Genomic DNA, 57,671 nt, shown 5'->3' on the forward strand with positions numbered 1-57,671 from the left:
GGGAGGCGGAACAATCCTGCTCAAGGGTCAAACGTCTCTTGACGAGTCGCTTGCCTCGATCTAGATGACTGGCATCCGATCGCTCACAAGCGCCCACATGAATTACCTGATCAATTGTTAAAGAGCGGTGCTGGTGCCTCTCGGGTGACCCCTCGTCGGCAGCAGCGGATGCGTACTTTACGGATCCAGATCGGGCCTGACAAGCCTTTTTGTAAAAAAATTACGGCGAACCATCCTCATGCTAACGCTATGTAAGCACAACTCGTGCATAGCGCTTCTTGCCTGCCTGTATCACATAGCTTTTACCCGTTTCGAGCATGTGGTCACGGGGAACGACCTCACCATCGACCTTGACCCTGCCATTGCTCAGCATGTCCTTGGCCTGAGCGCTGTTGTTGGCGAGATTGGCCCGATTGAGCACAGTGGCGATGGGCGCCTGAGCATCTTCATCGAAACTGACGCTGATTTCTGGCAGATCCTCGGGCAGTTCGCCTTCGGCAAGCTGATTGCCGGCGGAGCGATGTGCATTGGCGGCAGCCTGCTCACCGTGATAACGCGTAATCAGTTCGCGTGCCAGCTCCATCTTGATGTCCCGCGGGTTGGCACCGGACTCGATATCACGCCGAATGCTTTCTATTTCGTCGTTGCTCTTGAGTGATAGCAGCTCGAAATAGCGCCACATCAGGCTGTCCGGCATGGATACCAGCTTGTTGAACATGACCCCCGGTGGCTCATCAAGACCCACATAGTTCCCCAGCGATTTGGACATTTTCTGCACGCCGTCGAGCCCTTCAAGCAACGGCATGGTGATGACCACTTGCGATTCTTGTCCAAAGTGCTTTTGTATCTCGCGGCCCATGAGTAGATTGAACTTTTGATCAGTGCCGCCCAACTCGACATCCGCTTTCAGGGCTACCGAGTCATACCCCTGCACCAGCGGATAGAGGAATTCGTGGATGGAAATGGATTGCCCCGAGCGATAGCGCTTTTCGAAATCATCGCGTTCGAGCATGCGCGCCACGGTGCTTTGGCCGGCAAGCTCGATCATGTCGGCGGCACTCAAGGAGGTAAACCATTCGGCGTTGAAGCGTACCTCCGTCTTGTCCCGATCGAGAATCTTGAAAACCTGCTCGCGATAGGTCTCGGCATTGGCCTTGACCTCCTCCTCGGTGAGCGGCTTGCGGGTGACATTCTTGCCGGAGGGATCACCAATACGTCCAGTAAAGTCACCGATCAGGAAGATGACCTCATGCCCTAAATCCTGAAACTGGCGCATCTTGGTCAATAACACGCTATGGCCGAGGTGGAGATCCGGCGCGGTAGGATCGAAACCGGCTTTGATACGTAACTTGCGCCCTGAAGCGAGCTTTTTTTCGAGCTCGTCTTCAAGCAATATTTCATGAGCGCCTCGTTTGAGTAACGCCAGCGTATCGGCAACGTCGGTCATCGACTCCTCTCCACTAAAACGATTGTCTGTGCGAATGGAGCATGATGTTAGCATGTCTCGACTTGACGGTTGAGCACTCCTGGAGAAGAAGAATGCCTCTGTTTATTGGCCTAATGTCTGGCACGAGCCTCGACGGTATCGACGCTGCCCTAGTGCGCTGTGGCGAGGGGCATCCCGAACTGCTGGCAGCGAAGGGAGTCGGCATGCCTGAGGAATTGCGTCAGCGGCTAATGTCGCTTTGTCAGGCACGTAGCGTCACCTTTCAGGAGCTGGCCGCTGCTGAGACAGCTTTTTGCAAGCTGCAAGCAGAAGCCGCCAAGCAGCTACTCGCTACGACTGGCACCTCGGCAAATGAGATCAGCGCGATTGGCAGCCACGGGCAGACCATAGAGCACGCGCCATATGGCCATGAAACAGAGGGTGGCCATGAAGCAGGGAGCACGCCTTACACCCTTCAACTGGATAATCCCAGCCTGCTGGCCGAACTGACCGGCTGTCCCGTCGTTGCCGACTTCCGCCGCCGCGACTTGGCAGCCGGTGGCCAGGCGGCCCCTTTGGCGCCCGCCTTTCATGCCGCGGTATTCACCGCTGAGGACGAATGGCGTGTCGTCCTCAATCTGGGCGGTTTTGCCAACCTGACCCTGTTGCCACCTACTACCTCTAAAGCCCCTGTCATTGGCTTCGACACCGGCCCCGCCAATGCCTTGCTCGACGAGTGGCACGCTCACCACCGCCAAGAGCGCTTCGACCGCGATGGTCAATGGGCCGCCAGTGGTCAGGTCGATGATGCATTGCTCGAACGTCTACTAGATGACGATTTCTTTAGACGTCCACCGCCCAAGAGTACCGGGCGAGAGTATTTCAACAGTGACTGGCTCCAGGCACGGCTTTCTGGCCATGAGTCGCCTCAGGATGTACAGGCGACCCTGGCGGAACTGACTGCGGCCAGTATCGCATCGGGAATCGAGCAGGCCTGTCGGCAACAGGACGCTGAAAGCCCGCTGACACTCATTCCTTGCGGCGGGGGCGCCCACAATGGCGATCTTCTCAAACGGCTCGAACGACGCCTGCCTCAAGTAGCCCTGACATCCTGCGAGCACTTCGGCTGGTCACCGGATTGGCTGGAAGCGGGTGCCTTTGCCTGGCTCGCCTGGCGGCGCCTGGAGAATTTGCCCGGCAATCTGCCTGCAGTAACGGGTGCTTACGGCCCTCGTGTACTGGGCGGACTCTACAGCGCTCAATAAGCACCCGCGTCGGGTAGCGCGCCCTTGGCCTTCGCCTGAGCCTCTTGCTGGCTCACGAGGTTTTCACTGACCAATCGTGCCAGGCAGGCATCCAGGGTCTGCATGCCTTGCCCGCCGCCGGTTTGAATGGCCGAGTAAAGCTGCGCCACCTTGTCTTCGCGTATCAGATTGCGTACCGCAGCGTTGGCCACAAGAATCTCATGGGCTGCTACACGCCCACCTCCCTGACGCTTGAGCAGCGTCTGAGCGATCACGCCTTGCAGGGATTCGGACAGCATGGAACGCACGATGGCCTTTTCGTCGCCGGGAAAGACATCGATGATCCGATCGATGGTCTTGGCCGCCGAGGTCGTATGTAGTGTTCCGAACACCAGATGGCCGGTCTCGGCAGCGGTCAATGCCAAGCGAATCGTCTCCAGATCACGCATCTCACCCAGTAATATCACATCCGGGTCTTCCCGCAGCGCCGATCTCAACGCCTCACTGAAGCCACGGGTATCACGATGCACCTCCCGCTGATTGATCAGACAGCGCTTGCTGACATGAACGAATTCCACCGGGTCCTCGATGGTAAGGATATGGTCGTAGCGGGTTTCGTTGATATAATCGATCATTGCCGCAAGCGTCGTGGACTTGCCCGAGCCAGTGGGCCCGGCCACCAGCACCAGCCCCCTTGGCAACGAAGCAAGGCGCGTGAACACCTCGCCCAGCCCCAGCGCCTCCATGCTCAACACTTCCGAGGGAACGACCCGAAACACTGCACCCATGCCCCGGCCATGATTGAAGACATTGACACGAAAGCGCGATACACCGGGCACCTCGAAGGAAAAGTCAGTTTCCAGAGACTCCTCGAAATCCCGCTGCTGAATATCTCCCATGATGTCGTAGACCAGGGACCTTAGCTCGCGATCCTCCAGCGCCGGCACATTGAGGCGGCAGATATCGCCATCGACACGTATCATGGGCGGCAGACCCGCCGAAAGATGCAGGTCGGAGGCGTTCTGTTTTGCCGAAAACGCTAGCAATTCGGTAATATCCACACGAGTTTCCTATTCTTTTTTTGAAAGGTTAGTTCCGGCATGACAGACGCTCCGGTCAGCGATTCACTAAAACGCGCGCAGCATCGGCTTATCGAGGCCCTTGAAAACGCGGGGCGTTCTTCGCAAGACGCGCACCTGCTCGCCGTGAGCAAGACCAAGCCTGCCGCCCTGATTCGCGAGGCCTATGTCAGCGGTCAGCGCGAATTCGGCGAGAACTACCTTCAGGAAGCCCTCGACAAGCAGACCGAGCTTGCGGATCTGCAGGACATCGTTTGGCACTTCATCGGGCCATTGCAGTCGAACAAGACCCGGGCCGTGGCCGAGCACTTCTCCTGGGTGCACAGCGTCGACCGGATCAAGATCGCCCGCCGTCTCTCCGAACAGCGCCCGGCCTCCTTGGGCCCCCTGAATATCTGCCTGCAGGTCAATGTCAGCGATGAACCCAGCAAGGCCGGCATTGACCCGGATGAGCTCGATGCCCTGGCAGACGAGATCGCCACTCTTTCCAATCTGCGCCTGCGCGGGCTGATGACCATTCCCGCGCCTGCCTCCGACCTGGCGAGCCAGCGCCAGCCCCTGAGCCACTTGCGCCGTCTTCAAGAAGAACTGCGCCAGCGCCTGCCGGACGCACCGCTGGACACGCTTTCCATGGGCATGAGCGATGACCTGGAAGCCGCCATTCTCGAGGGGGCTACCCTGGTGCGCCTGGGCACCGCCATCTTCGGCGCTCGTGAAGCTCACCGCTGATGCTGTATCGTTCACTCTTTCAACTTGCCACCGCACAGGGTTTCTCATGACACACAAGATTACCTTCATCGGTGCCGGCAACATGGCCAGCGCCATCTTCGGCGGCATGATCGAGGGCGGCTATCCAGCCGACGCAATCACGGCCACTGCTCCCCGTGACGACACCCTGGCGCCATTGCGCGAGCGTTACGGCATCAACGTCAGCAGCGACAACAATGCCGCCGCCGCCGAGGCGGATGTGGTAGTGCTGGCGGTCAAGCCCAACCGCATGACTGACGTCTGCATCGAGCTGCGGGACAGCATCCAGGCACGTCAACCGCTTATCGTCTCCGTGGCAGCCGGGCTCACTGCAGACACCCTGGACGAGTGGCTAGGTGGCGGGCTACCCATCATTCGCTGCATGCCCAACACGCCCTCGCTGGTAAGCGCCGGCGCATCGGGGCTGTACGCCAACGCTCGAGTCAGCGAAGATCAGCGCCAGCTGACTACGTCCCTGCTGGAAGCAGTCGGCCTGGTCGAATGGGTCGATGACGAAGCGTTGCTGGAAGCTGTCACCGCCATTTCCGGCAGCGGGCCGGCCTACTTCTTTTTAGTATTCGAAGCCCTGATCGAAGCCGGTGAACGTCTTGGGCTATCGAAGGAAAGCGCTCGGCGCCTGGCACTACAGACCGGCTTGGGCGCTGCCAAAATGGCTCAGCAGAGCGAGTACGACCCTGCTCAGCTCAAGCGCAACGTCATGTCGCCGGGTGGCACCACAGAGCGTGCCATCGAAACCCTTGAAGATGGCGGCTTGCGTCAGCTGTTCGACGATGCCGCTCAGGCTTGCGCAGCACGCGCCAGGGCATTGTCTGAAGAGATCGGCAAGAAAGATTAAAAGTTTAATTCATACGGAGGAGCCCTATGGGCAGCCAACTGGGAAGCGCCGGCCTGATGCTGGTCAACACCCTGATCAACATCTACCTGTTTTTACTGATGCTGCGTTTCCTGCTGCAGGTGTCGCGGGCCGACTATTACAACCCACTCAGCCAGGGAGTGGTCAAGGCGACGCAGCCGGTGGTCAAACCCTTGCAAGGGTTCTTGCGCCCGATCGGACGTTTCGATCTGGCCACCCTGGGCGCCGGCTTTATCATCAAGGCGATCAGCATCATCGCCATCATGCAGGTCGCAGGCTACGGCATGCCTCCGCTTGGCGGCGTGGCCATCGCCTCGGTCGCGGCACTGGCCAGTGCCATTCTCAAGATCTACTTCTTCGCCCTGATCGGCATGATCATCCTGAGCTGGGTCGCGCCCCAGGCGAGCCACCCCGGAGCCATTCTGATCTTTCAGCTGGTCGAGCCGATCATGGCACCGGTGCGCAAGGTCATTCCGCCGCTGGGGATGATCGATCTATCGCCGATCGTGGTGTTCATCGCCATCAATTTGATCGACGCCGTCGTCGTTGGATCGCTGACCCGGGCGGCGGGCGTTTCCGGGGCCCTTGTCGGCCTTTGAAAGTTCGGTCTTTGAGAGCAAACCACGATGCCCACTACGCTTCCCGCTGACTCCGTCGGACTGGTGACACCGCAGACGGCTCATTTCGATGAGCCGCTTGCGCTGGCCTGTGGCAAGACGCTCGAGGCCTACGACCTGGTGTACGAAACCTACGGGGAACTCAACGCTGAGCGCAGCAATGCGGTGTTGATATGTCACGCCCTGTCCGGCAACCACCACGCGGCGGGCTACCACGGCAAAGACGATGCCAAGCCCGGCTGGTGGGATGCGCATATCGGCCCTGGCAAGACCATCGACACTCGCCGTTTCTTCGTCATCGCGCCCAACAACCTGGGCGGCTGCCACGGCAGTACCGGCCCCTGCAGCACCAACCCCGAGACCGGACGGTCTTGGGGGCCGACGTTCCCGCTGATGACGGTGAGCGACTGGGTCACCAGTCAGGCGCGTTTGGCCGATCGACTGGGAATCCAGCGCTTCGCGGCGGTAATCGGCGGCAGTCTAGGTGGCATGCAGGTGCTGCAATGGACGCTGAATTATCCCGATCGTATCGCCAACGCCGTGGTCATCGCCGCCACGTCACGGCTTTCGGCGCAGAACATTGCCTTCAACGAGGTGGCACGCCAAGCCATTCGCTCGGATCCAGACTTTCATGACGGCTGGTACGGCGAACACGGCACCCTGCCCAAGAGGGGCCTGAAACTGGCGCGCATGGTGGGCCACATCACCTATCTGTCCGAGCACTCCATGGGCGCCAAATTTGGCCGCGACCTACGCAGCGACGCGCTCAATTTCGGTTACGACGTCGAGTTTCAAGTGGAGTCTTATCTACGCTATCAGGGCGATATGTTCTCCACTGTCTTCGATGCCAATACCTATCTATTGATGACCAAGGCGCTGGATTATTTCGATCCGGCGGCGGCCTGTAATGGCGATCTAGCCGCGGCGCTGGCACCGGCGGACTGTCCTTTCCTGGTAGTGAGCTTCTCCACGGACTGGCGCTTTGCTCCGGCCCGCTCCCGGGAACTGGTGAATGCTCTGATCCGTGCCGGCAAACCGGTCAGCTATATCGACATCGACTCACCTCACGGTCACGATGCCTTTTTGCTGCCTGACGTCCGTTACCGGGCCGTATTCGGGGGCTTCATGAAGCGGATAACGCGAGAACTCGATCTGGAGAGCGACTGATGCGGGCAGATCTTACGCTGATTTATGGCTGGGTGCCCGAAGGCGCACGGGTGCTCGATCTGGCTTGTGGCGATGGCACTCTGCTCGACGCTCTGGCACGAGACAGAAAAGTATCGGGCTATGGCCTGGAGATCGATCCTGACGGCATCACCGCCTGTCTCGAGAAAGGGGTCAATGTCATCGAGCAGGATCTCAACCGGGGGCTCGCCAACTTCGACGACGATGCCTATGACATGATCATCATGACCCAGGCCCTTCAGGCTCTGCGCCGGCCGGATCTCATGCTCGACGAAATGCTTCGGGTCGCCAGCGAATGCATCATCACCTTCCCCAACTTTGCCTATTGGCGTCATCGTGTGCATCTGGGCATTAGGGGCTACATGCCAGTATCCAAGTCACTGCCTCATGCCTGGTACGATACGCCCAACATCCACTTGTCCACCTTCAATGATTTTGAACACCTGTGTCGGCAGAAGGGTCTTATCATCAATGATCGCGCCGTCGGCAATGGCGATCATGAAGGGCATTGGAGTTCACGTTGGTGGCCCAACCTGTTTGGCGAGACTGCCATCTTTCGTATTAGCCGCGATCAGGGGCATTACCGATCACGTAAGGAATAGGGGGAAACCAGCATGAGAAGGGTTCTGCAAACGATATCACTACTCTGGCTTGTCCTGTTGGTGAGTCTGCCCGTCAGCGCAGAACAGCTCGAACGTGTCGGTGATTACCGAATCCATTACAGCGCCGTGAATACCAGCTTTCTGACACCGGAAGTGGCCGCTGCCTACGATATTCAGCGCAGCAAGGTGATGGCGTTGCTCAGCGTCAGCGTTCTCGAGGAACAACCGGATGGCGCCACCCGGCCGGTGCAGGCAAACGTGGAGGGCAAGGTCGGCAATCTCGCAGGGCAATCCCAACCCCTGGCCTTTCGCACCGTGCGCGAAGACGGTGCCATCTATCAGCTGGCGGTGTTTCGCATTCAAGAAGACGAGCCCATGCGCTTCAACCTCGAAGTAGGGTTTGATCGCAACGAAGAGCCCGCCGAGATCGCCTTCATGCAGCGCTTCTTCATCGAGTAGCGCTTTCTTGATTGGGCGTCTACTGCGCGAAGCGCTCTCTCAAGGTGACGCAGGGATCTTCGCGATTGGCGACCGGCATCGTGAACCAGGCCAGATCGAAAGGGGGCTCAGCGTCGACGCTTGTCGGCAATGCCGATCTCCAAGTCTGGCCTGGTGGCACTTCCACCAGGCCCAGGCACAGCGGCGTTTGTCTTGCGTGCAGTGCCACCCCCACGTCTCGGCGTGCATGGCCATTGCCGCACACCAGCACGGAAGTCGGTGGTAAGACATTAAGTGCCGCCGCCATGGCCTGATCCCGGCCCACTTGGGCGGCCAACATGCCATCGAGCATATCCTCCGGCAGCATGCCACAGTGCCCTTCGATCAATGCCCGCCGTTGGCTCCGAGCCACTACCAGCGGTAGCTCCGGCGCCAGATCAAGCGCAACGATCTCGCGAATCTCAGGGGTCGTGAGATTCGCCCCGCGTACCGGCACGCCAAGACTCAGCGCCAGCTGCAGCGTCGGCCCGTAGGCAGACCAATCCCAGCCTCGCTGCCAATCCAGAGCATCCTGCCACTGGGCATCGGACATTGTTTGCCGCGCGTTTTCAGGAAGCTTTTCAAGCAGTGCTTGCTGTTCGCTGTCGAGCATTTCCATGGCCACGCCGCCCAGCGCATCTCTGGCCGCCAGCTGTGCGATCAGCCAGCGCTCCAGACGGTGATGCTCGGGGTTGTCGTGCGTCTCGCCGACGATCACTGCCGGGTTTTCCATCAGACGCGCAAGTAGATCGCTGCTGCTGAGCCATGTATTTCGGCGTAGATCACGAATGCGGTTGATGCCTGACGCCGCCGGGTTGCCCTGGGCAAGGCTCATTTGCGTAAGACCTGGCAACCCCGTGCTGGCGGCCAGGGCAAGCAACATCTTGAGACACGCTCGTCGCTGCATGTATTTTTCCTATCCAGGTGTAGTCTATCCGTCTGCAAAACACGCTTGCATCAAAGCCTGATTCAACTCGTTGCTTGCTGTTGCATCAGGCGGCATTCAAGCGATAGCGGCAAGGGCCGGTCGAGATATATACCTTGCGGGATTCCATCGACACGCTCGATTCGACAGCCATAGGCCAGCACCTCGACACCCTCGCCAACCACGTGGCGCAGTGTGCTGGCATAAACCGGATCGATATGCTCTGCCGGGGCCACGTCCTTGATTCCGGTGTTGGCGACGCAAAACAGCAGCACGGCGCGCTGGCCTGTCTTGGCAAGCCGCCCCAGAGATTCAAGGTGGCGCGCGCCACGCACCGTCACGGAGGCAGGGAAATAGCCGTGGCCATCGTCTTCCTTGAGCGTGACCTGCTTGACCTCGATGAAGGCGCACCCCCGGGTCGAATCCTCAAGACAGAAGTCGAGTCTACCACTGTCTACCCGAACCTCGCGCCGCAAGGCTGCATAGCCATTCAGTTCGGGAATTCGCTGTGCTCTAAGCGCCTCCTCGACGATGGCATTGGCGCGCCCGGTATGTATCGAGGAGAGCGCCATGGAGCCATCCGGCTGGGGCAGTTCGATCAACTCCCATGTCCAGGGCAGCTTGCGCGCAGGATTGGTGCTGGCAGAAAGCCATACACGGCATCCGGGTACATTGGTCGAGCGCATCGAGCCTGTGTTGGGGCAGTGCGCCACCACGACTTCGCCGCTGGCCAGTTCGATATCTGCCAGGAATCGCTTGTAGCGACGCAACAAAATACCCGAAGTTAAAGAAGTGTACTGCATAGCCTACTGCTATTTCCCAATGAAACACTTGAGCCCACAAAGTCTCCTTACTCGTCGATCAGCGCAACCACCGGCGTCAGACTGGCTATCTTAGCCGACTCAAATCAAGTTCGTCAGCGACAAAACCATTGAGTAGTTGCAAAACACTGGCTTTTTCGCTAAATAAGCAAGGCTTCGGGTGGGTACACTCCTCCCCCGCAGGTTGCGCGATGATAATCAGCACAACTTGATCGGCCGGGCATCGGCCCAAGTCACTTGAGTAATGAGGCAGCCCCATGCCAGTAGCGGAAAAGAAAACGGAAGCGCCAAAGAAATTCATCCCGTACGAGCCGGCGCCGGATGAAGAGTACATGAACGAAAAGCAGCTGGAGCACTTCCGGCAGATGCTACTTGACTGGAAGATGGACCTGATGGAAGAGGTCGATCGCACCGTGCGCCACCTCCAAGAAGACGCCAACAACTACGCCGACCCTGCGGATCGCGCCACCCAGGAAGAAGGCTTCAGCCTTGAACTGCGCACCCGCGATCGTGAGCGCAAGCTACTCAAGAAGATCAACGAAACGATCGATAATATCGATGATGACGATTACGGCTTCTGCGAAGCCTGCGGTGTCGAGATCGGTATTCGTCGCCTGGAAGCGCGGCCAACCGCCACGCTTTGCGTGGACTGCAAGACGCTGGCGGAGCTCAAGGAAAAGCAGCTCGGCGGCTGATATCATCCCGCTTGCAATGGGCGCCCCATGGCGCCCATTCGTGTTTCAAGAGGGTCGCACATGCCCGGCTATCGTGGCCGCTTCGCTCCCACCCCTTCCGGCCCATTGCATTTCGGCTCCCTGGTCACGGCGTTGGCGAGCTATCTCGATACGCGTCATGCCGGGGGCACCTGGCTCGTGCGTATTGAGGACATCGATCCACCCCGCTGTCCGCCTGGGACGGACACCACGATACTGCGCCAGCTCGAGGCATTCGGGTTGCACTGGGACGAAGAGGTTCGCTACCAAAGCACTCGGCACGAGGCTTACCAGGCTGCCTTAGAGCAATTAGCCGAGAACGGCCTGGCCTATCCTTGCAGCTGCTCGCGTAAGGAGCGGCGGGAGTACGCCGTATATCCGGGCTGGTGTCGCAGCGGTGTGCGTCATCCCGGACGTTCACTCGCCTGGCGCCTGCGCAGCGATCTAGGTGAGCGCCCCATCGTCTGGCAGGACAGACTGTTTGCACGCCAATGTTTCGATCCGGCGGAGCTTGGCGACGTCGTGCTCAAACGCCGGGACGGTTTATGGGCTTATCAGCTGGCGGTCGTCGTCGATGACGGCGATCAGCGTATCAATCAGATCGTGCGCGGTACCGATCTGCTCGACAATACGCCTTGGCAAGGCCAGTTGCAGCGAGCGCTGAACCTGCCACGGCCACACTATCTTCACTTGCCGCTCATTGCCGCCCACAATGGTCAAAAACTCTCCAAGCAGAATCTGGCACCAGCGCTGCCTACGGATGACCTATCAGTTCGACGCTTTTTACATGAAGCATTGATAGCGCTTGATCAGGCGCCAGCGCCCTTTCTCAACGATGCCCCTGTCAATGAACAGCTAAGTGCGGCTATTGCCGCCTGGGACAGCAATCGGCTGCAACCGCGCATGTACCGGACACTGCCTCATGCTATCAGGACGGAAAAATGACGCGGACGCAAGTTGCATGGCATCTTCGTGGCATCTGAATAAAGAAGGGGAACGGTAGACAGCATTCATGTACATCTATCGCATCATGCTATTTCTGGTTTTCGGCGGCTATCTGCTCTCACCGGTATTGATGAGCGGCTGGGGCGAGCCCGATGCTGCCTGGTACCGCCCCTTTTTGATCTGGGGCGCCCTGATTGCACTCGGGGTATGGTTAGAGCAAAAGAGAAAGCTCGATGAGCGCTAATCTCCTTGGCACGCTTGTTCTTGGCGCAGGTTACTTGTCACTCCTCTTTCTGAGCGCTCTAGCGGTCGAGAAAGGATGGGTTCCAAGACGTCTGGTACACCATCCTGCGGTCTACTCGCTATCCTTAGGCGTCTATGCCAGCGCCTGGGCCATCTACGGCAGTGTCGAACTGGCCTCCCGGGTGGGCTATGGCTATCTGGCCTACTACCTGGGCGTTTCCGGCGCCTTTCTACTGGTCTCGGTCATGCTGGTACCCATTCAGCGCCTGGCACGTACCTATCAGTTGACCTCCCTTGCAGACCTGTTCGCCTTTCGCTTTCGCAGCCGCTGGGTCGGCACGCTGATCACCCTGATCACCCTGATGGCGGTGATGCCGCTTTTGGGGCTGCAATTGAAGACACTTGGCGATGCGCTTCATCGTTTGACCGGCAGCGAATCGCCCACATTGCTGGCTCTACTCTTTTGCCTCCCGATCACATTACTGGCCATCATGTTCGGTGCGCGGCACAGTCATCTGCCGGTACGCCACGATACCTTGCTGGCGGTCATTGCACTGGAATCCCTGGTCAAGCTGGCCGCCTTGCTGCTGTTGGGCGCAGTGGCGCTTTACGGGATCTTCGACGGCCCCGCTGATCTGCAGAATTGGCTCGAAGGCCCGGGTGTTGCGTTGCAAAGCGATATCACGCGACTAGACACCGGCCAGTGGCGCATTCTGTTGCTGCTGTTCTTCGCTGCAGCTTTTCTCATGCCGCACATGTTTCACATGACCTTTACCGAAACGCCCTCACGCAAGGCGTTGTTACAGGCCGGCTGGAGCTTTCCCTTCTACCTGCTACTGATCGCGCTTCCGATCCCCTTGATTGTATGGGCAGCACAACGCCTGGGTATCGACACATCGATGCCAGGAGCCGCCTATCTCGCCTTCGAACTGTCCACCAACCCCTGGATCGATAGCCTGGCATTCATTGCGGGGCTGGCCGCCGCCAGTGGTACCTTGATCATCGTGGCAGTGGCGCTTGCAGGAATGACCTTGAATCACCTGGTGCTGGTCGCACGCCCTCCGGACAAAAGAGAAAACCTCTACCGCCGACTACTCTGGTTGCGCCGCATCTTGATCGTCGCTGTCATCCTCGGTGCCTGGTTGTTCTATCAAGGCGTGGGTCAGCATCAGGATCTTGCGGAACTGGGACTGACCGCCTTCGTTGGCATGGCGCAATGTCTCCCGGGCCTGCTTGCGATTCTCTACTGGCCCGGTGCCAATCGCAAAGGCATGCTCTGTGGCCTAGCCACCGGCTGCACGATCTGGCTACTGGGAATGTGGTTGCCCTTTCTCAGTGGCTTTTCGCCCATGGCGCTGCTGCCTTCCAGCCTGGATTGGCTCCTAGACGAGCCGACCTGGTATGTCGTCACCCTCATTGCGCTCAATGCCAATATTCTGATCTTCATTCTGGTATCACTGGTCACGCGGACCTCGCCCGGGGAGCGCGCTGCCGCCGAAGCCTGCTCCGTCGAGGCTGTCATTCGCCCACAACGATTACCATTGACGGCGCGTAACGCGGAGGAGTTCAAGCATCTGCTAGCCGACGCGCTGGGGCCGGAAACCGCCAAGCGAGAGGTGGAGAACGCAACCCGTGCACTAAAGCTATCCGCTCAGGACAATCGCCCCTATGCCCTGCGTCGTCTGCGAGACCGCATTCAGGCCAACTTGTCGGGGCTGATGGGGCCCTCGGTAGCGCAGGATATCGTCGATCGCTTTCTGCCGTATCGATTGGGCGAAGGTAGAGGCACCGATGACATTCACTTCGTCGAGCGCCGCCTGGAAGCGTATCGCACTCGCTTTACCGGTTTGGCACGGGAGCTCGACGGGTTGCGCCGCCATCATCGTCGAACGCTGGAGCGTTTGCCCGTTGGCTTGTGCGTCTTCGACGAGGAAGGCGAACTGCTGATGTGGAACGATGCACTGGCACAGCTTTCGGGCATCGATGGCAATCATGTGGTCGGCGCGCATCGAGACGGGCTCCCCCCACCCTGGAGCGATCTTCTTACACGCATTCAGGACGAACCGCATGACTATCTCTACAAGCAAGCCGTGACACTGGCATCCCAGACACGCCATCTGACGCTGCATCGGGCGCTGTTGCCGCCGGAAGAAGGCGACCATGGCGCCATGGTGATTCTCATTGAAGATCACAGCGAGCTGAAATGGCTCGAGGACGAACTGGTGCACAGCGAGCGCCTGGCTTCCATCGGCCGCCTGGCGGCGGGCGTCGCCCACGAGATCGGCAATCCCATCACGGGAATTTCATCCCTGGCCCAAAACCTACGCTACGACAGTGATGACCCTGACACTGCACGAACCGCCGAGCAGATCCAGCAATTGACCCAGCGGGTATCCTCCATAGTTACCTCCCTGGTCGGCTTTGCCCACGGTGGCCGCCACATTCAGAATACTCAGTTGACGCTGCTGGAACTGCGCCCGCTTGTCGATGAGGCCCTGCACTTGATCCATTTGGCGCGCTCGGGAGAGGATGTAAGCTATGACAACCGTTGCCCGTCTGGGATACAGGTTACAGGCGATGCCCAGCGTCTAGTGCAGGTGCTGGTCAACCTGATCGGCAATGCGCGTGACGCCAGTCAGCCGGGAGGTCTTGTGGTTCTAGCGGCCGATATCCAGGACAACTGGGTACGCTTGAGCATCACCGACGATGGCCATGGCATCGACGGCTCGATTCGCGATCATCTCTTCGAGCCCTTTGTTACCACCAAGGCCCCCGGCAAGGGAACAGGGCTCGGATTGCCGCTGGTGTACAGCATCGTCCGCGAGCATCATGGTGATATTCGCATTGATTCGCCTGCCCCGGGTCACCTGCGGGGTACCCGCATTACACTCCGCTTCCCTCGCCCGCAAGAGGGGGGAGCCGCAACAGGATGATTCATACGCCGATGAGTAGAATTCTGATCGTTGAAGACGAAGCCATCATTCGCAGTGCTCTGCGCCGCCTACTGGAACGCCACGACTATCAGATCAGCGAGGCCGGTTCAGTGGAGGAGGCGTTGTCTCTCGATCCCAAGCGCTTCGACCTGATCATCAGCGATCTGCGCCTACCCGGCCCTCCGGGCACCGATCTCATCGATGCCGCTGATCCTGTGCCGGTGCTGATCATGACCAGCTATGCCAGCATGCGATCCGCCGTGGAAGCGCTCAAACAGGGCGCCGTTGATTATATCGCCAAACCTTTCGATCACGACGAACTCATCAAGACCGTTGCAACCACATTGCGTTGTCATGCACCCACTTCGCAGGAGGCGTGCGCTCCAAACTCGGCGGCACCCCAGGAAATGATCGGCGACTGTCCTGCCATGCAGATCGTTTACGATCGCATACGCAAGACGGCACCCGCCGATGTCACGGTACTGGTTCACGGTGAGTCCGGAACCGGCAAGGAGCTGGTGGCACGCGCCTTGCACCGGCAGAGTCGACGTGCCAACTCGCCATTGATCTGTGTCAATTGCGCAGCAATTCCTGAAACCCTGATCGAATCCGAACTGTTCGGTCACGAAAAAGGTGCATTCACCGGCGCAAGCGCGGCACGCACGGGCCTGGTCGAGGCTGCGGATGGCGGCACGCTGTTTCTGGATGAAATTGGCGAGCTGCCATTGGACGCTCAGGCCCGGCTGCTGCGGGTTCTGCAAGAAGGCGAAATACGCAAGGTCGGCTCCGTGGAGACTCGCCATGTGAATGTACGCCTGATCGCCGCGACCCATCGCGATTTGCATGCGCTATCGCGCAGTGGTGAGTTCCGCCTCGATTTATATTATCGCCTCAATGTAATGCAGATCGATCTTCCACCGCTGCGCGAGCGTGAAGACGACATCTTGAAAATTGCTGATATTCTTCTGGATAGCGCATGTCGGCGCCATGCTCGTGAAGGTCTGAAGCTTTCACGCGCGGCGCGGCGCGAGATCCGCGACTATCCCTGGCCGGGCAATGTCCGCGAGCTGGAAAACGCCCTGGAGCGCGGCGTGATACTGGCTGAAAGTCATCTCATCCATCCTGAAGATCTTGGGCTAGCGACACCAAAACCCTCACTCAATGCGAGCAAGCCCGCAGCAACTGCCTTGCACAGTGTTCCCAAGGACGCGGAAGAAGATCTCTCACTAGAGGATTACTTTCAGCACTTCGTGCTCGAACACCAGGAGCAAATGAGCGAAACCGAGCTGGCGCAAAAACTTGGTGTCAGCCGCAAATGCCTTTGGGAGCGGCGACAGCGCCTGGGCATTCCACGCAGAAAAACCTCGCGCACCCGCACCAACTAAAATCTTGGCCGAAAAGATCGACTAATGTCTAACAAGGCTAAATTGATCATAAATAAACATATTTTCGTCGAGGCATCCCTGAAAATACCTCTTTTGTTACCTTCTTACCCACTTCGTGCCACATTCGGCACCAACTTCGGTAACACGCGAATGTCGCCAATCAGCCAGTGATTTCGAACCAACTTCAAGCATCTGTTTTAAAAGAAAAAAAACGACACTGGCATACGACATGCTGCTCTAATGGCAAGAAAAACAAAAACAGTACTGATCACTACAAGCAAACGCTGTAACAACAACAAGTAATACAGATGGCGTGACTGACGACGTTTCAACAACAATAATTATCGATCAGAAATGCGCTTGTTTTGGTTCTATAACAACAATCATCAGGCAACGCTTGCCAATCCGATAAGCATAAAACGATTGGCTATCCGATATTTTAATTGGAACGCGACGTACCCAGAGCAGGCTCAATAAAAACAGCCGCCTGCCAGAGGCACGCCTTCGGAAACAATCACAAGAGCCGAAGGAAGGTAGACTCCCTACCGTCGTGGTTGGATTATTGTTTTGAATACGAGGCGGTCGCCATCAGGCTATCCAACAACAAGAACACTGCTTACCTGATAGATTTCATTAGTGACCGTGGTGCGTATTCAAGGCGATGCGCCATCACGAAGAAGAACCAATAGCATGGATGCTGAGCAACTTGCTTCCAGGGGAGACCATGACAGGTCTCCCCCTTCTACTTCTCTGCATTTGAAATACAAGCCCCCGCGCAATGCTTTGCAAGCCTCCCGGGCTCGGCTACACTGGCCGTTTAATTTACCGCGAGCCAATATCGCTGCATGCTTAAAGGATTTACTCGCCTTCTCCAACGCCCCGGTGAACGTTTGAAGACCCTGTTCGGCAATCAAGATGGCGTGGGTCATGTGACTCGGCCCCACATCATCCCTCGCGAAGAGCATCCTATTTCACGCCAACTGTTCAGTGATAGCGCTTTGAAAGTGCTCTATCGGCTGCACAATGCCGGCTTTGACGCCTACTTGGTCGGTGGTTGCCTGCGTGATGCCCTGCTAGGCAAGTCACCCAAGGATTTCGACGTCGCGACCAACGCCACCCCGGAGGAGCTACGCGATCTGTTTCGCAATTCGCGCATCATTGGGCGCCGTTTTCGTATCGTTCATGTGCGCTTCGGTCGCGAAATCATCGAGGTCACCACCTTCCGTGGTCGTCCCAATGACGATCACGGCGAACATCTGGCCCAGCAATCCGAGCATGGGTTGCTGTTAAGGGACAATGTCTGGGGCAATATCGAAGAAGATGCGCTGCGCCGGGATTTCACCATCAATGCGCTGTATTACAACATCGCGGATTTTTCACTGCACGACTGGGCCGGCGGCGTCGACGACATCGATGCGCGTGTTCTACGCCTGATTGGCAACCCTGAAAGGCGCTACCGCGAGGATCCGGTGCGCATGCTCCGTGCCATGCGCTTCGCCGCCAAACTGGACTTCGCTCTTGCCCCGGATACCGAGGCACCCATTGGCGACATGGCTCATCTGCTGTTACAGATTCCTCCCGCCAGACTGTTCGAGGAAGTTCTCAAGCTGTTTCTATCCGGTCAGGCCGTCAGTACCTTTCATCTGCTGCGCCAATACGGTCTGTTCGCCATGCTCTTTCCCGAAGCGGAAGAATCCATGGAAGAGCTTGACTGGGCAGAGCCACTCATCATTCAAGCACTAGCCAATACCGATATCCGCATTCAGCAAGAACGACCGGTAACCCCGGCCTTTCTTTTCGCCGCCCTGCTCTGGCCAGGTGTACAGCAACGCCAAAAGCAATTGCAGGCCGAAGGGCTAGCGCCGATTCCCGCGCAGCAGACCGCCGCCCAACAGGCGGTATCGCGCCAGCTTCAGCACACCTCCATTCCCAAGCGCTTTAGCTTCCCGATGCGTGACATCTGGGACCTGCAGCAACGACTCCCCAAACGTCGTGGCAAGCGGACGTTTCAAACACTCGAGCATCCTCGCTTTCGCGCCGCCTACGACTTTCTCTTGCTGCGCGAGGCCGCTGGCGAGATCCCGTCTGGACTAGGCGCCTGGTGGGAGGCGTTCCAAAGCGGCGACGAACATGAACAGCAGCGCTTGCTGAACAAGATCGACGCCGATCCTGCTGGCGCTAGCGATGGCCGCAAGCGTCGACCGCGCAAACGAAAGCGCAGCAACAAGTCCCAAGGGTCGTCGCCGTCAGGCCATGAGTGAATTCGCACACCAGGCCTATATCGGCCTAGGGAGTAACCTGGATGGACCTCGCGAGCATATCGAACAGGCATTGATAGCGCTGAAGCGGCTTCCCGTGACACGGTTGCTCGCGGCTTCCCCCTGCTACGCAAGCAAGCCGGTAGGCCCTCAGGATCAGCCTGATTTCATCAATGCAGTGGCCCGGGTATCGACTCGCCTGTCACCCCTTGCGCTACTCGATCAACTCCAGGCCCTGGAGCAACAGCATCAACGTCGGCGCTTGCGCCATTGGGGGCCCCGCACTCTGGATCTTGATCTGCTTCTGTTCGATGATCTGACGCTTGATCTACCACGCCTGAAACTGCCTCACCCAGCCATGAAAGAGCGCGCTTTCGTACTGTTTCCTCTGGCCGATATCTCGCCTGGACTGGCGATTGGCGCCACACGAATTGAAGATCTTCTGCTACACATGAAAGACCACGATCTACAGCGCCTCCAATCCGATAGTTAGGGTTGCAAGATTTTTGTTACCCTTTCACACTACCACCGAGCATAAAGTAACAAAAACGGGTAACAAATGACCGTGCCCGGCATAAAGGCTTCTTTTCAACTGCACTGTTCTCGCATGCTGTCAGCTTTCCTTGCATGCCACTTGAGACGAGATTGCACGCCATGAAGACCGTTACCACGCGCGCACTCCAGGCGCTCAAGCAAGCCGGTGAAACATTCAGCTGTTTGACCGCTTATGATGCTTCCTTTGCACGTATCGCAAGCCAGGCAGGTATCGAGGTGCTACTGGTCGGCGATTCTCTGGGCATGGTGCTACAAGGCCATTCCACCACCCTCCCGGTCACCCTGGACGATATCGACTACCACACGCGCTGTGTCGCTCGCGGCAAGGAGAAAAGCCTGCTGATGGCGGATCTGCCGTTCATGAGCAACACAAGCACGGAGCGCCTGCTTCAGGACGCCGGCGTCCTGATACGCGCCGGTGCCGAGATGGTCAAGATCGAGGGGGAGGCGTGGCTGGCTGAGGGCATTCGCGAGTTGACCCGGCGAGGCGTCCCGGTCTGCGCTCACATGGGGCTGACGCCTCAATCAGTGCATCAGTTCGGCGGTTACAGGGTGCAGGGCCGAGATAGCGTTCACGCCGAACAGATGGTGGCTGACGCACAGGCATTGGTCGATGCCGGTGCCTCGGTCATTTTGCTCGAATGCGTACCCGCACAACTGGGGCGCCTCATGCGCGACACTCTGGAAGTCCCTGTAATCGGCATCGGTGCAGGAGCCGACGTGGACGGGCAGATTCTGGTAATGCACGACATGCTAGGCGTCAGTGCTCGCCTTCCTCGCTTCGCCAAGAACTTCCTGGCTGAAACCGACTCGATCGAGGCTGCTTTCGGTGCTTATCATGAAGCAGTCAAGACCCGCCGCTTCCCCAGCGAAGAGCACAGCTTCTAATGCAGACCCTGAATACCATCAAGGCGCTACGCCAGACGCTTGCCACGCATCGTCGCCAAGGTGACAAGATTGCCCTGGTGCCCACCATGGGCAACCTGCACGCAGGCCATACGGCCTTGGTGGAGATGGCGCAGCGACATGCCGATATCGTGGTGGCGACGATCTTCGTCAACCCTCTTCAATTCGGCGCGGGGGAAGATCTCGATGCTTATCCGCGCACCCTCGCCGAAGACCAGAGCAAGCTGGAGGCGGCGGGGTGCAATCTTCTCTTCACGCCAAACAACGCCATGCTCTATCCAAATGGTCTCGAGGCCCATACCCGCGTGTTGGTGCCCGAAGTTTCACAAGGGCTTTGCGGCGCCAGTCGGCCAGGACACTTCGAGGGCGTCGCCACCGTGGTCACCCTGCTCTTCAATCTGGTGCAACCGGACATTGCTTGCTTTGGAGAGAAGGATTACCAGCAGCTGGCGGTGATTCGTAAACTGACCGCGGATTTGCATCTTCCTATCGACATCATCGCTACCCCCACCGTACGCAACGACGATGGGCTGGCGCTGTCGTCTCGCAACGGCTATCTCGATGACGCTCAGCGCGCCAAGGCTCCTGCGCTATATCGCACCCTGTGCCAGGCCCGGGATGCGCTCGAAAAGGGCATGCCGAGTAATGACGTGCTGCACGAGGCACTGCAAAATCTCATCGCAGCAGGTTTCAAACCGGACTACCTCGAGCTGCGCCGCGCCAATGATCTTGGTCCGGTAAGCGATACCACGCAGGACGCCATATTGCTTGCGGCAGCCCACCTCGGAACGACGCGTCTGATCGACAATATGCCCATCCTGCTACCGAAAGATTGACCAAACGCCGCACCAGAAAATACTAGATTACTCTGGTTCTCGGCCATGAGGCGTATTAGCGATTGCGGCGATGGCCAAGGGTCTCCTATGCTGGTAAAGAGACTATACGCACGAAGATAAGGAGTATCGTATGCAAGATGTGGTCATTGTCGCCGCTCGACGCACCGCCATTGGCACTTTTGGCGGCGCGTTATCCACGATTCCCGCCAAGGAGCTAGGGGCTCGTGTCATCAAGGATATTCTTGCCAATACCGGCGTTTCTCCCGATCAGGTCGATGAAGTGCTGCTTGGCCAGGTATTGACCGCTGCTTGTGGGCAGAATCCCGCCCGCCAGACCGCCATTCTTGCCGGCCTGCCGGACGCGGTTCCCGCCATGACCATCAACAAGGTCTGCGGTTCCGGCCTCAAGGCGCTGCATCTGGCTACTCAGGCCATTCGCTGTGGCGATACGGAACTGATTCTGGCGGGAGGTCAGGAAAACATGTCGCTGTCGCCCCATGCCCTACCCCACTCCCGTACCGGACAGCGCATGGGTGACTGGAAAGCGCTCGACACCATGGTGTATGACGGCCTGTGGGATGCCTTCAACGATTATCACATGGGTATTACTGCAGAGAATTTGGGCGAAAAGTACGGCATCACTCGCGAGCAGATGGACGAATTCGCTGCTACCTCCCAGCAGAATGCAGCTGCCGCCATCGAATCGGGGCGCTTCGACAGCCAGATCGTGCCGATCGAGATACCTCAGCGCAAGGGCGACCCGATCGTCTTCGACAAGGATGAAGGGCCTCGCGCCGGCATTACAGCCGAGAAGCTCGGCGGCATGAAGCCTGCCTTCAAGAAAGATGGCGCCGTAACTGCCGGCAACGCCTCGGGAATCAACGATGGTGCGGCTGTTGCCATGCTGTGTTCCGAGTCCAAGGCCCGGGAATTGGGACTTGAGCCTCTGGCGCGCATCAAGGCCTACGCCAATGCCGGGGTCGATCCGTCAATCATGGGCATTGGTCCGGCGCCTGCCACACGCCGCTGCCTCGAGAAAGCCGGCTGGAGCATGGACGAACTCGATCTGGTTGAAGCCAACGAAGCGTTCGCCGCCCAGGCAATTGCGGTGAACAAGGAGTTGGGATGGGATACCAGCAAGATCAACGTTAACGGCGGCGCCATTGCGCTAGGGCACCCCATCGGCGCTTCCGGCTGCCGAGTACTGGTGTCGTTGCTGCATGAGATGATTGCCCGGGATGCCAAGAAAGGCTTGGCGACCTTGTGTATTGGCGGCGGTCAGGGTGTGGCGCTAGCCATTGAAAGATAATGGTTTGAAAGCAACACAATAAAAACGTCCCAGCCGGTTCAACCCGGCTGGGACGTTTCTTTTACTCTTTAAAAAAACCGCCTACAACGTCACGCGTTACTCGGCCAGTTCGGCCTCGAAGGCCGCCTTTTCCTCGGCGCCGATCTCCTTGATCGACAGCTTCACGCGATTGCGATTGTCGATATCAAGCACCTTGACCGTCACCTCGTCACCCTCATTGAGGAAATCGCGCACGTCGTTGACGCGTTCCGGCACGATCTGCGAAATATGCACCAATCCATCGGTACCAGGCATGAAGTTGACGAAAGCACCGAAGTCGGCAATACGCACCACCTTGCCGCGATAAAGCTTGCCGATCTCGGCTTCGGCAGTGATACCGAGCACGATATCCGTCGCCTGTTTGGCAGCCGCCTTGTCATCGGCGTAGATACGCACGGTACCGTCGTCGTCGAGGTCGATAGACGCGCCGGTGTCATCGCAAATCTTGCGGATGGTGGCGCCGCCTTTACCGATGACGTCACGGATCTTGTCCGAATCGATCTTGATGGTGATCATGGACGGTGCGTTTTCGGACACTTCCGTACGGCTTTGATCGATCACCTCGTTCATCTGAGCGAGGATGCTCTGGCGCGCTTCATGGGCCTGCTGCAGCGCAGTCTCCATGATTTCTTCATTGATGCCTTCGATCTTGATGTCCATCTGCAGCGCAGTGACACCCTTGGCGGACCCGGCAACCTTGAAGTCCATATCACCGAGATGGTCCTCGTCCCCCAGGATGTCCGTCAACACGGCAAACTTGTCGTCGTCTTTGACCAAACCCATGGCAATACCGGCCACCGGCGCCTTGAGCGGAACACCGGCGTCCATCAGGGCAAGCGAGGTGCCGCATACCGAGGCCATGGAGCTCGAGCCGTTGGACTCGGTGATCTCGGACACCACGCGAATGGTGTAGGGGAAGTCCTCGTCGCTGGGCAACATGGCCTGAACGCCACGCCGGGCCAGGCGACCGTGGCCGATCTCGCGCCGCTTGGGTCCGCCCATGAAACCGGCCTCGCCCACACAGTATGGGGGGAAGTTGTAGTGCAGCAAGAAGCGATCCTTGCGCTCTCCTTCCAGAGATTCGATCAGCTGTGAGTCGCGGAGCGTCCCCAGAGTCGCGATGACGATCGCCTGGGTCTCACCCCGGGTAAACAGGGCAGAGCCATGGGTACGCGGCAGCACACCGACCTGAATGTCCAGCGGCCGCACGGTCTTGTGATCACGCCCATCGATTCGCGGCTCGCCATCGATCACGCGGCTACGCACAACGCGCTTCTCGAGGCCGGCAAAGGCACTACTCACTTCATCAGTGCTGAATTGGGCATCATCACCGCTGGCCAACTGCTCGACGGCCTCGGCCTTGAGGCCCGACAGGGCGTCCTGACGCGCCATCTTGTCCGTTACCCGGTAGGCGTCGCCGATTCTGGACTCGAAGCCGCTCGCCAGGGCGTCCTTGAGTGAAGTATTTTCCTGCGCCGGCTGCCATTCCCATTTGGGCTTGCCTGCTTCACCGACAAACTCATTAATCGCCGTGATTGCCACCTGCATTTCCTGATGGGCAAAGAGCACCGCGCCCAGCATCTCGTCTTCGAGCAGCTCCTTGGCCTCGGACTCCACCATCAGCACGGCTTTCTCGGTGCCGGCAACGACCATGTTGAGCTCGGAGGTCGTCAACTCCGAGACGCTGGGATTGAGGAAGTAGCCCTTCTCTTCGCTGAAGGCCACACGAGCGGCGCCGATCGGGCCATTGAAGGGCACACCGGAAATGGCAAGTGCCGCTGACGTACCGATCATCGCAGCAATATCCGGATCCTGGTTGCGATCGGCGGACAGCACATTACAAACGACCTGAACCTCATTCATGAAGCCCTTGGGAAACAGCGGGCGAATCGGCCGATCGATCAGCCGTGATGTCAACGTTTCCTTTTCGGTGGGACGCCCTTCGCGCTTGAAGAAACCACCGGGGATCTTGCCAACCGCATAGGTCTTTTCCTGGTAATGCACAGAAAGCGGGAAAAAGTCCTGGCCTGGCTTGGTATCTTTTCTGGCCACTACGGTACACAGCACCACGGTACCCTCCATGGTGACTTGTACAGCGCCAGTGGCTTGACGAGCGATACGCCCTGTTTCGAGGGTCACGGTGCTCTGACCGTACTGAAATGTTTTCTTGACCGGATTCACGGGGACATCCTTACCTTGTCGATTTCATTGGGGTCGTTTTGACTCGGCGACCATTCTACCAGTCTGGTGGGATTACGGGTTAGCGCCATCAGGCATCCAAAAACGCGAAACGGGCAACCCCTCGGGCTGCCCGTTCTTGTCTTGCATGCGCGCAGTAGCGACTTGCTGCTCCTCAGCGACGCAAGCCGAGACGCTGAATCAAAGACTGGTAACGCTCCAGATCCTTGCGCTTGAGATAGTCGAGCAGCTTGCGGCGCTGATTGACCATCCGGATCAGGCCCCGGCGGGAGTGGTGATCCTGCTTGTTGGACTTGAAGTGAGACTGCAGCCCATCAATGTTGGCACTCAAAAGTGCGACCTGAACTTCTGGGGAGCCGGTATCGTTTTCACCACGGCCGTATTCGTTGACGATTTCAGCCTTCTTTTCAGTGGTCAATGCCATCTGTGTACCTCCAGTAAGCAATATGCTTGAGATGATAAATGTCGGAGACCACGCATATTTGCAGTCTCCAGGGTATGTCGCTATTAGGCAGCGACAAGGCTACTTTCGCTCGTCAAGCGGTAGCCACCAGTCGGCGGGGGGTTACCTCTCCCGCCACGAGGATCGTGACCAATCCCAAAAAGACATTGTCACGATACAAGCGCGCCGTGCTGCCTATCGATAGCCCAGCGGTGTCTGTTTGTACGCACTGCCCTAGCAACAAACGCTTTGCAACGTCACCATCGACGCTCAGTCGTGGCAAGTGCTTTACCAGGACGTCCATTTCCAGCAGCTGCAGCTCGCGCTCTGCTTGATCGCTCATCGAGGCCAGCGCCTCCAATGAGACCATGCCGCTATCGTCGAAGGCACCGGTGCGCAATCGTCGTAGCGCCGTGATATGCGCACCGCACCCCAATGCCTGACCAATATCCTCGGCCAGCGTTCGTATATAAGTGCCCTTGCTGCAGGCCACTTCAAGCTCAAAGCCCATGGCATCGCGCGCGAGAAGCCGCATATCATAAACCCTCACGCGACGCGGTGCACGCTCGATTGTCTTGCCTTGGCGTGCCAGCTCGTACAATGGCTTGCCTTGATGCTTCAGGGCCGAATACATGGGCGGCACCTGATCGATCTCACCGCAAAACGACGCCAGCACCTTTTCAATATCCGCATCGGTAAAGCCCGCGACCGAACGACGCTCGACTATCTCACCTTCTGCATCGCCGGTATCGGTGATTTCGCCAAGACGAACGTAGGTCCGATAGCGCTTGTCAGCGTCCAACAGATAGGATGAGAACTTGGTCGCCTCTCCGAAGCATACCGGTAACAACCCGGTCGCCATGGGATCCAGCGTTCCCGTATGTCCTGCTTTTTGTGCTTGAAACAAGCGACGAACCCGTTGGAGTGCGTGGTTGCTCGACATACCCGCTGGCTTATCGAGCAACAGCACACCGTTCACTGGCAAACCCCGACGACGTCGCGCCATCAGCGCTCCCCTTCTCCTGAGGAGGATTCGCGATTCTCGAGATCGTCACTGTGATGAACCCGGTCAGCCTCAACGGCCTGATCGATCAACGAGGAGAGCTCCTGACCCCGTACAACGCTTTCATCGTAATGAAAACGAAGCTCGGGAACGTGACGCAGCTTGATGCGCCGAGCAATCTGGCTGCGCAGAAACCCGGCGGCATGCTTGAGCACCGCAAGGTTTTCCTGAACTCGCTCCGGATCATTGTCTCCCAACAGGGTGATATAGACCTCGGCATAGCCCAAGTCGCGGCTGACGTCGACACCGCTGACGGTGACCATGCCCAACCGCGGATCCTTGACCTCTCGCTGGATGAGCACTGCTAGCTCCTGCTGCAGTTGATCCGCCACCCGATCGGTACGCTTGAACTCACGCATCCTACTCTCCTTTCTTGCCTTAGAGGGTGCGCTCGACCTTCACTTGATCAAAGACCTCGATCTTGTCGCCGACCTGAACATCGTTGTAGTTCTTGACGCCGATGCCGCACTCCATGCCGTTGCGCACCTCATTGACGTCATCCTTGAAACGCCGCAGAGATTCAAGCTCACCCTCGTAGATGACCACGTTTTCGCGGAGCACGCGGATCTTCTTGTGTCGATGCACGGTGCCTTCGACAACCATACAACCCGCCACGGCACCGATCTTGGGCGCCCGGAAGACGTCACGCACCTCGGCGATACCCACGATGTCCTCGCGCCATTCCGGAGCCAGCATGCCACTCATGGCTTGCTTCACTTCGTCGATGAGCTGATAGATCACGCTGTAATAGCGCAGATCCAGCCCTTCGCGCTCGATGATTTCCCGGGCAGCCGCATCGGCACGCACGTTGAAACCAACGACGATGGCATCACTCGCCAGGGCCAGGTTGGCATCGGTACCGGTAATACCGCCAACACCTGAGGAGACAACGGCCACCTGGACTTCGTCGGTGGAAAGTTCTTCAAGGGCACCACGAATGGCTTCTAGAGAACCCTGCACGTCCGCCTTGAGAACGATGTTGACCTTGGCCACCTCGTCCTGACCCATCTGGCTGAACATGTTCTCCAGTTTGGCCTTCTGCTGACGCGCCAGTCGTACTTCACGGTATTTGCCCTGACGGAAGTTGGCGATTTCGCGTGCTTTCTTGTCGTCGGCCAGCACCATGAAGTCTTCACCGGCTTCCGGCGTACCATCCAGCCCCTGGATTTCCACCGGCATGGACGGCCCGACCGATTCGACCTGCTGACCAAGCTCATTGGTCAGTGCCCGCACGCGGCCATAATGCAGACCGGCCAGCACAATATCGCCACGCCGCAGCGTTCCATTCTGAACCAGCACGGTGGCAACCGGGCCGCGACCTTTATCGAGGCGCGACTCCACGACGACACCCTTGCCCGGCGCTTCCGGTACGGCCTTGAGTTCAAGCACCTCGGACACCAGCTGTACGGCCTCGAGCAGAGCGTCTATATTTTCCCCGGTCTTGGCGGAGACATGCACGAACTGGGTATCACCGCCCCACTCTTCGGAAATGACGCCACGCTGAGACAGCTCGTTCTTGACCCGATCCGGGTCGGCGCCCGGCTTGTCGATCTTGTTGACCGCGACAACCAAGGGCACCTCGGCCGCCTTGGCGTGCTCGATCGCCTCGACGGTCTGGGGCATCACGCCATCGTCCGCTGCCACGACCAGAATGACCACATCCGTCGCCTGGGCACCGCGTGCACGCATGGCGGTAAAAGCTGCGTGGCCCGGTGTATCCAGGAAAGTAACGCCTTCCTGCTGATTGCCGACATGGTACGCACCGATGTGCTGGGTAATACCGCCGGCCTCACCAGTCGCCACCTTGGTGCGCCGAATGAAATCGAGTAGCGACGTCTTACCATGGTCGACATGCCCCATGACCGTGACCACGGGCGAGCGTGTAATCTCTTCACCCTCGTAGGAGATACCTTCGAGCACCTCGGTTTCCAGCGCATCGTCCTTGACCAGCTTGGGCGTGTGGCCCATTTCCTCGACGACGATCGCCGCGGTGTCCTGATCGATGGTCTGGTTGATGGTGACCGCTGCCCCCATGGTGAACATGGCCTTGATGACTTCGTTGGCCTTGATCGCCATCTTGTCCGCAAGTTCGGCGACGCTGATCGATTCCGGAATGGCCACCTCGCGCACGATCGGTTGAGTCGGCTTCTGGAAGGAGTGCTTACCGCCGCTTTCACGACCACCGCGGCGGCTGCCGCGGCGCTCGGCACGTTTGACTTTCTTGCCGGTACCACGACGGCGCTCGCTGCGTTCTTCGCGATCTTCGTCACGGCTGGTGTCGCGGCCCTTCTTGGCCGGCGCTTTCTTCTGTGCACGACGATTGTCGTTACGAGGCTCCTTGGGAGGTGCCTCGACAACCGGCTCGTCACTTTGAGGAATCTCTGGCTTGCTAGGCTTCTTGGCCTCTTGCGTCGGTGCCGCTTCCTCTTGCGGAGAGGGGGTTGCAGCAACCTCTGGCTGAGAAGCAGGTGCTTGCTCCTGAGCCGCAGCTTGAGACTTTTCTGCCTGCTCAGCCTCGGCTTGAGCACGCTCGGCCTGCTCCGCCTCGACGCGAGCCTGAGTAGCATTCGCCATGTCGCCGACCAATTGACGTGGCCCTTGCTCCGGCTGAGCAGGCTGCTCGGCAACCTCTTCCTCGGCACGCTTGACGTAGGTGCGCTTCTTACGCACCTGCACTTCTATGGTCTTGCCACGACCTTCGCCGGATCTGATGCGGCTCTTGGTCTGACGGGTTAGCGTGATACGGTTCTTGGCACCGCGACCACCGCCATGACTTTTGGTCAAGTGATCCAGCAGGCGTTGCTTGTCCTCTTCGGACACGGCATCACTCTCGCCCTGATGGGGAAGACCGGCTTCTTTCATTTGCTCCAGCAGGCGGGACGTATCACGACCTACCTTGACTGCGAAATCCTTCACTGTCATTTCTGACATTACGACCCTCCTGAGCCCATGACCTAGTTACTTTCGCTTGCGAACCAGGGCGCACGGGCGGTCATTATCAGTGACGCGGCGCGCTCTTCGTCGATACTCTCGATATCCTTGAGGTCGTCGATGGCCTGCTCGGCGAGATCTTCCATCGTGACAATACCGCGGCTGGCTAGAATGAAAGCCAGGTGGCGATCCATTCCTTCCATTTCCAGCAGATCGTCGGCGGGTTGAGCGCCATCGAGAACCTCTTCGGAAGCAATCGCCAGAGTCAGCAGCTCATCCTTGGCCCGCGCGCGAAGTTCTTCCACCAGGTCTTCGTCGAACTCTTCGATTTCCAGCATTTCTTCAAGAGGCACATAGGCCAACTCTTCGAGGGAGGTAAAACCCTCCTCGACCAATATGCGCGCCAGCTCTTCATCGATTTCGAGATGGTTGATGAAATATTCAACCTGACTATCGACTTCCTGCTCGCGTTTTCCCTCGGCCTCATCTTCAGTCATCACGTTGAGCGCCCAACCGGTCAGCTCACTGGCCAGACGCACGTTCTGTCCACTACGCCCGATGGCTTGGGCCAGATTATCCTCACCCACGGCGACATCCATGGAGTGCGCGTCTTCATCGACGAGAATGGAAGCCACTTCTGCCGGCGCCATCGCGTTGATGACCAACTGCGCGGGATTGTCGTCCCACAAGATGATGTCGACACGCTCATTCTGCAGTTCGTTGGAAACTGCCTGAACCCTGGAGCCTCGCATACCGACACAGGCACCAACAGGATCGATTCGGCGATCGTTGGTCTTCACCGCGATCTTGGCGCGAGAACCTGGATCGCGGGCCGCGCCTTTTATTTCGATGAGTTGCTCGGCGATTTCCGGCACTTCGATCTTGAACAGTTCGATAATCAGATCGGGGCGCGTCCGGGTGAGAATCAACTGCGCGCCTCGTGCTTCCGGCTCGACCTTCCATAGCAAAGCGCGTACGCGTTCGTTCATGCGATAGCGTTCACCCGGAATCATTTCACTACGAGGCAAGAATGCTTCCGCATTGTCCCCTAGATCGATGATCAGCCCGTCACGGGTCGTCTTTTTGACGATGCCCGCCACCAGCTCGCCCTCACGCTCGGCATACTGGCGCACGACTTGAGCACGCTCTGCTTCACGCACCTTCTGCACGATGACCTGTTTGGCGGTCTGGGCGGCAATACGGCCAAAGGCGGCATTCTCGATGCGCTCTTCGACCACGTCTCCCAAGGTCAACGGCGGATCGCGACGCTCCGCATAGGACTGTTTGATCTCGGCATCCGGGGTCTCGAACTCGTCATCCTCGACGACGACCCAGCGGCGAAATGTTTCGTAGTCCCCGGTCATACGATCGATCTTGACGCGAACGTTTGCTTCTTCGCCCTCGAAACGCTTACGTGATGCGCTTGCCAGTGCCGCTTCGACTGCCTCGAAGATGACGTCGCGGGGCACACCCTTCTCGTTCGAGATCGCGTCAACGACCAGCAGAATCTCTTTACTCATGCTAAAGCCTCGCCAAAAAACCAGTCCTCAGGTATCGAACTGCGGAACAACCCGCGCCTGCTCGATCCCATCGATGGGAAAGCAGTACTCTTCGCCTTCAAGGTGCAACAGCACCTCGTCATCCTCGATACCCGCCAGCAATCCCTTGAATTTGCGACGGCCGTCATAAGGAACGCGTAAGCGTAACGCGACATTGTTGCCTTTGTAACGCTCGAACTGCTCGAGGGTGAAAAGTGGGCGATCCATGCCTGGAGAAGACACCTCCAGTCGATACTGGCCAGAGATCGGATCCTCGACATCCAGAATCGCACTCACTTGACGGCTAACTTCTGCGCAATGGTCAACTGTGACGCCGTCATGGCTATCGATGTATACCACCAGGCGTGAGTGTCTGCCTTGAGCGGTACGCTCAACTCCCCAGAGCTCGAAGCCCATGGCCGTTATCGCCGGCTCGATGAGCGCTTTAAGTGCGACGTCATTGATTGCCACAAACAAAACTCCTACAACAGTTGCATCAGGCACCTGACCAGGAGTGAGAGGAAAGCTAGGTGGCTGACTGATGTTAGCTGCAAAAAGTGAACCGCTAACAAAAAGCCCCTTCAATGGAAGGGGCCTTGCATAAGAAACTTGGTAGCGGGGGCCGGATTTGAACCGACGACCTTCGGGTTATGAGCCCGACGAGCTACCAGACTGCTCCACCCCGCATCATAAGCTGACAAGTATAAGAACTTGCTTGCTGCTGGGTCAAGGAAGCGCATTACGCATGATGATACGAGACAATCACGCTTTTTCCTTGATACAAGCAACATCATTGGTGCCGAAGGGGGGACTTGAACCCCCACGACCATAAGGTCACTACCCCCTCAAGATAGCGTGTCTACCAATTCCACCACTTCGGCAACAGGGGATGAACAAACCAGGCGAAACTTCGTTCGCCTAACGCCAGACATATCAACCGGTTACTGCTGCTCCCCACCGACCTCTAGCGCTGGCGCAGTATTATCCGTGCTTTGCGGCTCTTCGTCAAGGGTAGGTGGCGCGTTCCGCTGCTCGATCAATTCAGCATCCGGAATGCCCTGCTCCGGAGCATCTCCCGCTTGAGAAGCAAAATAGGCAAGTGTCAACGAGGTGGCAAAGAAGGCGGCAGCCAACACTCCCGTCAATTTAGCCAGAAAACTACCACTCCCCCGGGAACCGAAAACGGTCTGAGAAGCTCCGCCACCGAACGATGCGCCCGCTTCGGCCCCCTTGCCTTGTTGCAAAAGAATGAGCGCGACCAGCGCAATGGCAATCACCACATGAATGATGAGAATGACAACTTGCATGTATTAACCTACTGACTGGCAAATGGCTAAAAAATCGTCGACCTTGAGTGAGGCTCCGCCTATCAGGCCGCCATCGATATCTGGCTGAGCAAGCAGCTCAGCCGCATTCTCACGTTTCATACTACCGCCATAAAGCAAACGCAGCGTAGAAGCCATCTGCTTATCATACTCAACGAGATAGGCGCGAATGGCCGCATGAACAGTCTGCGCCTGCTCCGGGGTAGCGGTTCTTCCGGTGCCAATGGCCCACACAGGCTCATAGGCAATGACCACATGTTGACGCTGCTGGGCATTGAGCATATCGAATACGGTCTTCACTTGACTCAACACGGTCGCTTCAGTGCGTCCTTCATCCCGTTCGGCTAGCGTTTCGCCGACACAGAGAATCGGCGTAAGACCCTCATTCAAAACGGCCTGAACTCGTACCAGGACCGCCTTGTCGTCTTCGTGATAAAGCGAACGACGCTCCGAATGCCCTGCCAGCACATAATGCACGCCGAATTCCGAAAGCATGCTGGCACTTACCTCGCCGGTGTAAGCACCAGATGGCTCAGGGTTCACCGTTTGCGCACCCAACCGGAGCGGGGTCTTTTCAAACGCCGTCTGTGCCGCGGCCAAATAGGGCGATGGAGGTAGTATGGCAATCTCCATCGATGAGGATAGATTGGCTTCGCCAAAGGCTTGACCAAACTGCTCAACCAGCGCCAGGGAACCGTTCATCTTCCAGTTGCCGGCGATCAATGGCACACGCATGAAGCCCCCCTTTCTCGAAGTGGTGCAAAATGGTATAGGAGTCGCCGAGCCAAGACAACCAGCATGCCTGTAACTACGACGCTACCAGCCTCCTAGGCCATCAATATTTCAACTTCCGCCGCAATACGCCGCGCTAAAGCATCGACATCAAGATGAGGCCGCCCTTCGACCATCACTCGAATCAGCGGCTCCGTACCCGAAGGGCGTAACAGCACTCGGCCTTCGTCACCAAGTTCTACCTCGACGCTGGAAACCGTTTCACGCAAACGGTCGTTTTCAAGCAATGCCTGCTTATCGGTTCCAGGCGTCAGACGTACGTTGATCAAGGCTTGAGGCGTCTTTTCGAAGCCTTTGAGCTCTGCAAGCGAGCAGTTCTGACTGACCATGATCGCCAGCACTTGCAAGGCCGACACGACACCATCCCCGGTGGTCTGAACATGACCACAGACGATGTGTCCCGAGGACTCCCCTCCGAGGTGCCAGCCCTTGGCTGCAAGACGCTCCATCACATAGCGATCACCGACCTTGGCGCGCTCGAAAGGAATATCCAGTGCTTCCAGAGCAGCCGCCAGTCCGAAGTTGCTCATCAGCGTACCCACGACGCCCCCATCCAGTTCGCCACGGTCATGGCGATCCTTGGCGATCATGTAGATGATGTCGTCGCCATCGACTTCCTGACCGTCCGCATCGACCAGTACCACGCGATCACCATCGCCATCGAAAGCGATACCCAGATCGGCACCGCGCTCGATGACAGCCGCACGCAGCGAGGCGGGATAGGTAGAGCCTACTCGCTGATTGATATTCAAACCGTCGGGCTCTGCGCCCAGCAAACTTATCTTGGCTCCCAGCTCGCGAAAAACGCTGGGGGCGATGTGATAAGTTGCGCCATGAGCACAATCCAGCACGATATTCAGGCCACGAAGGGTCATACGATGGGGTACGGTAGACTTGCAGAACTCGATGTAGCGGCCATCGGCATCGCCAATGCGAGAAGCCTTGCCCAGACGATCGGCGGGTACCGTTTCGAGAGGCTTATCTATCTCCTCTTCAATGCGAGTCTCGATTTCATCGGGTAGCTTAGTGCCATCCGCAGAGAAGAACTTGATGCCATTGTCCTGAAAAGCATTGTGCGATGCTGAAATCACGATACCGGCATCGGCTCGCAGTGTGCGCGTCAGATAGGCGATCCCTGGCGTCGGCATCGGCCCCAGCAAGGAGACATCGACACCTGCTGCGGACAAACCTGCCTCCAAAGCCGACTCGAACATGTAACCCGAGATGCGCGTGTCCTTGCCGATCAACACTTTGGCTCGACCATCTTGCTTGTTTAAAACACGCCCCATGGCCCAGCCCAGCTTGAGCATGAAATCTGCGGTAATGGGATATTCGCCAACGGTTCCACGGATACCGTCGGTACCAAAATAACGTCTCGTCATAGCTCAGTGCCTTCCTGTAACACGCTCCAGGTCATATTGATTGCATCTACGTGAGGGGCAACATCGTGCACGCGTATCAACCGCGCACCACGATCCACTGCCAAGGATGACAAAGCCAGCCCCCCATGTAAGCGCTCTTCAACGGCTCGCCCAAGAACCTTGCCTATCATGCTCTTGCGCGACATGCCGACCATCAATGGCAACTCGAGCTTGGCCAATGCCGATAGGCGCTTGAGTAGGCGAAGGTTATGCTCGGTCGTTTTAGCAAAGCCGAACCCCGGGTCAAGCAGTAGTTGTTCACGGCGGACACCGCCTGCTTCACAGGCAATCACGCGAGCTTCAAGAAAGCGCAGTACCGCCTGCTCTACCGGTTCATCGTAGTGAGGAGCCTGCTGCATGTCTTCCGGCTCGCCAAGCATGTGCATCAAGCAAACCGGCAAGCCATAGCGTGCGGCAGTCTCGATGGCACCGGGTCGGCGTAACGCACGTACATCATTGATCATCCCTGCCCCGCTTTCGGCGGCCTCGCGCATTACTTCAGGCGAGCTGGTATCTACCGATACCAATGCATCCAACTCCCGCACCAGAAATTCGACAACCGGAATCACTCGGTCGAGCTCCTGCTGGACTGTCGTCGGTGTAGCGCCCGGACGGGTGGATTCACCACCTACATCGATGATCGCCGCCCCTTCCGCCAGCATTGTTTCCGCATGGCGCAAGGCCTCATCACGCATGACATAACGACCACCATCGGAGAACGAGTCGGGGGTGACATTGAGAATGCCCATTACCCTAGGATAGGAAAGATCGAGGCGATGGCGTCCGCAGTGCAATAGAGTAGCGGCGGTTGGTGTCATCTAACGTTCCCGGAACAAGATATATCAAAGAGACGGAAGGCGCCTTTGCGGGCGCCTTCCGTATTCACTGGCAAACGGATTGCTAATGGCCAGCAGGGCCACCAAGCGGATCGGAAGGGCGTCGCCGAGGCCCCTTGTCTTCGTCCTCGTCGCCATCCGAGCCAATCTCGTCTCCACCAGGACGCTGCGAAGGATCGCCTGTAACCGCAGTGCCACCGCCGGAACCATCGCCTCCCCAATCCTTGGGCGGACGCGGCTTGCGGCCCTCGATGATATCCTTGAGCTGTTCCGCATCGATGGTCTCATACTGCATCAATGCTTCAGCCATCGTGTCCAGCTTGTCACGATTGTCCTCGAGCAGCTGCTTGGCCTGGGCATAGCACTCATCAATGATGCGCCGCACTTCCTTATCGAGTTTGGAGGTGGTCTCCGGCGAATTAAACTTGCCGCCGGTACCGCCCGGCCCACCCATGAACTGATGCGACTCGTCCTCGTCATACATCAGCGGGCCCATCTCCGAGGAGAGCCCCCACTTGGCCACCATGCTATGAGCCAGCTCAGTTGCGCGCTTGATATCATTGGACGCGCCGGTAGTTACACCATTCGGCCCCAAGGTCATCTCCTCGGCGATACGTCCACCGAACAGCGAGCAAATCTGACTAAGGATCTGCTGGCGCGAAAAGCTGTAGCGATCTTCTTCCGGCAAGAACATGGTCACACCCAGAGCACGACCTCGGGGAATGATAGTCACCTTGTAAACCGGGTCATGCTCTGGCATTAACAGGCCGATAATTGCGTGCCCGGACTCATGATAGGCTGTGTTGAGCTTTTCCTTCTCGGTCATGACCATGGACTTGCGCTCGGCGCCCATCATGATCTTGTCTTTGGCAAGCTCGAGTTCTTCCATGTTCACCAGACGGCGGTTGCGCCGTGCTGCAAACAGGGCAGCCTCATTGACCAGGTTGGCTAGATCCGCACCGGAGAAGCCCGGCGTACCGCGTGCGATCACGCTCGGCTTGACGTCTTCACCCAGAGGCACCTTGCGCAAATGCACCCCTAGAATGTGCTCGCGGCCCCGGATATCCGGCAGGCCTACGGTAACTTGGCGATCGAAACGTCCAGGGCGAAGCAGTGCTGGATCGAGTACGTCAGGACGGTTGGTCGCCGCGATGACGATGATGCCGTCATTAGCCTCGAAGCCGTCCATTTCGACCAGCAGCTGGTTCAAGGTCTGTTCGCGCTCGTCGTGACCGCCACCCATACCGGAGCCACGATGACGTCCTACGGCATCGATCTCGTCAATGAATATGATACAGGGGGCCTGCTTCTTGGCCTGTTCAAACATGTCGCGTACCCGCGAGGCACCGACACCCACGAACATTTCGACAAAGTCCGAACCCGAAATGGTAAAGAACGGCACCTTGGCTTCACCGGAAATGGCTTTAGCTAACAAGGTCTTACCGGTACCCGGAGGCCCTACCATCAAAACGCCTCGGGGTATCTGACCGCCCAGCCGCTGGAACTTGCTAGGGTCCTTCAAAAAGTCGACCAGCTCTTCGACTTCTTCTTTCGCTTCATCACAACCCGCGACATCCGCAAAGGTCGTCTTGATCTGATCCTGGGTCAGCAGCTTGGCCTTGGACTTGCCAAAACTCATCGGGCCGCCCTTGCCGGCGCCGCCGCCCTGCATCTGGCGCATGAAAAACAGAAAAATAGCCAGAATGATCAAAATCGGGAAGCTGGCAATCAGAAGCCTTGTCCACAGGCTTTGCTCTTCCGGCTTCTTGCCGATCACATTGACATCATTGGCCAACAGATCGTCCATCAGCTTGGGATCCTGGGCGGCTGGCCGGATAGTTTGAAATTGCGAGCCGTCCTCGCGCTCACCCATGACTGTATAGCCATCGATGGTGACCGAACGGACCTGCCCATTTTGCACCTGCTGCACGAACTGAGAATAGTTCATCGTTTGCGGTGCGGTGTCGACACTGAAGTTGTTGAACACCGTCAGCAGAACTGCTGCGATAACCAACCACAGAATCAGGTTCTTCGCCATGTCATTCAAGGCAATACCCTCGTTGCATCAATTCGTCTGCCAAACGGCGTGTACAATACTGACACCATAACAGATGGGGCCGTTCCATCGCGATTCCAAGCGTCAACCTTTATATCTTTTCGCCAGAAGATAGACTTCTCTAGATCGAGCTCGTGAGGAATCCGGTTTGCGGGTAACGACCTTCACAAACGCCTGCCGTAGTGTTTTCAAATAGTCGTCGAAGCCTTCACCCTGAAACACCTTGATCAATAGGCTCCCATCAGGAGAAAGCACCTGCCGAACCAGATCCAGCGCCAGTTCCGCAAGATACATTGCTTGCGGCTGGTCGATTGCGGCCATGCCGCTCATATTGGGCGCCATGTCAGAAATGACCAGATCCACCGGCCGCCCGTCAAGCGACTCCAGAATGGCTGCCAGCACATGATCTTCAGTGAAATCGCCCTGAACGAAATCGACGCCTGCCAGTGCGTCCATCTCGAGAATATCGGAAGCGATCACTCGCCCTTCGGCGCCTACCTTGTCTACGGCGATCTGACTCCACCCCCCAGGGGCCGCACCTAGATCAATCACCGTCATGCCGGGCTTAAAAAGCTGATCCTTGGCATCGATCTCCAGCAGTTTATAACTCGCTCGGGAGCGATAGCCATCCTGCCAGGCGCGCTGGACATAGGCATCGTCAAAATGCTCCTTGAGCCAACCAGCGCTACTCTTGGAGTCGGATCGAGCCACTCAGCCACCTGAATCGTCAAAAAAGTGAAAATGGGGTTATCGATCAAGGGGGAACTCATCGAAAACACGCAGCATCTTTCAAAAGCCTGGCTACTTTGCACGTCCTGGCTTTCACCGTACCATGACGCACCTTGTCTTCTTATCCCTTGTCGTCATACACCCACGAATCAAAGGCACGTTATCATGAGCTTGTCACAGGCACAAAAGAAAGCAATGCGCAGCATCGGGCATCATCTGCACCCTGTGGTAACGGTTGCTGAGAATGGTCTCACCGAGAACGTGATGGCGGAGATCGAACGTGCCCTGGCCGACCATGAGCTGATCAAGATCAAACTGGCCCAGGGTGAACGCGAGATGCGCCAGCAACTCATCGACACCATAACCCGGCAAACTCAAGCAGAAATCGTGCAGACCATCGGCAAGATGGCCTTGTTTTATCGCACCAACCCCAACGCCAATCCCAAACTTTCCAATGTCGTTCGGGCTAGTGAACATCACGGTCGCCGCTGAACAGCGAATTCAGTGGCCAACTCAGTTCGAAGAGAACCTCACGGCCACTGTTTTCTCCAATCTACCGATTGCGCTACATCGATCAAATGTACTGAACGTCGCTGATCTCGTACTCCACTTCACCGCCAGGCGTGCGCACCAGCACTACGTCGCCTTCCTCTTTTCCGATCAATGCCCGCGCGATGGGCGACGTTACCGATATCTTGCCGGATTTTATATCGGCTTCATCCTCGCCAACGACCTGATAACGGACCTCTTCATCGCTATCCAGATTGAGCAATCCCACGGTGACGCCGAAGATGACCTTCCCCGACTTGGGCATCTTGGTGACATCGATCACCTGGGCCGCGGAGAGCTTGGATTCGATTTCCTTGATGCGCCCTTCAATGAAGCCCTGCTCTTCCCGGGCCGCATGATATTCCGCGTTCTCCTTGAGATCGCCATGCTCCCGCGCTTCGGCAATGGCGTTAATGACCCGGGGCCGCGCTTCACTCTTGAGCTGGCCGAGTTCTTCCCGCAGACGCTGTTCACCCAGCACGGTCATCGGGACCTTGTTCATGTTGTTGCTCCTGCATGCAGTTCCTGAAGTCGACGCACCGTTATTTCATTACCGTACTCGAGCGCCATGCATACGGCACGCGCGCCAGCAAGCGTCGTGGCGTAGGGCACCTTACGCGATAGTGCGGTGCGACGAATCACCGAAGAGTCGTTGATTGCCTGACGGCCTTCGGTCGTGTTGACGATATAAGCCACTTCATCGTTCTTGAGCATATCACCGATATGCGGACGTCCCTCGAAGACCTTGTTGACGGTCTCCACGGGGAGGCCGTTCGCTTCGAGGGCGCGGGCAGTGCCGCGAGTGGCGCAAAGGGTAAACCCCAATGCTAGCAGAGATTCCGCCACCTCGATAATGCCTGCCTTGTCCGGCTCGCGGACGGAAAGAAACGCCTTACGCTCGCCGGTCAGCGGCGGAATCGCATCGCCACCGCCCAACTGGGCCTTGTAGAAGGCCTCGGCGAAGGTGGCGCCGCTGCCCATCACCTCGCCGGTGGATTTCATTTCCGGCGACAGGATCGGATCGACACTCGGAAATTTGTTGAACGGGAACACCGCCTCCTTGACGCTGTAGTAGCTCGGGATCAGCTCCTGGGTGAACCCCTGCTCGGCCAATGTCTTGCCCGCCATACAGCGAGCGGCGACCTGGGCCAGTGATGTGCCGATGCACTTGGAGACAAACGGCACGGTGCGCGAAGCGCGGGGATTGACCTCGATGACGTAGATCTCGTCGTCCTGCCAGGCCAGCTGCACGTTCATCAATCCCACCACGTTGAGTTCCAGCGCCATGCGCTTGACCTGTTCGCGCATTGCATCCTGCACGCCAGCGGGCAACGAATAAGGCGGCAGCGAACAGGCGGAGTCACCGGAGTGCACCCCGGCCTGTTCGATATGCTGCATGATGCCGCCGATCACCACCTGCTGGCCGTCGCTGACCGCATCGATGTCGATCTCGACGGCGGCATTGAGGAAGTGATCGAGCAGCACCGGCGAGTCGTTGGAGACCTTGACCGCGTGGGTCATGTAGCCCTCGAGCTCCGAAGCATCGTAGACGATCTCCATGGCACGCCCGCCCAGCACGTAGGAAGGGCGAACCACCAACGGGTAGCCGATCGTCTCGGCCTTGGCAAAGGCTTCGTCGAAGCTGCGCGCGGTGGCGTTGGGCGGCTGCTTCAGCCCCAGCTTGTCGATCATCTGCTGGAAACGCTCGCGATCCTCGGCGCGGTCGATGGCATCCGGCGTAGTACCGATGATCGGCACCCCGGCGGCCTCCAGCGCTCGCGCCAGCTTGAGCGGCGTCTGGCCGCCGAACTGCACGATCACGCCGACCGGCTGCTCCTTATCGGCAATTTCCAGCACGTCCTCCAGGGTCACCGGTTCGAAATAGAGACGATCCGAGGTGTCGTAATCCGTGGACACGGTTTCCGGGTTGCAGTTGACCATGATGGTTTCATAGCCATCCTCGCGCATGGCAAGGGCCGCATGCACGCAGCAGTAGTCGAACTCGATGCCCTGGCCGATGCGGTTGGGCCCGCCACCCAGCACCATGATCTTCTGGCGATCGCTGACGTCGGCTTCGCACTCTTCTTCATAGGTGGAGTACATGTAAGCGGTATGAGACGCGAACTCTGCAGCACAGGTATCCACCCGCTTGTAAACCGGACGAATGCCGTACTTGTGCCGCGCCTGACGAAACGCCTGCTCGGAAACACCCAGCAATGTCGCCACCCGCGCATCGCCGAAGCCCTTGCGCTTCAAGGCAAACAACGCCCTGGCATCCAGCTCGCCCAGGGAACGCCGGGCAAGATCCTGCTCAATGCGCACCAGCTCCTCTAATTGCACCAGATACCAGCGGTCGATGTTGGTCAGAGCGAATATTTCCTCCACACTCATACCGGCGCGCAGCGCATCGGCGATGAAGAAGATGCGCTCTGCGCCCGCGGCCTGCAGCTCACCCTTGATCAGCCCCAGGTTGGCTTCGCTGAACTCAATGATCTTGGGGTCGAGACCGTCATTGCCAGTCTCCATGCCGCGAAGCGCCTTCTGAAGCGACTCCTGAAACGTTCGCCCAATAGCCATCACCTCGCCTACGGACTTCATCTGGGTAGTCAAGCGATCGTTGGCCTGGGGAAACTTCTCGAAAGTGAAGCGTGGGATCTTGGTGACCACGTAGTCGATGGCCGGCTCGAAGGAAGCCGGCGTCTTGCCGCCGGTAATATCGTTAGTGAGCTCGTCCAAGGTATAGCCTACCGCCAGCTTGGCGGCGATCTTGGCGATGGGAAAGCCGGTGGCCTTTGAGGCCAGCGCGGAAGAGCGCGACACCCGCGGGTTCATTTCGATGACCACCATGCGTCCGGTGTCAGGATCGACGCCGAACTGAACGTTGGAGCCGCCGGTCTCGACACCGATCTCGCGCAGCACCGCAAGCGATGCGTTGCGCATGATCTGGTATTCCTTGTCCGTCAGCGTCTGGGCCGGCGCCACGGTGATGGAATCCCCGGTGTGAATGCCCATGGGGTCGAAGTTCTCGATGGCGCAGACGATGATGCAGTTGTCGTTCCTGTCGCGAACGACCTCCATCTCGTACTCCTTCCACCCGAGCAGCGACTCGTCGATCAACAGCTCATGATTGCTGGAAAGCTCGAAGCCGCGCCCGCAGATCTCCTCGAACTCTTCCTTGTTGTAGGCCACGCCACCACCGGAGCCGCCCATGGTATAGGAGGGGCGGATGATGGTGGGAAAACCCAGTTCCTCTTGAATCTGCCAGGCTTCTTCCATGGTGTGAGCGACCTTGGCCTTGGGGCATTCCAGGCCGATATTGCGCATCGCCTTGTCGAACAGGTCCCGATCCTCGGCCTTGTTGATGGCGTTGGCGTCGGCCCCGATCATCTCCACGCCGTATTTTGCCAGTACACCGTGCTTGTCGAGATTCAGCGCGCAGTTGAGCGCGGTCTGGCCACCCATGGTGGGCAAAACGGCATCCGGGCGCTCCGCCTCGATGATCTTTTCCACCACCTGCCAGGTGATCGGCTCGATATAGGTGGCATCCGCCATCACCGGGTCGGTCATGATGGTGGCCGGGTTGGAGTTGACCAGGATGACCCGATAGCCCTCCTCGCGCAGCGCCTTGCAGGCCTGGGCGCCGGAGTAGTCGAACTCGCAGGCCTGACCGATGACGATGGGGCCGGCGCCGATGATCAGGATACTTTGTATGTCGGTACGTTTGGGCATGACGGTTCCCGCTGAATAAGGTGACGTGCGATGGTTCAAGCAGATTCGATGGGTTATCGGCCCGCGCTCAGCATGGCAACGAAGTGATCGAACAAGGGCGCCATATCCTGCGGCCCGGGGCTCGCCTCCGGGTGGCCCTGGAAGCTGAAGGCCGGGCAGTCGGTGCGCTCGATCCCTTGCAGGGTGCCGTCGAACAACGAGCGATGGGTGGTGCGCAACGTGGCCGGAAGGCTGGTTTCGTCGACGGCGAAGCCATGATTCTGACTGGTGATCATCACCTGGCCGCTATCGAGATCCTGCACCGGATGGTTGGCGCCGTGGTGGCCGTGATTCATCTTCACCGTGCGCCCCCCGGAGGCCAGCGCCAGCAGCTGATGCCCCAGACAAATGCCGAACAGCGGAATGCCGCTTTCGAGCAGTTCGCGAATCGCCTCGATGGCGTAGTCGCAGGGCTCCGGATCGCCGGGGCCATTGGAGAGAAAGATGCCGTCGGGCTTCAGCGCCAACACCTCGGCGGCGGGGGTCTGGGCCGGCACCACCGTCAAACGGCAGCCCCGGGAGGCCAGCAGACGCAGGATGTTGTGCTTGGTGCCGTAATCGAAGGCGACGACGTGATAACGCGCGTCGCCTGAGGCAGTTCCCGCATACCCCCTGCCCAACGTCCAATCGCCCTGGCTCCACTCGTAGGGCGTCTCGCAAGAGACGACCTTGGCCAGGTCCATGCCGGCCAGGCCAGGGAATGCACGGGCGGCTGCAAGAGCCCTCTCGACGACATCATCACCTTCGGCGTCGGAACCGGCCAGGATGGCACCGTTTTGAGCGCCCTTGTCGCGGAGGATACGGGTCAGTCGGCGGGTGTCGATATCGGCGATCCCCAGCACGCCATGTTCGCGCAGATAGTCATCCAGGCGCTGCTGGCTGCGAAAACTGCTGGCCATCAAGGGCAGATCACGGATCACCAGACCCGCGGCGCAGATGCGGCGGGACTCGACGTCTTCGTCATTGACGCCGGTATTGCCGATATGAGGATAGGTCAGAGTGACGATCTGGCGAGTGTAGGAAGGGTCGGTCAAGATTTCCTGATAGCCGGTCATAGCGGTATTGAACACCACTTCGCCAGTAGTTTGCCCATCGGCGCCGATGGCGCTGCCATGAAATACGCTGCCATCTGCCAGGGCCAGTATCGCGGGTCTGTTCAACGCAACGTCCTCCACTTTGTTTAATCCCCTTCAGGCCAGAGTTCGTCAAGGCATTCAGGTCGTAAAAAAGCGGGACGAAACCCAATGCAGACTGGTTTCATCCCGCTTGATTGTATTCGCTCGCCATCATGGCTTTATTGACCCCTTGGAAACTGACTCCCGATGCCCGGCCAAATTGACGAAATACTACAGGATTCAGCGAATGGGTACTACCCTACTCTTTCGAGCAGCCTTTTTTGATCACTTCAGACCTAGCACGTCCTGCATGTCATAGCGCCCCGCTGGCTGTTCGCTCACCCAGCGCGCCGCCCGCACCGCGCCCTTGGCAAAGGTCATGCGGCTCGATGCCTTGTGAGTGATCTCGATGCGTTCACCCTCCGTTGCAAAAAGCACCGTATGCTCACCGACGATGTCCCCGGCACGCACCGTGGCAAAGCCGATTTCCTTGTCCGATCGCGGACCACTCTGGCCGACACGCTCGAAGACACCGTGCTCCTTGAGGCTACGCCCCAGGGACTCGGCAACCACCTCGCCCATCTTCAACGCGGTGCCGGAAGGCGCATCGACCTTGTGTCGATGATGCGCTTCGATCACCTCGATATCGTAGCCTTCATCCCCCAGCGCCCGGGCAGCGGTTTCCAGCAGCTTGAGGGTCAGGTTCACCCCCACGCTCATGTTGGGAGCGAACACCATCGGCACCCGGTCGCGATAGTCATTCAGCTCGGCCAGCTCGTCATCGCCAAGACCGGTGGTGCCGATCACGATTCCTTTTCCATGCTCGGCACAGAACGCCAGATTGCCGAGGGTAACGCGAGGCGTGGTAAAGTCGATCAGTACATCGAAATCATCCACCGCACTGGCCAGCGAATCCACCGCCGAAATACCCAGCTTGCCCTGCCCCGCCAGCTCACCGATATCCGCGCCTTTCAGTGAGCTTTGCGGCTCGACGATCCCCGCAGCAAGCCGGGTTTGAGCGTCCTGTTCCACAGCGGCGACCAGGGTGCGGCCCATGCGGCCAGCCACGCCCACGATGGCGATGCGAGGGGTGTCGGTAGACATGAAGACTCCTGCTTGATAATCGAAATTGGCGCCAGCATAGCAAAGCGCTTCGGATACGTCTGTTGTGCAGCCGAGGCGACAATGGCGTAGGCTTTAAAAGAGACCAGCACCGCCAAGGAGGGCCCATGTTTCGTCTGCTGATTGCCGCAAGCCTGTTCATGCTTCTCATGTTGACCGGTGGCTGTGCCAGGGAAGCACGCCAGACCCAGTTGATGACGGAGAACACTACCAACGTACCTGAGAACGTCTCCTGGTGTGGTACGTTGAGGCTCCCCGGAAAATGGCAAGACGATACCCCGGTAGGGGGGCTTTCCGATCTGGCCTGGGACGAAGACGAATCCCTGCTCTACATGATCTCGGATCGTGGCTGGCTGCATCGGGTACGACTGCGTTTTTCAGGCGGCGAGCTGATCGGCCTTGATCCTCTCAAGACCTATGTGCTGCGTGACCGCCAAGGGCGGGCGCTGAACGAAGATGCGGCGGATGCAGAATCCATGATCGCGCAGCGGGGCAACAATGGGGTACGCGGCGATACTAGGCTGCTGATCGGTTTCGAACGCGACCATCGCATTCAGCACTTTTATCCCAATGGAAAATCCGTGGGCAAGCCCCTCAAACCCCAGGGGCTGCGCGGGGCCTCTCCCGAGAAAGGTGTCGAAGCCATGGGCCGCCACAAACGCGAAGGCATCATCGCCGGACTGGAAAACGCCCCCACCGGCATCGATAAAAGCAGCACCCGCCTGTTTTCTCTCGGTAACGAGGCGGAGTGGACCTACCCCCTGCTCGATGAATCCGGCAACGCCCTGACTGCCCTGGAAACCTACGGCAACGATCTGTTGGCTCTGGAGCGCGCCTTTGCGCCGCCGGCCCCACTGGTCATCAGTCTGCGTCGCGTACAACTGGGCAGCAATGCCCAGATCGAGGTAAAAACCCTGGCCCAGCTTTCCAGCGGTGACGGCTGGCGGCTGGACAACTTCGAAGGGTTGACCCACCTGGGCGGCAATCGCTATCTCATGGTCAGCGACGACAACTTCCGCTTGGTGCAGGAAACGCTACTGACCTGTTTCGAGCTGCCTTCACCGTGAGACGATTGCCCGGGACGCACATGTCATTAAAAGCGAGCGGCACGAAACGGCTGCATATCAACGAAGGGTTCTTCACCGTCCATCATTTCTCCCAATAGTCGACCAGTGGTCGGCCCCAGGGTGAACCCCTGATGGCCGTGGCCGAAGGCGAGCCATAGGCCCGAATGATTCGGTGCCGGGCCGATGACTGGTTTCATGTCCGGCATGCAAGGTCGCGCCCCTTTCCAAGGGGCCTCGTCGAGCCGCTCACCCAAGGGAAATATCTTGCGGGCCTCGACTTCCGCATCCTCGAGTTGACCCGCATGTGGCGGCGCTTCGAGGATGTCCATTTCCGCACCGGTAGTCAGGCGGATACCGGCGCGCATGGGTGTCAGCAGATAGCCCGTTTCATAATCCATCAGCCAGTGATTGAGCTTGGCCTCGCCTTGGGTGGCATAGTGCATGTGATAGCCCCGCATGGGAAACAGCGGCAGTCGGTAACCCAGCTGCTGCAGCCATGTGGCCGACCAGGGCCCCATGGCCACCACCAGCTCTTCCGCCTCCAGGTTGCCCTTGCTTGTGGCCAGATTCCAGCTGGACCCGGTCTGGGAAAAGCTCTTCGCCTCGGCCTGCTCGATGCGCCCGCCCAGTGCCTCGAATGCCTCGGCATAAGCCTGCACGAGCGCGCCAGGATCGATCACCGACCAGGAGTTGGTCCAATGGATGGCGCCAACCATCGCATTGGAAACGAAGGGTTCCTTGTCCTGGAGCGCGGCCTGATCGAGCACCTCAAATTCCACACCGAAACGCTCTCTCATTTCGCTCGCGACGGCCTGCTGCTCATCCAGCACCTGGTGCGTGCGAAATCCCTCGAACCAGCCGTCCTTCTTGATCAATGCTTCGGCGCCCGCCGCGTCGATCATCTTGGCGTGCTCGTCGGTGCAGTGCATGATCAGGGAGGCATATTCTGGCACGATGCGGGCATAGTTACTGGGCGCAGAGTGCCGCCAAAACTGCAGCAGTGGCGCGGCGGCGGCCAGCATGCCGCGCAACCGGTAGCGAATATCGATGCTGCGATTGGGCAGCACGCGCCACAGGCTCGGCAGATCTCGCGGGAAGGGATGGGGCTGTACCGCTTCGCGCTGGATCAAGCCGGCATTGCCGAAGGAGGTTTCCTGGCCCGGCGCCTTGCGATCCACCAGCACCACCGAGCGTCCCCGCTTGGCCAGATGATAGGCAATACAGACACCGACCATGCCGGCACCTAGAACGATGGTCTCGCGTGACATTCCCATCCCCTCTTGAGTAGCGATATTGCAATCCATTCGACTCGCTTCGGACAGCGATGAACACGTCACAGTCTACGGCATGTCACCCGACACTCGCCAAGCTCAGGACAACTTGTTCATTACATCCACTACTACCATCACGAGCGCATCAAGCTGAAACTAAAAGACCTGAGCCCCTTGCAATACAGGACTCAGGCCTTGAGCGCCGACTAGATGAACCGTCCAATTATTGGGGGGGGGCAGTTCACTTTTCAGTGGCGAGGCTTTTGCTCTAGCAGCCAACCGGTTCTACGACTTCATATCCTCGAAGAAGCGTTTCACACCATCGAACCAGCCATCCTTCTTCGGCGAATGGTGGTTGCTGTTGCCCAGGCTGTCCTGAAACTGGCGCAGCAGATCCCGCTGATGCTCGTTCAGATGCACCGGGGTTTCCACCACGACCTTGCACAGCAGATCGCCAGCAGGGCCGCCGCGCACCGGCTTGACGCCTTTACCGCGCAACCGGAACAGCTTGCCGGTCTGGGTTTCGGCAGGAATCTTGAGCTTGACCCGGCCTTCCAGGGTCGGCACTTCCAGTTCGCCGCCGAGTGCCGCATCAATGAAGTTGATCGGCATCTCGCAATGCAGATGACGGCCATCCCGCTCGAAAATCGGGTGCGCCTTGATGGCAACCTGGACGTAAAGATCCCCTGGCGGGCCATTGTTGAGCCCACTTTCGCCTTCATTGTTGAGACGAATGCGATCACCGGTATCCACGCCGGAAGGAATCTTCACCGAGAGCGTACGAGTCTCGCGTACGCGGCCTTCACCGCGACATTCGCGACACGGCACCTTGATGGATTCGCCGCTGCCATGGCAGGTTGGACAGGTCTGTTGCACCGCAAAGAAGCCTTGCTGCATGCGCACCTGACCCATGCCGTGACAGGTCGGGCAGGTTTCCTTGCTGGAGCCCGGCTCGGCACCGCCGCCGTCACAATGGCCACAGGGAATATGGCGCGGCACACGAATGTCCACGGTGGTGCCGGATACCGCGTCCTCGAGGTCGAGCTCCAGGTTGTAGCGTAGATCGGAGCCACGCTGGGGGGCATTGGGATTTCGCCGCCCACCGCCACCACCGAAGATATCCCCGAATACATCGCCGAATATGTCACTGAAGCCGCCTGCTCCCGCACCGCCGAAGCCACCGCCACCAAAGCCGCCGGCCTGACCATCGACCCCGGCATGACCGAACTGATCGTAGGCGGCACGCTTTTCGCTGTCGGCGAGGATTTCATAGGCCTCGGATACTTCGCGGAACTTTTCTGCCGCGGAATCGTCATCCGGATTGCGGTCCGGATGGTACTTCTGGGCCAAGCGCCGATACGCCTTCTTGATCTCTTTCTGATCGGCTTCGCGCTCGACGCCCAGTACTTCATAGTAGTCACGCTTGGACATGGATCCGTCCGCCTCCGTATCGAATAGACAGAAACAACAGCGCGGGAGTCATGCTCCCGCGCCGCCGTTCGTGTCAGACGTCGTGGTTATTGCTTTTTCTGGTCGTCGTTGACTTCTTCATACTCGGCATCGACCACATCGTCTTCGGGCTTCTGGGTGCCTTCTTCCTGACCATCACCCTGGGGCGTCTCGGCCTGCTCGGCGTACATCTTCTGCGCCAGGCTGCCAGAGGCTTCGGTCAGTGCATCCAGCTTGGTCTGGATGGCTTGCTGGTCGTCACCCTTGAGCGCTTCTTCAAGCTCAGTGATGGCACTTTCGATGTTTTGCTTGTCCTCATCGGAGGCCTTGTCGCCAGCGTCGGTCAAGGTCTTGCGCGCCGCGTGGATCATGCCATCCGCTTGGTTGCGCAGCTGCACCATCTCTTCGAACTTCTTGTCCTCGTCGGCATGGGCCTCGGCATCCTGGACCATCTGTTCGACTTCTTCGTCGCTTAGACCGCTGGAGGCCTTGATGACGATGGACTGCTCCTTGCCGGTTGCCTTGTCCTTGGCGGACACGTTGAGGATACCGTTGGCATCGAGATCGAAGGCAACTTCGATCTGCGGCACGCCCCGGGGCGCCGGCGGAATGTCCGCCAGATCGAAACGACCCAGGGACTTGTTCTGACCGGACTGCTTGCGCTCACCCTGCAGTGCGTGGATGGTCACGGCGGTCTGGTTGTCATCCGCGGTCGAGAAGGTCTGGGTCTTCTTGGTCGGGATGGTGGTGTTCTTCTCGATCAGCGGCGTCATCACGCCACCCAGAGTTTCGATACCGAGCGTCAGCGGCGTCACGTCGAGCAGCAGCACGTCCTTGACGTCGCCACCCAGCACGCCGCCCTGGATTGCGGCACCCACGGCCACGGCTTCATCCGGGTTAACGTCCTTGCGTGCTTCCTTACCGAAGAACTCGGCAGCCTTGGCCTGGACCATCGGCATGCGCGTCTGACCACCGACGAGAATGACGTCATCGATCTCGGAGTTGGAAAGCCCCGCGTCCGCCAGGGCGGTCTTGCATGGGCCCAATGAGCGCTTGACCAAGTCCTCGACCAGAGACTCGAGCTTGGCGCGAGTGATCTTAACGTTCAAGTGCTTGGGACCGGTGTTGTCTGCCGTGATGTAAGGCAGATTGACGTCGGTCTGCTGAGCGCTGGACAGCTCGATCTTGGCCTTCTCGGCAGCTTCCTTGAGGCGCTGCATGGCCAGATTGTCGCCGGACAGATCGATACCGCTGTCGGACTTGAACTGATCCACCAGATAGTTGATCAGCTTGAGGTCGAAGTCCTCGCCCCCCAGGAAAGTATCGCCGTTGGTGGCCAACACCTCGAACTGGGTTTCACCATCAACGTCGGCCACTTCGATGATCGAGATGTCGAAGGTACCGCCGCCCAGGTCATAGACCGCGATGGTCTTGTCACCGCGCGCCTTGTCCATGCCGTAGGCCAGCGCTGCCGCAGTCGGCTCGTTGATGATGCGCTTGACTTCGAGGCCGGCAATGCGACCGGCATCCTTGGTGGCCTGGCGCTGGGAGTCGTTGAAGTAGGCCGGCACGGTAATGACTGCCTCGGTGACGCTTTCACCCAGATAGTCTTCGGCGGTCTTCTTCATCTTCTTCAGCACTTCTGCGCTGACCTGGGGCGGTGCCATTTTCTTGCCCTTGACCTCGATCCAGGCATCGCCATTGTCAGCGCTGGCAATGGTGTAGGGCACCATCTTGATGTCCTTTTGCACCACCTCGTCCTGGAAACGACGTCCGATCAGACGCTTGATGGCATACAGCGTGTTGGTCGGGTTGGTGACCGCCTGACGCTTGGCCGCCTGGCCCACCAGCGTTTCGCCATCATCGGTATAAGCAATGATGGAAGGCGTGGTGCGAGTGCCTTCGGCATTTTCAATGACCTTTGGCTTGTCGCCGTCAAGTACGGCAACACAAGAGTTTGTGGTTCCTAAATCGATACCAATTATGCGACCCATATAAATACCTCAAAATCGTTACTTGACTGTTTTAACGGCTTGCGCTGTGTCTTTGACGTCTATTTGGGGGCTCGAATGCGCCTTTCAAGGGGCCTGATCATTTTGGCCACCAATTCATTCATTGCGCGGATTTGCTGACCACCACCATGGCCGGACGAATCAAGCGCCCATTGAGCACGTAACCTTTCTGAATCACGTCCATCACGGTGTTGGGTTCCACATCCCCACTGGGCACCATGGTCATGGCCTCGTGGTACTGCGGATCGAAAGGCTCGCCTTGGGGATCGATCGCCTCGACGCCGAACTTGGCTAGCACATCGAGCTGCAGTTTCAGCGTCATGGAAACACCTTCCCGGTGCACTTCACTGGCGCCATCATTCATGGCTTCAAGCGCCTTCTCCAGACTATCGACCACCGGTAGAAGCTCCTTGACGAACTTCTCGAGAGCGAACTTGCGAGCCTTGTCGACATCCTGCTCGGCACGCCGGCGCACATTCTGGCTCTCGGCCGCTGCGCGCAATGCCTGGTCCTTGGCCTCACCCAGCGCTTGCTCGAGCTCTTCGACCCTGGCTGCCAGCACATCGGCCTCAGGATCCTCGACGGCCTCGGCGTTGAACAATGCTTCGTCTTCCGCCAGGGCCTCTTCGCCGGCTTCGGCATCATCAAGCTGACCTTCGATAGGCTCTGCCTGTGGCTCGGCATCGCGCTCGGTGCGCTGTAATTCTTCATCAATTGGTGCTTGTGGATCTCTAGCCATGTCGCTCTCCTGACATCACTGAACTGAAATGAGCGGCCCATAGCCGCGAAGGTTATTGATTTGCTCCCTATATGGGGTTGTCACAAGCGATCTCAAGGCATGTTTTTAGTTGTGGCATTGCGTTGACAAAGAAGGATTGAAGAAAGAACGACAGATACTGTATAAACGAACAGATAACATTCGATGGTTTCTTTATTCACCACACCGGAGGTAATCATGCTCGTCCAGCTTGCGATTCGTGACTTTGCCATCGTCGAGCGCCTCGATCTCGATCTACATGACGGCATGACCGCTATCACCGGTGAGACCGGCGCCGGTAAATCGGTTCTACTGGGTGCCTTGGGACTGTGTCTCGGTGAGCGAGCCGACGCTGCCAGCGTGCGCCACGGAGCCAAACGTGCGGATCTCAGCGCTCGTTTCGATATCGAGCGACTACCTGTCGCAAGGGCATGGCTCGAAGCCCGGGAACTACCAACAGAAGATTGCCTGCTGCGCAGGGTCGTAGCTGCCAACGGGCGCTCCAAGGCCTGGATCAACGGCCATCCCTGCACGGTGAGCGATCTTAAGGCGTTAGGCGAGCACCTGATCGAGATTCATGGGCAGCATGCCCACCAGGCCCTGTTGCAAGAAGATACCCACCTACGCTTGCTCGACGATTTCGCTGACCAGAGCGATGCCGTCGACGAACTCGGCGCCACCTTTCGGCAATGGCAGGAAGCACGACGCCGCTTGAAGCATCTGTCCGACAGCGGCGATGAAATTCAGGCGCGTCGTCAGCTGTTGCGTTATCAGGTAGACGAACTGGATCAGCTGGCCCTCGCTGACAACGAACTCGAAGTGCTGGAGCAGGAACAAGCCGTACTGGCCCATGCGGAAGAGACGCTACGGGAAACGCAGCTTGCGGTGGATTGTTGCGATCATGATAACGGCGGCGCCTTGACGTTGCTTCATCAGGCGCTAACGCGTATTGGCAGTTTGCCCGGCGCCGAACAGGGCTCTCTTGCCGAAGCGCGCAGCATGCTCAACGATGCCCAGATACAGATCGAAGAAGCCGCCCGCGAGTTGCACTACTTCATCGATCATACGGAGCTCGACCCGGCACGTCTGGCCGACGTGGAGGAGCGCCTTGCGGAGGTTCATCGCGTCGCACGCAAGCATCATGTAATGCCGGAAGAACTGACCGAGCTGCAGCAGCGCCTGCGCAGCGAACTAGAGTCGCTGGAAGGGGGCGAACACGACCTGGAAGCGTTGACCGCCGAGGTCGAGGCTACGCGAGATGCCTATCGCACGACTGCTCGCCGAATCAGCAAGAAGCGCCAGAAGGCGGCGGTCGCTTTTGGCAAGGAAGTACAGGACCAGCTGGGATTCCTCGCCATGGGCAAGGCACGCTTCGAGGTCGAGGTTGCCTCCCGAGATACGCCACAGCCAAACGGCCTGGATTCGGTGCGATTCTTGATCAGCGCCAACCCCGGTCAGCCGGCCCGCCCGTTGGCCAAGGTTGCCTCCGGTGGCGAGCTGTCACGCATCAGCCTAGCCATACAGGTGGTTGCCGCAAGTCACAGCACCATCGCGACACTGGTTTTTGACGAAGTGGACGTAGGGGTATCCGGCGCCACCGCTGAGATCGTGGGACAACTCTTGCGCCGCCTCGGTCAATCCGGCCAGGTGATGACCGTGACCCACCTGCCCCAGGTGGCCGCTCAGGCACATCAACATCTGCATATCGAGAAACAAGCAGCAGAGGACGTGACATTGACGCAAATGGCTTTGCTCGACGAGGCTGGCCGCGTAAATGAGTTGGCGCGAATGCTTGGCGGCATCCATCTTTCGGATCGAACCCTGGCCCACGCCCGGGAAATGCTGGACGCCAGTCAGCACGCCCATCACTGACTGACTCCTAAACTGAAACGCCAGCCTTGAAGGCTGGCGTTTAAAGCACACGTCCATGCGAACTCAGGACTTCTTGACGCCTTCCTGGCGAGTCGCTCGCGATCCCTTGGGCCGCACATACAATACCAAGGCATGATCTACGAGCTCGTAACCATGTTCCTCGACGATTTCTTGCTGACGACGCTCGATCTGTTCGTCGAAGAACTCGATGATCTGGCCACTTTCCAGGCACACCATATGATCATGATGTTCCTCATGGGACATTTCGAAGACCGCATGTCCGCCATCGAAATTGTGGCGGACGACCAGGCCTGCGGACTCAAACTGCGTCAATACACGATAGACGGTTGCTAATCCTACGTCCTCACCGGCATCCAGCAGCGCCTTGTAGACATCTTCGGCGCTGAGATGATCACCCGTGGAACTTTCAAGGATTTGCAGGATCTTGACACGAGGCAATGTAACCTTGAGTCCCGCCCTGCGTAGTTCGTGGTTTTGATCGGCCATGATAGCTCTTCGCAGTATTGTGATGGGTCGGGTATGATCGGCCCAAGAAACGATAGTGAAGAATGGGGCCAAATGCAAAATCTTATCAAAATAGCCACCTTTTCCATTGCTCTCTCCCTGATGGGTGGCTGCAGTTATTTTAGCGTCTACAAACGCGATTTGCCCCAGGGCAATCTGTTCACTCAAGACATGGTTGCGCAGTTAAAGCCTGGTATGAGCCGTGAACAAGTCGTCTATGTCATGGGCATGCCGCTTTTGAGAACACCCTTCGATGAAAATCAGTGGGAATACGTGTCTCGACTGGACGAAGCCTATGCCGGAGTAAAACAGCGTCGCGTAACGTTGACCTTCGCCAACAACCAACTGGTGGATATCAAGACATCAGGTGACATGGATGCCGACATGGAGCTGTCGCCAGACTCCGACCTGGGCCCTGCCCTCGATCCGGGTGGCGTCGAACCATTACCTGGCAGTTCGCCCGTGCCTTCTCCCGGTGAAGAGCCCGATAGCCGCGGTGAGCAGATCTAGTACAGGCTCGTCATCATCAACCTCGGGCGTTGCGTGTTGCGCGTTTCGCCCGTGCCTGTTTGGGGTCGATGTGTAATGGCCGATAGATTTCGACACGATCGCCGGCTCGCAGCACATGCTGGTCGGGGTCGCGTAGCAGCTTGCCAAAAATTCCTAGCGCCGTCTGACTGAATGTTTCTGGGGGCAGTGTGGGGAAATAGCGTGGCATCTTCGCCATCGCGACCGCTTGTCGAGCAGTAGTGCCCGGCGAAACGGTCAGAACGACGATTTTTTGGGAATCGGGAAGAGCAAAAGCAACCTCCACGATCAAGCCCGCAGCGCCTCTGGGCATGGCGAGAGCAACGCCGTCACTTGCCATAGACGACGTCGGCGCGCCGGGTAAAAGCCTCGACCTGCTGCTTGGCCATTTGATTGAATAGCTTGCCGAACGCCATCCCCAACAAGCGATTGGAAAATTCGAAATTCATCTCGAGGCTGACTTTACAGGCCTCTTGCCCCATGGGCATGAACAGCCAGCGCCCGCGCATATGCTTGAAGGGCCCATTGACCAATGAAAGCTCGATACGCTCCGGCTCATAAAGATCGTTGCGCGTGGTAAAACTCTGTTCGACACCGGCTTTGCCCAACGTCAGCTCGCCGATAAGATGATTTTCATCGCGCTCGATCAAGCGTGTACGACGACAGCCAGGCAGAAACTCAGGATAGCGTTCGAAATCGTTGACCAGGTCGAACATGGCTTTTGGGGAATGCCGTACCAAGGCAGATCGATTGACCGTAGGCATATACCTCTCCGCTGAAGTCACTATGCTAGCGCATTTTATTCGTATGCCTGATTCATGTGCCTACGCAATACACATATTTATGCACTATTGCGAACGCACGCCAAGGCGTACCATGGATAATCACGCCAAAACCTTGAATGGTATCACGCTTTGCCCCATATCGAAGGGCTGGCGGACAGGGCATATCAAGACAAGAGGACACATGGCCACGAAAAAAGCCAAGAAGGCAGGCAGCAATGTCATCGCACTGAACAAGAAGGCTCGCTTCGAATACCATATCGAAGAGACCTTCGAAGCGGGATTGGCGCTGGCTGGCTGGGAAGTCAAGAGCATGCGTGCCGGCAAGGCGCAACTCACCGACACCTATATTCTGATCAAAGATGCGGAAGCATGGCTGCTGGGTAGCCATATCATGCCACTGAATACCGCCAGTACTCATGTGCTTGCCGACCCCACCCGTACACGCAAGCTGCTGCTGCATCGTAAGGAAATTGCCCGGATTTTCTCGCGCACTCAGGATAAGGGGCATACTTGCGTACCGCTCAAGCTGTACTGGAAGAAGAACCTGATCAAGTGTGAGCTGGCGCTGGTAACCGGTAAAAAGCTGCACGACAAGCGTGCCACCGAGAAGGCGCGGGACTGGGACCGCCAGAAAGCCCGTATCATGCGTGAAAATAAGTAGGCACACGGGCTTGAACTAGCCCTGTCCTGCCTCCATCTGTTAAGATGAAGACGTTCCCGGGGGCGACATGGCTTCGACGCCGATGACAACCTCCTAGGTGCATGCCGAGAGCGTGATGTATCTCGTAAATCCAACATCACGACTAAATAGTCGCAAATGACGAAAACTATGCTCAAGGTGCACTGGCAGCGTAAAAACTGCTAGTTGTTAGCCTGGCCCCAAGGCGATGTGCCTGTTCATTGCTGAGGGGATACGAGCTAAAGCTGACAGGATCGCGGTTGGCGGCGTCTTCACGTCAATCGCTAAACTAAAGAAGAATCGCGGTGTGAAATCCTGCTCGTCGGAGTTCACAGCGTTAAATCAAAAGACGGACCTAAGCATGTAGAGCCGAAGAGCGAGTATCGGCGGACGGGGGTTCAATTCCCCCCGCCTCCACCAAACAAGGGTTTCAGGACACACCAAGAAGCACCGGAAACCGCATGAACAGGGGCCTCAGGGCCCCTTTCTTGTGTCTGGACATTTCATGACATTCTTTAAATGTCTCCGCTTAAAATTCTGCAACGCTAAACGCGCGTAATCTGCCCACTCTGCTGGCTAACCCTGCCTGTTCAAATTTCTATATGCCACCAGCGGACAACTCTCCCCCTGCCCTTCACTACCCCTCAATGTGTATGATGGCCGGCAACCACTATCTACCAGCAAGCACACGGAAAACCCTCGTGAAAACGGAGAACCATTCCCAGACAGCGGCCTTCATCTGGCCCACGGCGGACCTGCTGCGCGGCGATTTCAAGCTGTCTCAGTATGGCCGAATCATCCTACCGTTCACACTATTACGCCGCTTGGAGTGCGTGCTGGCATCGACCAAGAAACAGGTGCTGGCCGCCGCGCAGGATCATGCCAACAAGCCCGGCGAGTGCCAAGACAAGGTACTGCGGGCTTCGAAATCCCGCTTAACCAGCACCTCTTCGCATCCGTCAATTTTACGAGGCTTATCCCGATGACGTAATTGTGTCAGCGTTGCTGACACAATTACGTCTCGAATAAGCGGACGGCGATTATGATCTAAATCCGGCCAGTAAGATTGGCTCAGGCAAGCCCCATAGCCTAGAGAAGCATCACAGCTGTAGTGACAAGTAGATTCCAGATTTTATGAATGACCGCCGACGAAAAATGGCGTGCTTCCCGAGCCTAACGGATATCTAGAAAATTTGGCGCGGTTCGGCTTGATCCCTAGCAACTATCATCCTGCCATGCAGCGTGCAGTTTGACTGCCCTGTCATGGATATGATCATAGGCATGCAACTGCCGACACCATAAGGCTGGAATGGCGGTTACTCCATAGAAAGCGCCAGCCAACTGCCCTGTAACGGCTGCGGTGGTATCGGCATCGTCTCCCAGATTAGCGGCCTTGAGCACCGCATCTGCAAAGCTGTCGCTGTGCCACAGGCACCACATTGCCGCCTCCAGGCTCTCCAGGACGTAACCGCTACCTCGGATTTCCTCCTCAGTCTTGTCGCGGTACTCACCGGAAAGCAGTGGCATGAACATACTGGGATAATCGTCACTTCCCAGCTCAGCAGTACTCAACCATCTCGAGTTGGTGGTCTCACCCAGCAACGCTCGTTCAAGCAGCCGTGCCATCAGACGGCAAGCAGAAAGACACAGCGGTGAGGCATGAGTCGTGCGCGAACTGGCTGCGGCATGTACGGTCAGCGAAGAGACACCGGCATAGCGCATTGCCACCGGCGCAAGGCGCATGATCGAGCCGTTTCCAGAAGCGGATAAGGCATCACTGCCGCACAAAGGCTCACCGGAACGCTGGTAACGTGCCAAGGCCTTAGCGACGGTCTTGCCAATGCCGAATGCACGCTGGCGTGTCGAGTTCTCACCATGATTGGCCCAGCGCCAGTAACGCTCCATCTGGTCGGCGGCATCAAAACCATCGCAAACAAGCAGGCTATCAGCAAGACACAATGCCATCGCAGTGTCGTCTGTCCACTCACCGCGACGCATGCGGAACTTGCCGCCCTCGATCATCCCGGTGATTGGGGTGATTCGTTCGCGACGATGGAACTCCAACGGTGCTCCCAAGGCATCCCCGACCGCTAAACCCAACAGACAACCTTCCCAACGGGATAGTGACTCGGCTTCGGTCATGGGGCAGTTCTCTTCACGGCTTGTGTCCTAACGCAATGCCGATTAACGAGGCAGCGGATTGCTGTCATGCTAGGGCAATCCTGACCTTGAACTCGGGTGTAAAACGGCGACGTTTGCAAAGGGTTCGCAACACGCTTGACTCACTCATGATAGGTGTCCACTAAGCAATAGGTGGACACCTACCGTCATCGAAATCACGACTCAACGAAAGGTGGGTTTAGCGGAGGCTTACAGCCCGCCGAAGCGGGCCGTCCCTGTAAACGATGTAAACAGGAAAAATTAGTCGGGAAACTGCCGTGCGACGATACTCTCAGTTTCGCCTTCGAACACCGTCTCGCCGCCGACAATCGTCTCGAGCACCTTGATGTCCTTGATTTTCATCGGATCGAGATGGCCAATCGACAGCGGGTTGTCGGACAGAACCACGAAATCTGCCAGCTTGCCGGGTTCGATGCTACCCTTGATGTCATCCTGAAAGTACTGCCAGGCGGCGTTGGTGGTAATCGCCTTGAGCGCCTCTAGGGGCGCGACCCGCTGGTCCTCTCCGATGATGTCGCCCCCGGTCGACATGCGGTTCAC

53 protein-coding genes, 2 tRNA genes, 1 other RNA gene and 1 pseudogene (1 of these 57 running past the window's edge) are annotated in these 57,671 nt (G+C 58.1%); 25 read left to right on the forward strand and 32 right to left on the reverse strand.

The genetic code is table 11. The features are described 5' to 3' along the window. Positions 1-247: 247 nt before the first annotated feature. Positions 248-1,447, reverse strand: coding sequence for a tyrosine--tRNA ligase (tyrS, locus tag H7850_RS15500; protein ID WP_227370390.1), 1,200 nt, complete (start codon positions 1,445-1,447; stop codon positions 248-250). Between the two features lie 92 nt (positions 1,448-1,539). On the opposite strand from tyrS, the gene H7850_RS15505 reads away from it, so the two are divergent. After that, positions 1,540-2,691 carry an anhydro-N-acetylmuramic acid kinase gene (locus H7850_RS15505; protein ID WP_227370391.1) on the forward strand — a complete coding sequence of 384 codons (1,152 nt, stop codon included), beginning with the start codon at positions 1,540-1,542 and terminating at the stop codon, positions 2,689-2,691. Here H7850_RS15505 and H7850_RS15510 read toward each other — a convergent pair. Further along, a complete protein-coding gene (locus H7850_RS15510; RefSeq protein ID WP_227370392.1) occupies positions 2,685-3,731 on the reverse strand; it encodes a type IV pilus twitching motility protein PilT in 1,047 nt (348 codons plus the stop codon). The genes H7850_RS15505 and H7850_RS15510 overlap by 7 nt on opposite strands. Before the next feature lie 39 nt (positions 3,732-3,770). On the opposite strand from H7850_RS15510, the gene H7850_RS15515 reads away from it, so the two are divergent. The 6 genes from H7850_RS15515 to H7850_RS15540 are packed head-to-tail and all read left to right on the forward strand — an operon-like array spanning position 3,771 to position 8,233. Further along, entirely contained in the window at positions 3,771-4,478 is a 708-nt protein-coding gene (locus H7850_RS15515; protein ID WP_227370393.1) for a YggS family pyridoxal phosphate-dependent enzyme, read from the forward strand. A gap of 46 nt (positions 4,479-4,524) precedes the next feature. Next, positions 4,525-5,352: a pyrroline-5-carboxylate reductase gene (gene proC, locus H7850_RS15520; protein WP_227370394.1), complete on the forward strand. Its 828-nt coding sequence runs from the start codon at positions 4,525-4,527 to the stop codon at positions 5,350-5,352. Between the two features lie 26 nt (positions 5,353-5,378). Then, positions 5,379-5,969: a YggT family protein gene (locus H7850_RS15525; RefSeq protein WP_227370395.1), complete on the forward strand. Its 591-nt coding sequence runs from the start codon at positions 5,379-5,381 to the stop codon at positions 5,967-5,969. Positions 5,970-5,996: 27 nt separating this feature from the next. Further along, positions 5,997-7,154, forward strand: a complete 1,158-nt coding sequence (gene metX / locus H7850_RS15530; RefSeq protein ID WP_227370396.1) for a homoserine O-succinyltransferase MetX — start codon at positions 5,997-5,999, stop codon at positions 7,152-7,154. Beyond that, on the forward strand, positions 7,154-7,774 hold the full coding sequence (metW, locus tag H7850_RS15535; RefSeq protein WP_227370397.1) for a methionine biosynthesis protein MetW: 621 nt from the start codon (positions 7,154-7,156) through the stop codon (positions 7,772-7,774). The genes metX and metW overlap by 1 nt, the downstream gene beginning before the upstream one ends. Positions 7,775-7,786: 12 nt before the next feature. Next, the gene (locus tag H7850_RS15540) at positions 7,787-8,233 is read left to right on the forward strand and encodes a DUF4426 domain-containing protein (protein WP_227370398.1); all 447 of its coding nucleotides are present in this window, start codon (positions 7,787-7,789) and stop codon (positions 8,231-8,233) included. 19 nt (positions 8,234-8,252) lie between these two features. Here H7850_RS15540 and H7850_RS15545 read toward each other — a convergent pair whose 3' ends face one another. Together H7850_RS15545 and sfsA are read right to left on the reverse strand one after the other, a co-directional pair. Then, entirely contained in the window at positions 8,253-9,158 is a 906-nt protein-coding gene (locus H7850_RS15545) for a ChaN family lipoprotein (RefSeq protein WP_227370399.1), read from the reverse strand. A gap of 62 nt (positions 9,159-9,220) precedes the next feature. Continuing rightward, entirely contained in the window at positions 9,221-9,979 is a 759-nt protein-coding gene (sfsA, locus tag H7850_RS15550) for a DNA/RNA nuclease SfsA (RefSeq protein ID WP_227370400.1), read from the reverse strand. A 275-nt stretch (positions 9,980-10,254) separates the two neighbouring features. Between sfsA and dksA the strand changes: the two genes are divergently transcribed. The 10 genes from dksA to H7850_RS15600 all read left to right on the forward strand — a co-directional run bounded on the left by dksA (position 10,255) and on the right by H7850_RS15600 (position 22,080). Beyond that, positions 10,255-10,692, forward strand: coding sequence for an RNA polymerase-binding protein DksA (gene dksA, locus H7850_RS15555; protein WP_227370401.1), 438 nt, complete (start codon positions 10,255-10,257; stop codon positions 10,690-10,692). Between the two features lie 60 nt (positions 10,693-10,752). After that, the gene (gluQRS, locus tag H7850_RS15560) at positions 10,753-11,655 is read left to right on the forward strand and encodes a tRNA glutamyl-Q(34) synthetase GluQRS (RefSeq protein ID WP_227370402.1); all 903 of its coding nucleotides are present in this window, start codon (positions 10,753-10,755) and stop codon (positions 11,653-11,655) included. Positions 11,656-11,722: 67 nt separating this feature from the next. Then, positions 11,723-11,899: a hypothetical protein gene (locus tag H7850_RS15565; RefSeq protein ID WP_227370403.1), complete on the forward strand. Its 177-nt coding sequence runs from the start codon at positions 11,723-11,725 to the stop codon at positions 11,897-11,899. Next, the gene (locus H7850_RS15570) at positions 11,889-14,831 is read left to right on the forward strand and encodes an ATP-binding protein (RefSeq protein WP_227370404.1); all 2,943 of its coding nucleotides are present in this window, start codon (positions 11,889-11,891) and stop codon (positions 14,829-14,831) included. Before H7850_RS15565 ends, H7850_RS15570 begins: the two co-directional genes overlap by 11 nt. Before the next feature lie 11 nt (positions 14,832-14,842). Next, positions 14,843-16,216 (forward strand): sigma-54-dependent transcriptional regulator, encoded by a 1,374-nt coding sequence (locus tag H7850_RS15575; RefSeq protein WP_227370405.1) that lies wholly within the window; start codon positions 14,843-14,845, stop codon positions 16,214-16,216. 845 nt (positions 16,217-17,061) lie between these two features. Then, positions 17,062-18,477, forward strand: a complete 1,416-nt coding sequence (gene pcnB / locus H7850_RS15580; protein ID WP_227370406.1) for a polynucleotide adenylyltransferase PcnB — start codon at positions 17,062-17,064, stop codon at positions 18,475-18,477. Then, positions 18,470-18,967, forward strand: coding sequence for a 2-amino-4-hydroxy-6-hydroxymethyldihydropteridine diphosphokinase (gene folK, locus H7850_RS15585; RefSeq protein WP_227370407.1), 498 nt, complete (start codon positions 18,470-18,472; stop codon positions 18,965-18,967). The genes pcnB and folK overlap by 8 nt, the downstream gene beginning before the upstream one ends. Positions 18,968-19,128: 161 nt before the next feature. Beyond that, a complete protein-coding gene (panB, locus tag H7850_RS15590; RefSeq protein WP_227370408.1) occupies positions 19,129-19,917 on the forward strand; it encodes a 3-methyl-2-oxobutanoate hydroxymethyltransferase in 789 nt (262 codons plus the stop codon). Further along, positions 19,917-20,771 (forward strand): pantoate--beta-alanine ligase, encoded by an 855-nt coding sequence (gene panC / locus H7850_RS15595; RefSeq protein ID WP_227370409.1) that lies wholly within the window; start codon positions 19,917-19,919, stop codon positions 20,769-20,771. Before panB ends, panC begins: the two co-directional genes overlap by 1 nt. Before the next feature lie 130 nt (positions 20,772-20,901). Further along, positions 20,902-22,080 carry an acetyl-CoA C-acetyltransferase gene (locus H7850_RS15600; RefSeq protein WP_227370410.1) on the forward strand — a complete coding sequence of 393 codons (1,179 nt, stop codon included), beginning with the start codon at positions 20,902-20,904 and terminating at the stop codon, positions 22,078-22,080. Positions 22,081-22,176: 96 nt separating this feature from the next. On the opposite strand, the gene pnp is transcribed toward H7850_RS15600, so the two are convergent. The 15 genes from pnp to rlmE form a co-directional block, all read right to left on the reverse strand. Further along, the gene (pnp, locus tag H7850_RS15605; RefSeq protein ID WP_227370411.1) at positions 22,177-24,300 is read right to left on the reverse strand and encodes a polyribonucleotide nucleotidyltransferase; all 2,124 of its coding nucleotides are present in this window, start codon (positions 24,298-24,300) and stop codon (positions 22,177-22,179) included. 172 nt (positions 24,301-24,472) lie between these two features. Further along, positions 24,473-24,742: a 30S ribosomal protein S15 gene (rpsO, locus tag H7850_RS15610; protein WP_048308269.1), complete on the reverse strand. Its 270-nt coding sequence runs from the start codon at positions 24,740-24,742 to the stop codon at positions 24,473-24,475. A gap of 112 nt (positions 24,743-24,854) precedes the next feature. Continuing rightward, positions 24,855-25,766, reverse strand: coding sequence for a tRNA pseudouridine(55) synthase TruB (gene truB, locus H7850_RS15615; protein ID WP_227370412.1), 912 nt, complete (start codon positions 25,764-25,766; stop codon positions 24,855-24,857). Further along, complete coding sequence (rbfA, locus tag H7850_RS15620; RefSeq protein ID WP_227370413.1) at positions 25,766-26,182, reverse strand: 30S ribosome-binding factor RbfA; 417 nt, start codon at positions 26,180-26,182, stop codon at positions 25,766-25,768. The genes truB and rbfA overlap by 1 nt, the downstream gene beginning before the upstream one ends. A 19-nt stretch (positions 26,183-26,201) precedes the next feature. Next, entirely contained in the window at positions 26,202-28,754 is a 2,553-nt protein-coding gene (gene infB / locus H7850_RS15625; protein WP_227370414.1) for a translation initiation factor IF-2, read from the reverse strand. Positions 28,755-28,777: 23 nt separating this feature from the next. Further along, the gene (nusA, locus tag H7850_RS15630; protein ID WP_227370415.1) at positions 28,778-30,274 is read right to left on the reverse strand and encodes a transcription termination factor NusA; all 1,497 of its coding nucleotides are present in this window, start codon (positions 30,272-30,274) and stop codon (positions 28,778-28,780) included. A 27-nt stretch (positions 30,275-30,301) separates the two neighbouring features. Further along, positions 30,302-30,763: a ribosome maturation factor RimP gene (gene rimP, locus H7850_RS15635; RefSeq protein ID WP_227370416.1), complete on the reverse strand. Its 462-nt coding sequence runs from the start codon at positions 30,761-30,763 to the stop codon at positions 30,302-30,304. A 139-nt stretch (positions 30,764-30,902) separates the two neighbouring features. Then, positions 30,903-30,979: transfer RNA gene (locus tag H7850_RS15640), tRNA-Met, on the reverse strand. Between the two features lie 107 nt (positions 30,980-31,086). Further along, positions 31,087-31,173, reverse strand: a tRNA-Leu gene (locus tag H7850_RS15645). A gap of 60 nt (positions 31,174-31,233) precedes the next feature. Next, positions 31,234-31,599: a preprotein translocase subunit SecG gene (gene secG / locus H7850_RS15650; RefSeq protein WP_227370417.1), complete on the reverse strand. Its 366-nt coding sequence runs from the start codon at positions 31,597-31,599 to the stop codon at positions 31,234-31,236. Positions 31,600-31,602: 3 nt separating this feature from the next. Then, positions 31,603-32,352 (reverse strand): triose-phosphate isomerase, encoded by a 750-nt coding sequence (gene tpiA / locus H7850_RS15655; RefSeq protein ID WP_227370418.1) that lies wholly within the window; start codon positions 32,350-32,352, stop codon positions 31,603-31,605. 92 nt (positions 32,353-32,444) lie between these two features. Beyond that, positions 32,445-33,791, reverse strand: coding sequence for a phosphoglucosamine mutase (gene glmM, locus H7850_RS15660; protein ID WP_227370419.1), 1,347 nt, complete (start codon positions 33,789-33,791; stop codon positions 32,445-32,447). Further along, the gene (folP, locus tag H7850_RS15665) at positions 33,788-34,648 is read right to left on the reverse strand and encodes a dihydropteroate synthase (RefSeq protein WP_413614167.1); all 861 of its coding nucleotides are present in this window, start codon (positions 34,646-34,648) and stop codon (positions 33,788-33,790) included. Before folP ends, glmM begins: the two co-directional genes overlap by 4 nt. 82 nt (positions 34,649-34,730) lie before the next feature. Beyond that, positions 34,731-36,713: an ATP-dependent zinc metalloprotease FtsH gene (gene ftsH / locus H7850_RS15670; RefSeq protein ID WP_227370420.1), complete on the reverse strand. Its 1,983-nt coding sequence runs from the start codon at positions 36,711-36,713 to the stop codon at positions 34,731-34,733. 93 nt (positions 36,714-36,806) lie between these two features. Beyond that, entirely contained in the window at positions 36,807-37,433 is a 627-nt protein-coding gene (rlmE, locus tag H7850_RS15675; RefSeq protein WP_227370421.1) for a 23S rRNA (uridine(2552)-2'-O)-methyltransferase RlmE, read from the reverse strand. A 183-nt stretch (positions 37,434-37,616) separates the two neighbouring features. Between rlmE and yhbY the strand changes: the two genes are divergently transcribed. Beyond that, the gene (gene yhbY / locus H7850_RS15680; RefSeq protein ID WP_227370422.1) at positions 37,617-37,943 is read left to right on the forward strand and encodes a ribosome assembly RNA-binding protein YhbY; all 327 of its coding nucleotides are present in this window, start codon (positions 37,617-37,619) and stop codon (positions 37,941-37,943) included. A gap of 82 nt (positions 37,944-38,025) precedes the next feature. Here yhbY and greA read toward each other — a convergent pair whose 3' ends face one another. The 4 genes from greA to dapB form a co-directional block, all read right to left on the reverse strand. Further along, positions 38,026-38,502 (reverse strand): transcription elongation factor GreA, encoded by a 477-nt coding sequence (gene greA / locus H7850_RS15685; protein ID WP_227370423.1) that lies wholly within the window; start codon positions 38,500-38,502, stop codon positions 38,026-38,028. Further along, entirely contained in the window at positions 38,499-41,729 is a 3,231-nt protein-coding gene (carB, locus tag H7850_RS15690; protein WP_227370424.1) for a carbamoyl-phosphate synthase large subunit, read from the reverse strand. The genes greA and carB overlap by 4 nt, the downstream gene beginning before the upstream one ends. A 53-nt stretch (positions 41,730-41,782) precedes the next feature. Beyond that, positions 41,783-42,928 (reverse strand): glutamine-hydrolyzing carbamoyl-phosphate synthase small subunit, encoded by a 1,146-nt coding sequence (gene carA / locus H7850_RS15695; protein WP_227370425.1) that lies wholly within the window; start codon positions 42,926-42,928, stop codon positions 41,783-41,785. Positions 42,929-43,168: 240 nt separating this feature from the next. Then, positions 43,169-43,987, reverse strand: a complete 819-nt coding sequence (gene dapB, locus H7850_RS15700) for a 4-hydroxy-tetrahydrodipicolinate reductase (protein WP_227370426.1) — start codon at positions 43,985-43,987, stop codon at positions 43,169-43,171. A 125-nt stretch (positions 43,988-44,112) separates the two neighbouring features. On the opposite strand from dapB, the gene H7850_RS15705 reads away from it, so the two are divergent. After that, positions 44,113-45,072, forward strand: a complete 960-nt coding sequence (locus tag H7850_RS15705) for an esterase-like activity of phytase family protein (protein ID WP_227370427.1) — start codon at positions 44,113-44,115, stop codon at positions 45,070-45,072. 26 nt (positions 45,073-45,098) lie between these two features. Here the strand turns inward: H7850_RS15705 and H7850_RS15710 are convergent, their stop codons facing one another. Continuing rightward, complete coding sequence (locus H7850_RS15710) at positions 45,099-46,340, reverse strand: NAD(P)/FAD-dependent oxidoreductase (protein WP_227370428.1); 1,242 nt, start codon at positions 46,338-46,340, stop codon at positions 45,099-45,101. 111 nt (positions 46,341-46,451) lie between these two features. Here H7850_RS15710 and H7850_RS15715 point away from each other — a divergent pair. Continuing rightward, a pseudogene (locus H7850_RS15715) lies at positions 46,452-46,553 on the forward strand (IS3 family transposase); the annotation flags it as partial. 75 nt (positions 46,554-46,628) lie between these two features. On the opposite strand, the gene dnaJ reads toward H7850_RS15715, so the two are convergent. The 3 genes from dnaJ to grpE all read right to left on the reverse strand — a co-directional run bounded on the left by dnaJ (position 46,629) and on the right by grpE (position 50,543). Then, a complete protein-coding gene (gene dnaJ, locus H7850_RS15720) occupies positions 46,629-47,774 on the reverse strand; it encodes a molecular chaperone DnaJ (RefSeq protein ID WP_227370429.1) in 1,146 nt (381 codons plus the stop codon). A gap of 86 nt (positions 47,775-47,860) precedes the next feature. Beyond that, positions 47,861-49,786: a molecular chaperone DnaK gene (dnaK, locus tag H7850_RS15725; protein WP_227370430.1), complete on the reverse strand. Its 1,926-nt coding sequence runs from the start codon at positions 49,784-49,786 to the stop codon at positions 47,861-47,863. Between the two features lie 118 nt (positions 49,787-49,904). Further along, positions 49,905-50,543: a nucleotide exchange factor GrpE gene (grpE, locus tag H7850_RS15730; protein ID WP_227370431.1), complete on the reverse strand. Its 639-nt coding sequence runs from the start codon at positions 50,541-50,543 to the stop codon at positions 49,905-49,907. A gap of 216 nt (positions 50,544-50,759) precedes the next feature. Between grpE and recN the strand changes: the two genes are divergently transcribed. After that, the gene (gene recN, locus H7850_RS15735; RefSeq protein WP_227370432.1) at positions 50,760-52,433 is read left to right on the forward strand and encodes a DNA repair protein RecN; all 1,674 of its coding nucleotides are present in this window, start codon (positions 50,760-50,762) and stop codon (positions 52,431-52,433) included. A gap of 63 nt (positions 52,434-52,496) precedes the next feature. Here recN and fur read toward each other — a convergent pair whose 3' ends face one another. Continuing rightward, positions 52,497-52,940, reverse strand: coding sequence for a ferric iron uptake transcriptional regulator (fur, locus tag H7850_RS15740; RefSeq protein WP_227370433.1), 444 nt, complete (start codon positions 52,938-52,940; stop codon positions 52,497-52,499). 72 nt (positions 52,941-53,012) lie between these two features. Between fur and H7850_RS15745 the strand changes: the two genes are divergently transcribed. After that, entirely contained in the window at positions 53,013-53,468 is a 456-nt protein-coding gene (locus tag H7850_RS15745) for an outer membrane protein assembly factor BamE (RefSeq protein ID WP_227370434.1), read from the forward strand. 16 nt (positions 53,469-53,484) lie between these two features. On the opposite strand, the gene H7850_RS15750 is transcribed toward H7850_RS15745, so the two are convergent. Together H7850_RS15750 and H7850_RS15755 are read right to left on the reverse strand one after the other, a co-directional pair. Further along, positions 53,485-53,799 carry an RnfH family protein gene (locus tag H7850_RS15750; protein WP_227370435.1) on the reverse strand — a complete coding sequence of 105 codons (315 nt, stop codon included), beginning with the start codon at positions 53,797-53,799 and terminating at the stop codon, positions 53,485-53,487. Between the two features lie 16 nt (positions 53,800-53,815). Then, positions 53,816-54,250 (reverse strand): type II toxin-antitoxin system RatA family toxin, encoded by a 435-nt coding sequence (locus tag H7850_RS15755; protein WP_227370436.1) that lies wholly within the window; start codon positions 54,248-54,250, stop codon positions 53,816-53,818. Between the two features lie 202 nt (positions 54,251-54,452). On the opposite strand from H7850_RS15755, the gene smpB reads away from it, so the two are divergent. The 3 genes from smpB to H7850_RS15770 all read left to right on the forward strand — a co-directional run bounded on the left by smpB (position 54,453) and on the right by H7850_RS15770 (position 55,936). Beyond that, positions 54,453-54,932, forward strand: coding sequence for an SsrA-binding protein SmpB (gene smpB / locus H7850_RS15760; RefSeq protein WP_227370437.1), 480 nt, complete (start codon positions 54,453-54,455; stop codon positions 54,930-54,932). 58 nt (positions 54,933-54,990) lie between these two features. Further along, positions 54,991-55,370, forward strand: a transfer-messenger RNA (tmRNA) gene (ssrA, locus tag H7850_RS15765). A 281-nt stretch (positions 55,371-55,651) separates the two neighbouring features. Continuing rightward, the gene (locus tag H7850_RS15770) at positions 55,652-55,936 is read left to right on the forward strand and encodes a type I restriction-modification system subunit M N-terminal domain-containing protein (RefSeq protein ID WP_227370438.1); all 285 of its coding nucleotides are present in this window, start codon (positions 55,652-55,654) and stop codon (positions 55,934-55,936) included. Between the two features lie 229 nt (positions 55,937-56,165). Here the strand turns inward: H7850_RS15770 and H7850_RS15775 are convergent, their stop codons facing one another. Both H7850_RS15775 and H7850_RS15780 read right to left on the reverse strand, forming a co-directional pair. Next, on the reverse strand, positions 56,166-57,092 hold the full coding sequence (locus H7850_RS15775; RefSeq protein WP_227370439.1) for an ADP-ribosylglycohydrolase family protein: 927 nt from the start codon (positions 57,090-57,092) through the stop codon (positions 56,166-56,168). 279 nt (positions 57,093-57,371) lie between these two features. After that, positions 57,372-57,671, reverse strand: partial view of an amidohydrolase gene (locus tag H7850_RS15780; protein ID WP_227370440.1) — the end only. It continues 1,446 nt past the right edge of the window; only the last 300 of its 1,746 coding nucleotides appear in the window; its start codon lies off the right edge, out of view — the gene reads right to left on this strand; the stop codon is at positions 57,372-57,374.

The sequence above is a fragment of the Halomonas sp. M20 genome (assembly GCF_020622265.1).
Lineage (GTDB): Bacteria > Pseudomonadota > Gammaproteobacteria > Pseudomonadales > Halomonadaceae > Modicisalibacter.

What these genes read in the sequence shown, in the direction of transcription:
- tyrS (WP_227370390.1), bottom strand. Translation starts at nt 1,447, where the DNA reads ATGACCGACGTTGCCGATACGCTGGCGTTACTCAAACGAGGCGCTCAT.
- H7850_RS15505 (WP_227370391.1), top strand. Translation starts at nt 1,540, where the DNA reads ATGCCTCTGTTTATTGGCCTAATGTCTGGCACGAGCCTCGACGGTATC.
- H7850_RS15515 (WP_227370393.1), top strand. Translation starts at nt 3,771, where the DNA reads ATGACAGACGCTCCGGTCAGCGATTCACTAAAACGCGCGCAGCATCGG.
- proC (WP_227370394.1), top strand. Translation starts at nt 4,525, where the DNA reads ATGACACACAAGATTACCTTCATCGGTGCCGGCAACATGGCCAGCGCC.
- H7850_RS15525 (WP_227370395.1), top strand. Translation starts at nt 5,379, where the DNA reads ATGGGCAGCCAACTGGGAAGCGCCGGCCTGATGCTGGTCAACACCCTG.
- metX (WP_227370396.1), top strand. Translation starts at nt 5,997, where the DNA reads ATGCCCACTACGCTTCCCGCTGACTCCGTCGGACTGGTGACACCGCAG.
- metW (WP_227370397.1), top strand. Translation starts at nt 7,154, where the DNA reads ATGCGGGCAGATCTTACGCTGATTTATGGCTGGGTGCCCGAAGGCGCA.
- H7850_RS15540 (WP_227370398.1), top strand. Translation starts at nt 7,787, where the DNA reads ATGAGAAGGGTTCTGCAAACGATATCACTACTCTGGCTTGTCCTGTTG.
- H7850_RS15545 (WP_227370399.1), bottom strand. Translation starts at nt 9,158, where the DNA reads ATGCAGCGACGAGCGTGTCTCAAGATGTTGCTTGCCCTGGCCGCCAGC.
- sfsA (WP_227370400.1), bottom strand. Translation starts at nt 9,979, where the DNA reads ATGCAGTACACTTCTTTAACTTCGGGTATTTTGTTGCGTCGCTACAAG.
- dksA (WP_227370401.1), top strand. Translation starts at nt 10,255, where the DNA reads ATGCCAGTAGCGGAAAAGAAAACGGAAGCGCCAAAGAAATTCATCCCG.
- gluQRS (WP_227370402.1), top strand. Translation starts at nt 10,753, where the DNA reads ATGCCCGGCTATCGTGGCCGCTTCGCTCCCACCCCTTCCGGCCCATTG.
- H7850_RS15565 (WP_227370403.1), top strand. Translation starts at nt 11,723, where the DNA reads ATGTACATCTATCGCATCATGCTATTTCTGGTTTTCGGCGGCTATCTG.
- H7850_RS15570 (WP_227370404.1), top strand. Translation starts at nt 11,889, where the DNA reads ATGAGCGCTAATCTCCTTGGCACGCTTGTTCTTGGCGCAGGTTACTTG.
- H7850_RS15575 (WP_227370405.1), top strand. Translation starts at nt 14,843, where the DNA reads ATGAGTAGAATTCTGATCGTTGAAGACGAAGCCATCATTCGCAGTGCT.
- pcnB (WP_227370406.1), top strand. Translation starts at nt 17,062, where the DNA reads ATGCTTAAAGGATTTACTCGCCTTCTCCAACGCCCCGGTGAACGTTTG.
- folK (WP_227370407.1), top strand. Translation starts at nt 18,470, where the DNA reads ATGAGTGAATTCGCACACCAGGCCTATATCGGCCTAGGGAGTAACCTG.
- panB (WP_227370408.1), top strand. Translation starts at nt 19,129, where the DNA reads ATGAAGACCGTTACCACGCGCGCACTCCAGGCGCTCAAGCAAGCCGGT.
- panC (WP_227370409.1), top strand. Translation starts at nt 19,917, where the DNA reads ATGCAGACCCTGAATACCATCAAGGCGCTACGCCAGACGCTTGCCACG.
- H7850_RS15600 (WP_227370410.1), top strand. Translation starts at nt 20,902, where the DNA reads ATGCAAGATGTGGTCATTGTCGCCGCTCGACGCACCGCCATTGGCACT.
- rpsO (WP_048308269.1), bottom strand. Translation starts at nt 24,742, where the DNA reads ATGGCATTGACCACTGAAAAGAAGGCTGAAATCGTCAACGAATACGGC.
- truB (WP_227370412.1), bottom strand. Translation starts at nt 25,766, where the DNA reads ATGGCGCGACGTCGTCGGGGTTTGCCAGTGAACGGTGTGCTGTTGCTC.
- rbfA (WP_227370413.1), bottom strand. Translation starts at nt 26,182, where the DNA reads ATGCGTGAGTTCAAGCGTACCGATCGGGTGGCGGATCAACTGCAGCAG.
- infB (WP_227370414.1), bottom strand. Translation starts at nt 28,754, where the DNA reads ATGTCAGAAATGACAGTGAAGGATTTCGCAGTCAAGGTAGGTCGTGAT.
- nusA (WP_227370415.1), bottom strand. Translation starts at nt 30,274, where the DNA reads ATGAGTAAAGAGATTCTGCTGGTCGTTGACGCGATCTCGAACGAGAAG.
- secG (WP_227370417.1), bottom strand. Translation starts at nt 31,599, where the DNA reads ATGCAAGTTGTCATTCTCATCATTCATGTGGTGATTGCCATTGCGCTG.
- tpiA (WP_227370418.1), bottom strand. Translation starts at nt 32,352, where the DNA reads ATGCGTGTGCCATTGATCGCCGGCAACTGGAAGATGAACGGTTCCCTG.
- glmM (WP_227370419.1), bottom strand. Translation starts at nt 33,791, where the DNA reads ATGACGAGACGTTATTTTGGTACCGACGGTATCCGTGGAACCGTTGGC.
- folP (WP_413614167.1), bottom strand. Translation starts at nt 34,648, where the DNA reads ATGACACCAACCGCCGCTACTCTATTGCACTGCGGACGCCATCGCCTC.
- yhbY (WP_227370422.1), top strand. Translation starts at nt 37,617, where the DNA reads ATGAGCTTGTCACAGGCACAAAAGAAAGCAATGCGCAGCATCGGGCAT.
- greA (WP_227370423.1), bottom strand. Translation starts at nt 38,502, where the DNA reads ATGAACAAGGTCCCGATGACCGTGCTGGGTGAACAGCGTCTGCGGGAA.
- carB (WP_227370424.1), bottom strand. Translation starts at nt 41,729, where the DNA reads ATGCCCAAACGTACCGACATACAAAGTATCCTGATCATCGGCGCCGGC.
- dapB (WP_227370426.1), bottom strand. Translation starts at nt 43,987, where the DNA reads ATGTCTACCGACACCCCTCGCATCGCCATCGTGGGCGTGGCTGGCCGC.
- H7850_RS15705 (WP_227370427.1), top strand. Translation starts at nt 44,113, where the DNA reads ATGTTTCGTCTGCTGATTGCCGCAAGCCTGTTCATGCTTCTCATGTTG.
- H7850_RS15710 (WP_227370428.1), bottom strand. Translation starts at nt 46,340, where the DNA reads ATGTCACGCGAGACCATCGTTCTAGGTGCCGGCATGGTCGGTGTCTGT.
- dnaJ (WP_227370429.1), bottom strand. Translation starts at nt 47,774, where the DNA reads ATGTCCAAGCGTGACTACTATGAAGTACTGGGCGTCGAGCGCGAAGCC.
- dnaK (WP_227370430.1), bottom strand. Translation starts at nt 49,786, where the DNA reads ATGGGTCGCATAATTGGTATCGATTTAGGAACCACAAACTCTTGTGTT.
- grpE (WP_227370431.1), bottom strand. Translation starts at nt 50,543, where the DNA reads ATGGCTAGAGATCCACAAGCACCAATTGATGAAGAATTACAGCGCACC.
- recN (WP_227370432.1), top strand. Translation starts at nt 50,760, where the DNA reads ATGCTCGTCCAGCTTGCGATTCGTGACTTTGCCATCGTCGAGCGCCTC.
- fur (WP_227370433.1), bottom strand. Translation starts at nt 52,940, where the DNA reads ATGGCCGATCAAAACCACGAACTACGCAGGGCGGGACTCAAGGTTACA.
- H7850_RS15745 (WP_227370434.1), top strand. Translation starts at nt 53,013, where the DNA reads ATGCAAAATCTTATCAAAATAGCCACCTTTTCCATTGCTCTCTCCCTG.
- H7850_RS15750 (WP_227370435.1), bottom strand. Translation starts at nt 53,799, where the DNA reads ATGCCCAGAGGCGCTGCGGGCTTGATCGTGGAGGTTGCTTTTGCTCTT.
- H7850_RS15755 (WP_227370436.1), bottom strand. Translation starts at nt 54,250, where the DNA reads ATGCCTACGGTCAATCGATCTGCCTTGGTACGGCATTCCCCAAAAGCC.
- smpB (WP_227370437.1), top strand. Translation starts at nt 54,453, where the DNA reads ATGGCCACGAAAAAAGCCAAGAAGGCAGGCAGCAATGTCATCGCACTG.
- H7850_RS15775 (WP_227370439.1), bottom strand. Translation starts at nt 57,092, where the DNA reads ATGACCGAAGCCGAGTCACTATCCCGTTGGGAAGGTTGTCTGTTGGGT.